55 protein-coding genes (2 of these 55 running past the window's edge) are annotated in these 56385 nt (G+C 63.3%); 30 read left to right on the plus strand and 25 right to left on the minus strand.

Going from position 1 to position 56385, the window contains the following annotated elements; all coding sequences use genetic code 11:
* The 8 genes from P0D70_RS02565 to P0D70_RS02600 form a co-directional block, all read left to right on the plus strand.
* A protein-coding gene (locus P0D70_RS02565; protein ID WP_091802799.1) for a porin crosses the window boundary here: on the plus strand, positions 1-955 show its 3' portion. 209 nt of this gene lie to the left of the window's left edge; 955 of the gene's 1164 nt are visible here — the last part of the coding sequence; its start codon lies beyond the left edge, outside the window; its stop codon occupies positions 953-955.
* 186 nt (positions 956-1141) lie between these two features.
* Entirely contained in the window at positions 1142-1708 is a 567-nt protein-coding gene (locus P0D70_RS02570; protein WP_091802805.1) for a TetR/AcrR family transcriptional regulator, read from the plus strand.
* Between the two features lie 157 nt (positions 1709-1865).
* Positions 1866-2294, plus strand: coding sequence for an organic hydroperoxide resistance protein (locus P0D70_RS02575; protein WP_408182235.1), 429 nt, complete (start codon positions 1866-1868; stop codon positions 2292-2294).
* Positions 2295-2340: 46 nt separating this feature from the next.
* Positions 2341-3360, plus strand: a complete 1020-nt coding sequence (locus P0D70_RS02580) for an alpha/beta hydrolase (protein ID WP_091808809.1) — start codon at positions 2341-2343, stop codon at positions 3358-3360.
* Between the two features lie 153 nt (positions 3361-3513).
* Positions 3514-4194, plus strand: a complete 681-nt coding sequence (locus P0D70_RS02585) for an alpha/beta hydrolase (protein WP_408182237.1) — start codon at positions 3514-3516, stop codon at positions 4192-4194.
* Between the two features lie 159 nt (positions 4195-4353).
* The gene (locus P0D70_RS02590) at positions 4354-4743 is read left to right on the plus strand and encodes a DUF6232 family protein (RefSeq protein ID WP_408182239.1); all 390 of its coding nucleotides are present in this window, start codon (positions 4354-4356) and stop codon (positions 4741-4743) included.
* A gap of 210 nt (positions 4744-4953) precedes the next feature.
* Positions 4954-5295 carry a hypothetical protein gene (locus tag P0D70_RS02595; RefSeq protein WP_091802817.1) on the plus strand — a complete coding sequence of 114 codons (342 nt, stop codon included), beginning with the start codon at positions 4954-4956 and terminating at the stop codon, positions 5293-5295.
* A 251-nt stretch (positions 5296-5546) separates the two neighbouring features.
* Complete coding sequence (locus P0D70_RS02600) at positions 5547-6638, plus strand: hypothetical protein (protein WP_408182242.1); 1092 nt, start codon at positions 5547-5549, stop codon at positions 6636-6638.
* Between the two features lie 110 nt (positions 6639-6748).
* Here P0D70_RS02600 and P0D70_RS02605 read toward each other — a convergent pair whose 3' ends face one another.
* Entirely contained in the window at positions 6749-9202 is a 2454-nt protein-coding gene (locus tag P0D70_RS02605; RefSeq protein ID WP_091802822.1) for a glycogen/starch/alpha-glucan phosphorylase, read from the minus strand.
* A 731-nt stretch (positions 9203-9933) separates the two neighbouring features.
* Here P0D70_RS02605 and P0D70_RS02610 point away from each other — a divergent pair.
* A complete protein-coding gene (locus P0D70_RS02610; RefSeq protein ID WP_408182245.1) occupies positions 9934-11301 on the plus strand; it encodes an MFS transporter in 1368 nt (455 codons plus the stop codon).
* Positions 11302-11400: 99 nt separating this feature from the next.
* Here P0D70_RS02610 and ltaE read toward each other — a convergent pair whose 3' ends face one another.
* The 3 genes from ltaE to P0D70_RS02625 form a co-directional block, all read right to left on the minus strand.
* Positions 11401-12408 carry a low-specificity L-threonine aldolase gene (gene ltaE, locus P0D70_RS02615; RefSeq protein ID WP_408182247.1) on the minus strand — a complete coding sequence of 336 codons (1008 nt, stop codon included), beginning with the start codon at positions 12406-12408 and terminating at the stop codon, positions 11401-11403.
* A gap of 150 nt (positions 12409-12558) precedes the next feature.
* On the minus strand, positions 12559-13329 hold the full coding sequence (locus P0D70_RS02620; protein WP_091802828.1) for a peptidoglycan DD-metalloendopeptidase family protein: 771 nt from the start codon (positions 13327-13329) through the stop codon (positions 12559-12561).
* A 175-nt stretch (positions 13330-13504) separates the two neighbouring features.
* A complete protein-coding gene (locus P0D70_RS02625; RefSeq protein ID WP_408182254.1) occupies positions 13505-13816 on the minus strand; it encodes a cupin domain-containing protein in 312 nt (103 codons plus the stop codon).
* 246 nt (positions 13817-14062) lie between these two features.
* Here P0D70_RS02625 and P0D70_RS02630 point away from each other — a divergent pair, with 246 nt between their 5' ends.
* Positions 14063-14383: a hypothetical protein gene (locus P0D70_RS02630; protein ID WP_011491138.1), complete on the plus strand. Its 321-nt coding sequence runs from the start codon at positions 14063-14065 to the stop codon at positions 14381-14383.
* A 215-nt stretch (positions 14384-14598) separates the two neighbouring features.
* On the opposite strand, the gene P0D70_RS02635 is transcribed toward P0D70_RS02630, so the two are convergent.
* The 7 genes from P0D70_RS02635 to P0D70_RS02665 all read right to left on the minus strand — a co-directional run bounded on the left by P0D70_RS02635 (position 14599) and on the right by P0D70_RS02665 (position 20010).
* Complete coding sequence (locus P0D70_RS02635; protein ID WP_091802832.1) at positions 14599-14916, minus strand: DUF4148 domain-containing protein; 318 nt, start codon at positions 14914-14916, stop codon at positions 14599-14601.
* 265 nt (positions 14917-15181) lie between these two features.
* Positions 15182-16591: an NADP-dependent phosphogluconate dehydrogenase gene (gene gnd, locus P0D70_RS02640; RefSeq protein WP_408182257.1), complete on the minus strand. Its 1410-nt coding sequence runs from the start codon at positions 16589-16591 to the stop codon at positions 15182-15184.
* Between the two features lie 145 nt (positions 16592-16736).
* Positions 16737-17369, minus strand: coding sequence for a DUF938 domain-containing protein (locus P0D70_RS02645; RefSeq protein ID WP_408182259.1), 633 nt, complete (start codon positions 17367-17369; stop codon positions 16737-16739).
* A gap of 14 nt (positions 17370-17383) precedes the next feature.
* Entirely contained in the window at positions 17384-17989 is a 606-nt protein-coding gene (locus P0D70_RS02650) for a pyridoxamine 5'-phosphate oxidase family protein (RefSeq protein ID WP_408182261.1), read from the minus strand.
* A gap of 42 nt (positions 17990-18031) precedes the next feature.
* A complete protein-coding gene (locus tag P0D70_RS02655) occupies positions 18032-18901 on the minus strand; it encodes an NAD-dependent protein deacetylase (RefSeq protein WP_408182264.1) in 870 nt (289 codons plus the stop codon).
* 50 nt (positions 18902-18951) lie between these two features.
* On the minus strand, positions 18952-19167 hold the full coding sequence (locus P0D70_RS02660; RefSeq protein WP_408182266.1) for an oxidoreductase-like domain-containing protein: 216 nt from the start codon (positions 19165-19167) through the stop codon (positions 18952-18954).
* 78 nt (positions 19168-19245) lie between these two features.
* Complete coding sequence (locus P0D70_RS02665) at positions 19246-20010, minus strand: SDR family oxidoreductase (protein WP_408182270.1); 765 nt, start codon at positions 20008-20010, stop codon at positions 19246-19248.
* On the opposite strand from P0D70_RS02665, the gene P0D70_RS02670 reads away from it, so the two are divergent.
* Positions 19991-20380, plus strand: a complete 390-nt coding sequence (locus P0D70_RS02670) for a hypothetical protein (RefSeq protein WP_408182272.1) — start codon at positions 19991-19993, stop codon at positions 20378-20380. The two genes, P0D70_RS02665 and P0D70_RS02670, sit on opposite strands and share 20 nt — an antisense overlap.
* A 42-nt stretch (positions 20381-20422) precedes the next feature.
* On the plus strand, positions 20423-21280 hold the full coding sequence (locus tag P0D70_RS02675) for a polysaccharide deacetylase family protein (protein WP_408182275.1): 858 nt from the start codon (positions 20423-20425) through the stop codon (positions 21278-21280).
* Positions 21281-21365: 85 nt separating this feature from the next.
* Here P0D70_RS02675 and P0D70_RS02680 read toward each other — a convergent pair whose 3' ends face one another.
* Both P0D70_RS02680 and P0D70_RS02685 read right to left on the minus strand, forming a co-directional pair.
* Entirely contained in the window at positions 21366-22778 is a 1413-nt protein-coding gene (locus tag P0D70_RS02680) for a DUF2252 domain-containing protein (RefSeq protein ID WP_408182277.1), read from the minus strand.
* 98 nt (positions 22779-22876) lie between these two features.
* The gene (locus tag P0D70_RS02685) at positions 22877-23890 is read right to left on the minus strand and encodes a hypothetical protein (protein WP_408182279.1); all 1014 of its coding nucleotides are present in this window, start codon (positions 23888-23890) and stop codon (positions 22877-22879) included.
* Positions 23891-24312: 422 nt separating this feature from the next.
* On the opposite strand from P0D70_RS02685, the gene motA reads away from it, so the two are divergent.
* From motA to P0D70_RS02705, 4 genes are all read left to right on the plus strand, one after another.
* Positions 24313-25182, plus strand: coding sequence for a flagellar motor stator protein MotA (gene motA / locus P0D70_RS02690; protein ID WP_408182281.1), 870 nt, complete (start codon positions 24313-24315; stop codon positions 25180-25182).
* 14 nt (positions 25183-25196) lie between these two features.
* Positions 25197-26192: a flagellar motor protein MotB gene (motB, locus tag P0D70_RS02695; protein WP_408182383.1), complete on the plus strand. Its 996-nt coding sequence runs from the start codon at positions 25197-25199 to the stop codon at positions 26190-26192.
* A 90-nt stretch (positions 26193-26282) separates the two neighbouring features.
* Positions 26283-26966 (plus strand): Pr6Pr family membrane protein, encoded by a 684-nt coding sequence (locus tag P0D70_RS02700; RefSeq protein WP_091802869.1) that lies wholly within the window; start codon positions 26283-26285, stop codon positions 26964-26966.
* A 165-nt stretch (positions 26967-27131) separates the two neighbouring features.
* Positions 27132-27419: a CsbD family protein gene (locus tag P0D70_RS02705; protein ID WP_091802872.1), complete on the plus strand. Its 288-nt coding sequence runs from the start codon at positions 27132-27134 to the stop codon at positions 27417-27419.
* A gap of 55 nt (positions 27420-27474) precedes the next feature.
* Here P0D70_RS02705 and P0D70_RS02710 read toward each other — a convergent pair whose 3' ends face one another.
* From P0D70_RS02710 to P0D70_RS02720, 3 genes are all read right to left on the minus strand, one after another.
* Complete coding sequence (locus P0D70_RS02710) at positions 27475-28287, minus strand: exodeoxyribonuclease III (protein ID WP_408182285.1); 813 nt, start codon at positions 28285-28287, stop codon at positions 27475-27477.
* A gap of 24 nt (positions 28288-28311) precedes the next feature.
* Positions 28312-28530, minus strand: coding sequence for a hypothetical protein (locus tag P0D70_RS02715; protein WP_408182288.1), 219 nt, complete (start codon positions 28528-28530; stop codon positions 28312-28314).
* Between the two features lie 142 nt (positions 28531-28672).
* On the minus strand, positions 28673-30730 hold the full coding sequence (locus P0D70_RS02720; RefSeq protein WP_408182385.1) for a D-(-)-3-hydroxybutyrate oligomer hydrolase: 2058 nt from the start codon (positions 30728-30730) through the stop codon (positions 28673-28675).
* 207 nt (positions 30731-30937) lie between these two features.
* Between P0D70_RS02720 and P0D70_RS02725 the strand changes: the two genes are divergently transcribed.
* From P0D70_RS02725 to P0D70_RS02755, 7 genes are all read left to right on the plus strand, one after another.
* On the plus strand, positions 30938-31690 hold the full coding sequence (locus P0D70_RS02725; RefSeq protein WP_408182290.1) for a 2Fe-2S iron-sulfur cluster-binding protein: 753 nt from the start codon (positions 30938-30940) through the stop codon (positions 31688-31690).
* 11 nt (positions 31691-31701) lie between these two features.
* Positions 31702-32703 (plus strand): FAD binding domain-containing protein, encoded by a 1002-nt coding sequence (locus tag P0D70_RS02730; protein WP_408182293.1) that lies wholly within the window; start codon positions 31702-31704, stop codon positions 32701-32703.
* On the plus strand, positions 32700-34922 hold the full coding sequence (locus P0D70_RS02735; protein ID WP_408182295.1) for a xanthine dehydrogenase family protein molybdopterin-binding subunit: 2223 nt from the start codon (positions 32700-32702) through the stop codon (positions 34920-34922). The genes P0D70_RS02730 and P0D70_RS02735 overlap by 4 nt, the downstream gene beginning before the upstream one ends.
* A 262-nt stretch (positions 34923-35184) precedes the next feature.
* The gene (locus P0D70_RS02740; RefSeq protein WP_408182297.1) at positions 35185-35772 is read left to right on the plus strand and encodes a nucleotidyltransferase family protein; all 588 of its coding nucleotides are present in this window, start codon (positions 35185-35187) and stop codon (positions 35770-35772) included.
* A 138-nt stretch (positions 35773-35910) separates the two neighbouring features.
* Positions 35911-37485 carry a UdgX family uracil-DNA binding protein gene (locus P0D70_RS02745; protein WP_408182300.1) on the plus strand — a complete coding sequence of 525 codons (1575 nt, stop codon included), beginning with the start codon at positions 35911-35913 and terminating at the stop codon, positions 37483-37485.
* 256 nt (positions 37486-37741) lie between these two features.
* Positions 37742-38446: a PIG-L deacetylase family protein gene (locus P0D70_RS02750; protein WP_408182302.1), complete on the plus strand. Its 705-nt coding sequence runs from the start codon at positions 37742-37744 to the stop codon at positions 38444-38446.
* A gap of 101 nt (positions 38447-38547) precedes the next feature.
* The gene (locus P0D70_RS02755) at positions 38548-38700 is read left to right on the plus strand and encodes a hypothetical protein (protein ID WP_165614491.1); all 153 of its coding nucleotides are present in this window, start codon (positions 38548-38550) and stop codon (positions 38698-38700) included.
* Positions 38701-38733: 33 nt separating this feature from the next.
* On the opposite strand, the gene P0D70_RS02760 is transcribed toward P0D70_RS02755, so the two are convergent.
* Genes P0D70_RS02760 through aepX form a run of 3 tightly spaced genes read right to left on the minus strand, consistent with a single transcriptional unit; the run spans position 38734 to position 42761 of the window.
* Positions 38734-39801, minus strand: a complete 1068-nt coding sequence (locus P0D70_RS02760) for a 2-aminoethylphosphonate aminotransferase (RefSeq protein ID WP_091802901.1) — start codon at positions 39799-39801, stop codon at positions 38734-38736.
* Positions 39802-39816: 15 nt separating this feature from the next.
* Positions 39817-40980 carry a phosphonopyruvate decarboxylase gene (aepY, locus tag P0D70_RS02765; protein ID WP_408182306.1) on the minus strand — a complete coding sequence of 388 codons (1164 nt, stop codon included), beginning with the start codon at positions 40978-40980 and terminating at the stop codon, positions 39817-39819.
* Positions 40977-42761, minus strand: a complete 1785-nt coding sequence (gene aepX, locus P0D70_RS02770; RefSeq protein ID WP_408182308.1) for a phosphoenolpyruvate mutase — start codon at positions 42759-42761, stop codon at positions 40977-40979. The genes aepY and aepX overlap by 4 nt, the downstream gene beginning before the upstream one ends.
* A 603-nt stretch (positions 42762-43364) precedes the next feature.
* Between aepX and P0D70_RS02775 the strand changes: the two genes are divergently transcribed.
* Positions 43365-44906: a methyl-accepting chemotaxis protein gene (locus P0D70_RS02775; RefSeq protein WP_091802911.1), complete on the plus strand. Its 1542-nt coding sequence runs from the start codon at positions 43365-43367 to the stop codon at positions 44904-44906.
* 387 nt (positions 44907-45293) lie between these two features.
* Positions 45294-47060, plus strand: a complete 1767-nt coding sequence (locus P0D70_RS02780; protein WP_408182311.1) for a peptidoglycan D,D-transpeptidase FtsI family protein — start codon at positions 45294-45296, stop codon at positions 47058-47060.
* 337 nt (positions 47061-47397) lie between these two features.
* Here P0D70_RS02780 and P0D70_RS02785 read toward each other — a convergent pair whose 3' ends face one another.
* Positions 47398-48513: a GGDEF domain-containing protein gene (locus tag P0D70_RS02785; RefSeq protein ID WP_408182314.1), complete on the minus strand. Its 1116-nt coding sequence runs from the start codon at positions 48511-48513 to the stop codon at positions 47398-47400.
* A gap of 256 nt (positions 48514-48769) precedes the next feature.
* On the opposite strand from P0D70_RS02785, the gene P0D70_RS02790 reads away from it, so the two are divergent.
* Positions 48770-49027, plus strand: coding sequence for a DUF2866 domain-containing protein (locus P0D70_RS02790; RefSeq protein ID WP_091802919.1), 258 nt, complete (start codon positions 48770-48772; stop codon positions 49025-49027).
* A gap of 39 nt (positions 49028-49066) precedes the next feature.
* Here P0D70_RS02790 and P0D70_RS02795 read toward each other — a convergent pair whose 3' ends face one another.
* Entirely contained in the window at positions 49067-49705 is a 639-nt protein-coding gene (locus tag P0D70_RS02795; protein ID WP_408182316.1) for a 2-hydroxychromene-2-carboxylate isomerase, read from the minus strand.
* Positions 49706-50030: 325 nt separating this feature from the next.
* Here P0D70_RS02795 and P0D70_RS02800 point away from each other — a divergent pair, with 325 nt between their 5' ends.
* Complete coding sequence (locus tag P0D70_RS02800; protein ID WP_408182318.1) at positions 50031-50399, plus strand: hypothetical protein; 369 nt, start codon at positions 50031-50033, stop codon at positions 50397-50399.
* Positions 50400-50456: 57 nt separating this feature from the next.
* On the opposite strand, the gene P0D70_RS02805 is transcribed toward P0D70_RS02800, so the two are convergent.
* Positions 50457-51083 carry a LysE family translocator gene (locus P0D70_RS02805; protein ID WP_408182320.1) on the minus strand — a complete coding sequence of 209 codons (627 nt, stop codon included), beginning with the start codon at positions 51081-51083 and terminating at the stop codon, positions 50457-50459.
* 186 nt (positions 51084-51269) lie between these two features.
* Between P0D70_RS02805 and P0D70_RS02810 the strand changes: the two genes are divergently transcribed.
* From P0D70_RS02810 to P0D70_RS02820, 3 genes are all read left to right on the plus strand, one after another.
* Positions 51270-51911, plus strand: a complete 642-nt coding sequence (locus P0D70_RS02810) for an IMPACT family protein (RefSeq protein WP_408182387.1) — start codon at positions 51270-51272, stop codon at positions 51909-51911.
* A gap of 663 nt (positions 51912-52574) precedes the next feature.
* The gene (locus P0D70_RS02815) at positions 52575-53114 is read left to right on the plus strand and encodes a hypothetical protein (RefSeq protein ID WP_408182389.1); all 540 of its coding nucleotides are present in this window, start codon (positions 52575-52577) and stop codon (positions 53112-53114) included.
* Between the two features lie 116 nt (positions 53115-53230).
* Positions 53231-53851: a LysE family translocator gene (locus P0D70_RS02820; protein ID WP_408182322.1), complete on the plus strand. Its 621-nt coding sequence runs from the start codon at positions 53231-53233 to the stop codon at positions 53849-53851.
* An 83-nt stretch (positions 53852-53934) separates the two neighbouring features.
* Here P0D70_RS02820 and P0D70_RS02825 read toward each other — a convergent pair whose 3' ends face one another.
* The 3 genes from P0D70_RS02825 to P0D70_RS02835 all read right to left on the minus strand — a co-directional run.
* Positions 53935-54717 carry a heparin lyase I family protein gene (locus P0D70_RS02825; protein WP_408182324.1) on the minus strand — a complete coding sequence of 261 codons (783 nt, stop codon included), beginning with the start codon at positions 54715-54717 and terminating at the stop codon, positions 53935-53937.
* A 62-nt stretch (positions 54718-54779) separates the two neighbouring features.
* Entirely contained in the window at positions 54780-55544 is a 765-nt protein-coding gene (locus tag P0D70_RS02830) for a WecB/TagA/CpsF family glycosyltransferase (protein ID WP_408182326.1), read from the minus strand.
* Between the two features lie 222 nt (positions 55545-55766).
* Positions 55767-56385: the 3' portion of a glycosyltransferase family 4 protein gene (locus tag P0D70_RS02835; RefSeq protein WP_408182328.1), read on the minus strand. The gene runs 485 nt beyond the window's last position; 619 of the gene's 1104 nt are visible here — the last part of the coding sequence; its start codon lies beyond the right edge, outside the window; its stop codon occupies positions 55767-55769.

Here is a 56385-nt window from a genome sequence, read left to right on the forward strand (position 1 = left end):
GGGTGGCGGCCTGAAGGCGCTGTTCGTGTTGGAGAACGGATTTAACAGCGGCAACGGCACGCTCGGCCAGGGCGGCGCGCTGTTCGGCCGTCAGGCGTTTGTCGGTCTGTCGCAGAACGGCGTCGGCTCGCTGACGTTCGGCCGTCAGTACTCGTTTTCGACGGACTATCTGGGCGGCAACTACTCGACCGGCGGCCAGACCGTCGCGGGTAACTACGCTTACCACATCAACGACGTCGACCAGTTGACGTCGAGCCGTATCAACAACGCAGTCAAGTTCAGCAGCGCGAATTTCGCGGGCCTGACCTTCGGCGCGATGTACGGCTTCTCGAACCAGGCTGGCGCATTCGCCGGCGCGCCGGCAACCGGCACGACCGCTGCACCGGTCGCGGGTTCGTCGCGCGCTTACAGCTTCGGCTTGAACTACGCAAACGGCCCGTTCGGCGTTGGCGCGGCATACACGGACATCCGGTATCCGGGTCAGGCAACCCCGACGTTCTCGACGGCCATGGCCAACGTGACGACGGGCACGGTCCGCGATCTGCGCACGTTCGGCGTGGGCGGCCGCTACTCGATCGGCGCGGCGACGCTGTGGGCGTTGTATACGAACACGCGCTTCGAACCGATCTCGGGCAGCTCGACGACGTTCACTGCGTACGAAGCGGGCGCGAAGTACGCGTTCACGCCGGCACTGACGGCAGGCGCGGGCTACACGTACATGCACCTGAGCGACGCGAGCACCGGCCACTGGAACCAGGTGGACCTGAGCGTCGACTACGCGCTGAGCAAGCGTACGGACGTGTATGCACTGGGTATCTATCAGATCGCCGCCGGCCGCAACAAGGGCCAGGATCTGCAGGCGCAGATCGGTTCGAGCACGAGCTACTTCAGCACGTCGGGCACGGGTTCGGACAACCAGCTGGCGTTCCGCGTCGGTATCCGTCATAAGTTCTAAGCGGTTTTCTCTCTGCAGGGAACGCGAATTCCTTGCTGGATTGAGAGTCTGGAAAAACGCCCTGCGGGGCGTTTTTCTTTTGGGACGACACAAGGACGTTCGCCTTACCCCACCCCACACCCCACTTCTTCATTAGATGCAAAAAATCCGCTTGACTATCTATCTAGTAGTAGATAAAGTTCACTCATGGAAACGACCCCGACAGTCCGCGAGCAGATTCTCGATCACGCCATCACGTTGATGATGCAGCGTGGCTACAACGGTTTCAGCTACCGCGATCTGTCCGAACTGGTCGGCGTCAAGACTTCGAGCATCCACTACTATTACCCGTCGAAAGACGATCTGGTGCTGGAGGCGGTCAACGAATACAGCAAGGAAGTGCTAGCTGCGCTGCACGCGATCGACGCCAAACTGCCGGCCAATACGAAGCTCAGCAAGTACACCCGGCTGTTTGGCAAAACGCTCGGCGACGGCGACCAGATTTGTCTGTGCGGCATGCTGGCGTCGGATATCGCGTCGTTGCCGGAGAACATTCGTGAGGCGATTCAGGCGTTTTTCAAAGCCAACGAAAAGTGGCTGGCGCAAGTGCTCGCACAAGGCGCGCAGGAGCGCACGCTGGTAGTGAACGGCAAGCCCGAGGCCGCCGCGCGTGCGCTTTACGCCGCGTATCAAGGCAGTGTGCTAGCAAGCCGGTTGTTCGGAACGAAGGCCCGGTTGGAAGATGTAGAAGCTTCGTGGAAGAAATCGCAGTAGTGCTGTTACAGAGGTGGACATCCGCCTCTTTGTTTTTACCTTGCAGTCTACCTATAGGTAGATAGACTGCAACCATGAGTTACCGGCGCGGATCACGCGTCCTTTTTTAACCTCACTTATCTATCTAGTAGTAGATACCCAACTGAAGGAGTTGACCATGACCAAGATCGACAACGTGCTGTACCGCGCTCACGCCAAGGCAACCGGTGGCCGTGACGGCCGCGCCGTGGTGCCCGAAGGCAACCTCGACCTGAAGCTGACCACGCCGAAGCAACTCGGCGGTGCAGGTGGCGAGGGCACCAACCCTGAGCAACTGTTCGCGGCCGGCTACAGCGCGTGCTTCGTCGGTGCGATGAAGTTCGTCGCCGCGCGCGACCGCATCGCGATTCCCGCTGACGTCTCCGTGGAGGGCAGCGTCGGCATCGGCGCGATCCCGAATGGCTTCGGAATCGAGGTGGAGTTGAAGATCTCGCTGCCCGGCATGGCGCAAGACGCGGCGCAGGCGCTCGTCGACAAGGCGCACATCGTGTGTCCGTATTCGAACGCTACGCGCAACAACATCGCCGTCACGCTCACGCTCGTCTAATCCCAAGCCCTCTTCCTGACTATTGCGCTTACCGGAGTTCCTCATGATCAAGTTCGTCCCAGTGCTGCTGGCCTCTGCTCTCGCATTCGGTTCCGCTTTTGCGGCAAGCCCCGCTGCACAAGCCACCCCTGACCGCGTAACGTCCGGCTTGCTGAGCGCGTTAAACAGCGGCAAGGGTCCCGCGATCAATACCTTGCCGCCTGCCCAGGCTCGGCAAGTTCTGGTCGATGCACAGAACGGCGTGAAAGTCGATCTGTCGGGTATCGACGTCTCCAACCGCACCATCGAGCAGGACGGCATCAGCGTGCCGTTGACGATCGTCCGTCCGCACGGCGCAAGCGGAACGTTGCCCGTCTTCATGTTCTTCCACGGTGGCGGCTGGATACTCGGCGACTTCCAGACTCACGAGCGTCTGGTGCGCGATCTGGTGGTGCAATCGGGCGCCGTCGCGGTCTTCGTGAACTACACGCCTTCGCCGGAGGCTCGCTATCCGGTCGCGATCAACCAGGCCTATGCCGCCACGAAGTGGGTTGCCGCGCACGGCGACGAAATCGGCGTGGACGGCAATCGCCTCGCCGTGGTCGGCAACAGCGTCGGCGGCAACATGGCCGCGGTGGTGAGCCTGATGGCGAAAGACAAGCAAGGCCCGGCAATCCGCTTCCAGGGATTGATGTGGCCCGTCACGGACAACAATTTCAACGACGGTTCGTACAATCAGTTCCAGCAAGGCCACTTTCTGACCCGGCCGATGATGAAGTGGTTCTGGGACGCCTACACGAAAGATCCGAAGCAGCGCAACGAGATCTATGCGTCGCCGCTGCGCGCAACGACGGAGCAGTTGAAAGGCTTGCCGCCGGCGCTGATTCAGGTCGCCGAATCCGACGTGTTGCGTGACGAAGGCGAAGCTTACGGCCGCAAGCTCGACGCAGCCGGTGACGAAGTGGCGACCGTCCGTTACGACGGCACGATTCACGACTTCGGCTTGCTCAACGCGCTGGCTGAAGATGCGCCGACCAAAGCGGCCACGCGGCAACTCGCTAACGAACTGAAGCAACGTCTGCAGTAAGGCCCGCAATAACGCCCGCAGTAAAGCCTTTGGCAAGCGGCTGCGGCGCGGGTATCGTCGATACTCGCGCCGCGGCTGATCCGGCTCGCACGCTATGCGGTATCGTGCTGGTTCCGGTCATCCGACCATGCCGACGCCAGGGAGCAGCACGCCATGACCACCACGCCGCAGACCATTGAAATCGAAACCGCACCGAATCCTGAATTTGCCGTGATCCTGCTGCATGGTCTCGGTGCCGACGCCAACGACTTCGTGCCGCTGGTGCCGGAATTGCGTCTCGCCAATGAACCCGCCGTGCGTTTCGTGTTTCCCAACGCGCCGGAGATGGCGGTGACCGCGAACAACGGCTACGTGATGCGCGCGTGGTACGACATCCGCTCGTTCCAGTCGATCGAGCGCCAGGTCGACGAGGCGGGCATCGAAGCGTCTTGCGCATCCGTGCGGCAACTGATCGCCGGGCAGAACGAGCGCGGCATTCCGACCTCGAAAATATTTCTCGCCGGCTTTTCGCAGGGTGGCGCGATGACATACACAGTGGGGCTCACGCATCCGGCGACGCTTGGCGGGTTGATCGTCATGTCAGGTTACTTGCCCTGCAGAGCCTTTATCCAGCGTCACCTCGCACCCGCGAACCACGCAACGCCGATCTTTGCCGCGCACGGCGAATACGACGAGGTATTGCCGATCCAGCTCGGCGAGGCCGCGCGCGACTTTGCGCTGGCGCAGGGCAACAAGGTCGAATGGCATGCCTATCCGATGGAACATTCCGTGTGCGGTGAAGAAGTCGCCGCACTGCGCGAGTGGCTCGGTGCGCGTATCGCGGCACTGGCGTAGAGCGCCGGGCGCGCCGAACTCTTTCAGAATCTTGCGGCGGCAGCGGCCGGTCGCCCGCACCGCCTCGCGATCCACCTGACGGACGTCAAGAAATCCCGCACCTTTAGGCATTTGAAGTCTGGTACGCTGCGCCCTTTGCTACCGCTTGAATTGGACTCGATGGAAACCCCTTTCAATGATCGTGGCGTGTCGGTCACGCGCAATGCACTCTCGGCCGCCGGTCAGGTCTTTCCGCTGCGCGATATCGTGAGCGTGCAGGTCGTCACCGTGCAGAAGAACAAGGCCTTGCCACTCGCGATTTCGCTCGTCGGCCTCGCCGGCGCTATTGTCGGCGGGATATTGCGCTCGCCAGTCGGCATGGTGTGCGGCACGATGCTGGCCGTGGTCGGCTGGCTCACCTGGGCGACTCAGGACATCACCCATCGCCTGATGGTGCAAACCGCGAATGGCGAGCGCGAAGCGCTGATGAGCACCGATCGTGATTTCGTCGAGCGCGTCGGCGCGGCCGTGAACGAAGCCAAAAGCACAGCCACCACGCCGAAGGTCTGACGGCGCGCTGAGCCACGCGACGCGCCGCACGGGGCAAGCGTGGGGCAGATGGCCCACGTGGGCCACACGCCGCGCAGCGGCAAATTGCCACCCGCCGTGTTAACACAATTTTGATTCGCCGCGCAGCAGCTTTTGCGCGCCGTTGAGGCGCGCGTGGTTAGAGTGAGCTGGTGTCAACAACGCGCCGCCCGCCGGGTCGGCGCAATCACGATGCTCACTTCCGTTGCAACGTCCGATCCCTCCGCCACGCGTAACTCGCGCACGCCGCGCATGGCGCGCCGCACGCATGTGGTCGTGCCGCTCGTCATTATCGAAGTCACCGTGCCCGGCACCTCGTCGGCCAATGGGCGGCGCGCGCTACACGCCGCGCTCGGCGAAGATCTGCGTCTCTATGTCGTCACCGTCGATCAGCAACGCGAGCGCGTGACGTTTCGCGTGGAAGTGACCTCCCGCACTCTCGACGACGTGATTGGCCTGCTGACCGTCGCGCTCGATCGCGCTACGCTTGGCCGCGCGCAGGCAACCGTGATCCGTCGTCCGCGCGAACATTGACGTAGATCGAAACTTGCATGCGCCGCTTTCCCGCCGCATGCAAACCTTCACACTTCTTTGCAATTGCACTCGAGTGGCCATGTAGAGTCGCCGCTCCTGTTATTGCGTGTTCCTTCCCGCAGGCCTGCACGCGTCGCGGTTTCACTGTCCACGCAGGGGCAATCCAGTGAGATTGCTCCCGCGTGTTGTCCGCCTCGCGGCTCGCGATGCCTCGCCTTCGTCAGGGACCGCCTTTTTGCAAAGCGTAATCTATGCTCCTGTCGTCTCCCGGCGCCGCGCGCCGGCATTTGCGCCTCAGCGGGCGCCGTTCTGGCGCGGCCGCGCTCGTCATCACTGCCGCGCTCGTCGCGCTAAGCGGCTGCGCTGTCAACTTCCCCACTCCCACCCCACCTGCGCCCGCTGCCACGCTGCTCAATGGCGGCAACGACGGCCTGCTGATTCCGCTGCAGGTGGATCGCGCCGACAGGGACCAGGCGCGCCTCGGCTTGCCGATCCAACTCGACGGCAAGGCGGTCTACATGGCACTCGACACGGGCACGCAAGGCGTGCGCGTGCTGAAGTCGGTCTTGCCCGCCACCGCCTATCCGAACGCCGGGCCGGTGAGTTCGCTGCCGTTGACGAACGGCGCACAGGTCTCCGGCGCCGCCGTGAAAATACCGATGAGCATTGCGGGGACGAAGCCGGCGCAGATCGACGCGCAAGCCGTGGACGCGGTGAACTGCCAGTCCACCTCACGGCACTGCGTGGGCATGGATGGTTATACCGCTGAATTCGGCTGGGCGTTCTCCGGTCTATTCGGCATCGGCGCGGCGCAACCGGACGACACCTGCTGCACCCAACCGTTGCGCGCGCTGCCCGGCAACATCGGCCAACGCTACCTGGTGCATGCGAACTTCGCGAAGCCTTACCTCGTGCTGAGTCCGTCGAACGCAATCACGAAGGACTACACGATGGTGCCGATGACCGTCTTGCAGGACGGCACGGCGCAATGGCCGAGAGGTTGCGTCAACGTTGGCGACAAGATGACCTTCTGCGCGCCGCTAGTGTTTGCCACGGCCAGCAGCGACATGATCCGCATCGAAATGGACAAGGCGCCGAACTGGACCGGCGACGACGACATCGGCAAGGTGCTCAACCAGGGCAACTACAACGCGGCGGTGGGATCGGGCAAATGGGTGCATCGCTATGAAGGCGCGCAGGTCACGATCGTCAAGGCGAAACCGGGCGCCGACCGTATCGTGATCGGCCTGATGGGCATGCAGAATATCGACGTGCTGTTCGACTTCCCGCACGGCCAGATAGGCCTGCGTGCCGCACGCGAGGTCGAGAAGCTCGCGCAGTAAGCACCGCAGCGGCGAGAGCCACTGCCACAGCCAGCGAATTGAAAAGGCCGCACGACACACACCCTCGCGCGGCCTTTCCGCTTAAGCCCCGCACCGGAGCGCTCAGTCCGCTAATCGATCTCGAGCGGACTCACATGCCAGATGTTGCGCGCATACTCGCCGATCGTGCGATCCGACGAAAACTGCCCCATGCCCGCCACATTCTCGATCGCGCTGTCGGTCCACGCGCGCTTGTCGACGAAGCGCGCGTCCACCTCGTTCTGCGCCTTCGCGAATGCGGCAAAATCGGCCAGCACCATGTAGTGATCGCCCCAGTCGACCAGCGTGTGGAAAATATCCGAGAAGCGCAGCGGATCGTCCGGCGAAAAGAAACCCGTGCGGATCTGGTCGAGCGCCATGCGCAGCTCGGGGTTCTCTTCGTAGATTTGCCGCGGCCGGTAGCCGGTGGCGCGCAGGCTGTCCACTTCGTCGGCGGTATGGCCGAAGATGAAGATGTTCTCGCGCCCCACCGCATCGCAGATCTCGATGTTCGCGCCGTCCATCGTGCCGATCGTCAACGCGCCGTTGAGCGCGAGTTTCATGTTGCCGGTCCCCGATGCTTCCGTGCCCGCCATCGAAATCTGCTCCGACAGATCAGCGGCAGGAATGATCAGTTCTGCCACGCTTACGCCGTAGTTCGGCACGAACACCACTTTCAGGCGGTCGCCGATCAGCGGATCGTGATTGACCTTCTGACTGACATCGCCGATCAGCTTGATGATCGTCTTCGCCATCCGGTATGCGGACGCGGCCTTGCCGGCGAACAGCACCACGCGAGGCACCCAGTCACGCTCGGGATGCGCGCGAATCTGGTTGTAGCGCACGATCACGTGCAGCACGTTGAGCAGTTGCCGCTTGTATTCGTGAATGCGCTTGACCTGCAGATCGAAGAGCGCATCCGGATCGAAACGCAGCTTGGTGTGATGGGCGAGTCGATGCACGAGCCGCAGCTTGTTCTGCCGCTTCGCTTCACGGAAGGCTTCAATAAAGCCGCTGTCGTTGCGCAGGTTACGCAGTTGCTCCAGCTCGAACAGATTGGTGCGCCAGTGCTTGCCGATCTGCTGGTCGATCAGCGACGACAGCGACGGGCTCGCCTGGGCGAGCCAGCGGCGCGGTGTGATGCCGTTCGTGACGTTGGTGAAGCGGTCCGGGTAGATGCGCGCGAAGTCGGCGAAAATATCGCGGGTCATCAGTTGCGAATGCAGCTTCGACACGCCGTTCACCTTCTGACTCGCAACGATCGCCAGATAGGCCATCCGCACGCGCCGCTGCCCGTATTCGTCGACGAGCGAAATGCGGCGGATCATCTCGCCGTCATGCCCCGAATGCTCGCTGACATGCTTGAGAAACTGCGCGTTGATCTCGAAGATGATCTCGAGATGCCGCGGCAACAGGCGCGCGAGCATCTCCACGTCCCACGTTTCGAGCGCTTCGGGCATCAGCGTGTGGTTCGTGTACGAGAAAATCTGCGTGACATGCTTCCACGCCTTATCCCACTGCAGATGATGGACATCCACCAGCAAACGCATCAGCTCGGGAATCGCCAGCACGGGGTGCGTATCGTTCAGATGCACCGCCACCTTTTCGGAGAAGCGGCCGAAGGTGCTGTGCGTGCGCTGATAGCGGCGAATCAGATCCTGCATGGTCGCTGAAACGAAAAAGTATTCCTGACGCAGACGCAGCTCGCGGCCGGCCGGCGTCGAGTCGTCCGGATACAGGAGGCGCGAGACGTTCTCCGACATGTTCTTCGTGTCGACCGCGTTGCGGTAGTCGCCGCGATTGAACGCGCCCAGATCGAGCTCTTCGGTCGCGCGCGCCGACCACAGGCGCAGCGTGTTGGTCGCGTCCGTGTCGTAACCGGGAATGACGGTGTCGTAGGCGGTGGCGTTCACGTGCTCCGTGTCGATCCATTCGACATGCTCGCCACGCTGCACCGTGCGCCCGCCGAAGTGAACCATGTACGTGACTTCAGGCCGCGGAAACTCCCACGGATTGCCCGCGCGCAACCAGTAGTCCGGCGCTTCGACCTGCTCGCCGTTGACAATCTCCTGACGGAACATGCCGTATTCGTAACGGATGCCATATCCGAAACCCGGAATGCCGAGCGTCGCCATCGAATCGAGGAAGCAGGCCGCGAGCCGGCCGAGGCCGCCGTTGCCGAGCGCGGCGTCCGGCTCGATATCGGTCAGCGCCTCCATATCGACGCCCAGACTCGCGAGCGCTTCCTTCATCTGGTCGTGGATGCCGAGCGCCAGCAAGGCGTTCGTAAAGGTCCGGCCGATCAGGAATTCCATCGACAGGTAGTAGACGCGCTTCACGTCCTGTTCGTACTGCAGGCGCGTGGTCTTCATCCAGCGCGCGACCAGCCGGTCGCGCACGGCAAGCGCCGCGGCGTGCAGCCAGTCATGCGGATGCGCGGTGACGGCGTCCTTGCCGACGCCGTACATCATGCGGTTGGAAATTGAGCGCCGTAGCGCGTCGACGGTACTGTTGAGCTGGTCGAATTCCAGATCGACGGCTGTCATCGAAGCCTCCGGGGAAAGAGCGACGCGGCATACGCGAACCGCACAGATGACGGACGGGAGGCGCGTGCCGGTCAGGCGGGTTAAGAATCAGAGTAGGACATTCTACGGCCACCGGGCACCGGCGAGCGCGAGCGCTTGCTCACGCACATGCCATGCCCGCCGACACACGGTAGCACACCGCTTTTTCGCACACGGGCGGTGCAGCGCGCGTGTGGATGGCACTGCGCGCGTGCATCGGCTGCGCAAAACAGGCAAACGATTGCGTATCTCCAGATGCGCGGTGAGTGAAAGCAACGCCATTATTTTTTCGCGGCATGACGCGCGGATGAATGCGGCTATGGACCAGGTGTGTGGTGGAATGAGAGCGCATCGTCTGCCAGGCGGTTGTGCCGGAAGGCGTGTCACAACGTGCGCACCGGCCAGTTCGTGGACGCCGCCTGGGCTTGACCGTTAGTTGCAATATGAACCGTGAGATCGATGCGCTCCGCGCCGTCGTCTTCAGCACGATTTCCGCGCCTCTGTAACAATCGCTACATTCGCCGCGCGCCCTGCCCTGATACGCTTCAAACGCCGGATTCAGGCTACGCGCGCCTATCGCCACGCAACCCCTGCCGCTCGCGCACCACGCTTCTCGACTCGTGCTGCGCGTCGGCATGCCTAACCCGACGAGCCACGCCTTGTCCGACAAACCCAGCGCAACCGCAGCCCAGCCCTTCCCCGCGGACGCCCCGATGTCCGCCGCCAACCGCCGCGCAATGGCCGCGATCATGCTCGCCGTCGCGCTCGCCACGCTCGACACCGCCATCGCCAATACCGCGCTGCCCGCCATTGCCGCCGACCTGCACGCGGCGCCCGCGGCGTCGGTGTGGATCATCAACGCGTATCAACTCGCGATGGTCGCGACACTCCTGCCGCTTGCCGCGCTGGGCGATATCGTCGGGCATCGGCGGATCTATATCAGCGGCATTGCGCTGTTCACGCTGGCATCGCTGGCGTGCTCGCTCGCGTCCACGCTGCCGCTGCTCGCCGCCGCGCGCGTCGTGCAAGGCCTCGGCGCGAGCGCGATCATGAGCGTGAATACCGCGTTGATCCGCTATCTGTATCCGCCCCACCGGCTTGGACGCGGCCTCGGCACCAACGCGCTGATCGTCGGCGTGTCGTTCGCGGTCGGGCCGACGGTGGCTTCGCTGATTCTGTCCGTCGCCGCGTGGCCCTGGCTGTTCGCGGTCAACGTGCCGCTCGGCCTGCTGGCTTTGGGTTTCGCATGGCCGGCCTTGCCGCACACCGAACGCGGCAGGCACAACTTCGATCCGGTTGCCGCGCTCCTGAATGTGGTCACGTTTGCCGCGCTGATCTTCGCGCTCGGCGAGGCGGCCCAGCGAGCCTCGACGCAACTGGTGCTGAGCGCCGCGGCTGTCGCGGTCGTGTTCGGGCTGTTGCTCATTCGCCGCGAAGCCGGCCACCCGGCGCCGATGCTGCCGGTCGATCTGTTCCGGCGGCCGGTATTCGCGTTGTCGGCGGTGACCGCGGTTTGCTCGTTTGCCGCGCAAGGGCTGGCGTTCGTCTCGCTGCCGTTCTACTTCGAGGACGTGCTGCATCGCAGTCAGGTCGAAACCGGCTTTCTGATGACGCCATGGCCGGTGGTGGTCGCGCTCGCCGCGCCGCTGGCGGGCAATCTGTCCGACCGCTATCCGCCGGGGCTGCTCGGCGCGATCGGCCTCGCGGTGATGTCGGCCGGGATGGCTTCGCTCGCGCTGTTGCCGGTTCATCCGCACGTGCTCGACATCGGCATTCGCATGGCAATTTGCGGCGCGGGCTTCGGCTTCTTCCAGTCGCCGAATCTGAAAGCGTTGATGGCGAGCGCGCCGCCCGAGCGCAGCGGCGGCGCCAGCGGGATCGTTGCGACCGCGCGGCTGCTCGGGCAGACCACCGGCGCCGCGCTGGTCGCGTTGAGCTTCGGGATTGCGGGCCGGCATGGCCCGACGCTGGCGCTCAGCACCGGCGCCTTCTTTGCGGGCGCGGCGAGTCTGGCGAGCGGGTTGCGTTTGCTGGCGCCGTCACATCGGTCGGGTGTGCATGCGAAAGCGTCGATGAAATGAACAAAGTGGGCGCCCTGGGGTGACAGTGCGTCCGCTTTGTTTTCGGTGCTTTGTTTTTGGTGCTTTGCCTAACTAACAGCGCGCCACACCGGCAGCCACTCACCGCGCCGCGAAATACGCCTTCACCGCAGCGATGAACGTATCGATATCCCCGCGCGACACGTCCTTATGCGTCACGAATCGCGACGCATACAGCATCTGCGTGAGAATCCCGCGCTCCTTGAGCCACGCTTCGAGCGGCGCGCAATGCTGCTGCGGAAACTGAGCGAACACCATATTGGTCGCGACCGACTGCACCTTGACGTGCTCGATGCCTTCCAGGCCGGCTGCCAGATGCGCGGCGTGCGCGTGGTCGTCGGCGAGACGCTCGACGTTGTGATCGAGCGCGTACAGGCAAGCGGCCGCCAGGATGCCGGCCTGACGCATGCCGCCGCCCAGCACCTTGCGCCAGCGGTGCGCCACGTCGATCAGCGCCTGGCTGCCGACCAGCACTGAGCCGACCGGCGCGCCGAGTCCCTTCGAAAAACAGATCGAGATCGAATCGAACGGTTCACACAATGCCGCGACCGGCTTGCCCGACGCGACTGCCGCGTTGTAGACGCGTGCGCCGTCGAGATGAACGGACAGCCCGCGCTGACGCGCAAGCTGCACGGCCTCCGTGACATAAGCCGCCGGCAGCACCTTGCCGCCGATGGTGTTTTCCAACGCCAGCAGCCGCGTGCGCGCGAAATGGTTGTCGATGGGCTTGATCGCGGCGGCGATCTTCTCCAGCGGGATCGAACCGTCCGCGGCATTCTCGAGCGGCTGCGGCTGGATGCTGCCGAGCACTGCGGCGCCGCCGCCTTCGTACTTGTAGGTGTGAGCCAATTGCCCGACGATGTATTCGTCGCCGCGCGCACAGTGCGCCATCAAGGCAGCGAGGTTGCTTTGCGTGCCGCTCGGGAAGAACAGACCCGCCTCCTTGCCGGCGCGTTCGGCACCCGTGGCCTGCAGACGCAGCACGGTGGGGTCGTCGCCCCAGACGTCGTCGCCCACTTCGGCGGCCGACATGGCCGCGAGCATCGCCGGACTCGGACGGGTTACGGTATCGCTGCGCAAATCGATCATTGTGTGTCCCTGTGCGTCTATGAATGACAGCCTGCGACGGCCGGTCGCCACACCGCTGCGTCGCTGCCGACGGGCGAGCCCGCCGCAGGCAGTTTAGCCACACAGTATATTCAATTAACGCTGCGCTGAAATCGCGCTAAACAGGAAGCTTCATCCGCCCGGCTTCGGCAGCCAGGCAAGCGGATCGACGGGCTGGCCGTTCTGACGGACCTCGAACTGGATCGACGCGACGCCGCGGCTGTCCACCCCGACTTCGCCGATGGTTTGCCCCTGCGCGACCGCGTCGCCTTCCTTGACCAGCAGCGTGCTGTTCTGCCCGTAGGCGGTAATCAACGAATCGTCGTGTTTGATGATGATGAGCGGGCCGTACGCTTCGATACCCGAGCCCGCGTAGACCACGCGGCCGGTGGCGGCCGCCTTGACCGGATCGCCCGGCCGTCCGCCGATCACGATGCCGTTCGACTTGCCCGGCGCGAACGCTCTGAGCACCGGCCCTCGAACCGGCCATTGCAACACGCCTTGCTGTGGCCCGGCGGACGCCGTGGGCGCGCCGGGCGCCGTAGCGGGACCATTCGGCGCGACGGCGACTGGCGGCGTCACCACACTGCCCGAGGCCATTGGCGGAGACACCCGCAGCACTTGCCCCGGATTGACCGCGGCGTTGGCCGCGAGGCCATTCCACGCCGCGATTTCCTGAGGTTTATGGCCGTAAGCCGACGCAATTGCGCCGATCGTGTCACCCGGATTGACCCGGTAAAAACCGGCGGGAACAGGAACCGTGCTGAGCGTGGTCGGCCGGGACGGCGTGCTGCTGTAAAACGGCGTGCTGTCCCACGGCATCGTCGTGCAGCCGCTGAACATCACGCCGAGCGCGGCGGCTGTCAGCCACCGGGTCCCCGTCAATTGCCATGGTCTTGTCATGTGATTTTCCTCGACTCTTTGTTCAATCAATCGGATTCAATCGATGGCCAAGCATTTGCCGTGCCGCGCGTCGCGCGCGCTCTCCCACGCCCTCGCGGGCGCCGCGGCGGCTCTCCATTATGCCGCCGCGCGCGACGATCACCGCGCCGGTATGGCACCGCCCTTGCGCCAACCTTCAGACGCTGCCCTCCGACTCGACTACCAGAATGCGCGCCGCGCCGATCGGATGTGCCACATGTTCGGTACCCACCGCGGCGTAAAACACGTCGCCCGTTTCCAGAACGGCCGACTTTTCGACTCCGCCCTCGCGATAGCGCATCTCGACGCGGCCATCGAGCACGGCGAACACTTCCTCGCCGTCGTTGACATGCCACTTATAGGGTTGATCGGCCCAATGCAGCCGCGTCGTAATGCCGCCCATGTTGGCGATATCGAGCGCGCCCCAGGCGCGCGTCGCGGTGAAATCCTTGCTGCGAATGATCTTCATGGTCACCAGACAGTTGAGAAGAAACAACGCCGCCAGTCGCGGCCCGTCGGGCGCGGCGGCCTGGCCCGACCGGTGCGAGCCCCGTGGCGGCTGGCCTCATTATAGGTGTGGCAGGCGGCCTGCTCGCCACCAACGGGCCGCGCGGCCGATTCGTGTGATCATTGAATCATTGGAGCCCTGGCCTATACTCAGTCTTGCTGTCGGCACGCCATAAGCTAACGTCTGAAATCTGCGAGGGAGTTGAGGATGAACAAAGCCACTTTTCTGGCCGTGCAACTCAACGTCGACGATATTGCGGCGTCGCCGGGTCTGGTCGAGCTTTTGAACACCCACCTGGTTTTCGCCGCCGACGTGGCCGAAGCCGCCGACGCGCTGGTACAACTGGCCAGCGTCGCCGGGTTGTCGAGTGGCGTGGAAGCGAGCGTCGAGATTCCCGCTGTGGCGATCGAGCGCTTGCGCGAGGCGCTCGACAATCTGAGCGGCTACGACGAATCCTGGCTGCTGGCCCTCGAACCCAGCCGCGCCTTATTCGATGAAATAGGCCGCCGGCATCGCTCGCTGCATTAAGACGTACGCCCCCGCCTACACCCGCAATGCCCTGACCCCGGCGCCCATTCCCGGGCGCCGCTGGTCCGCCGCTTATTATTCACCGCCCGGCCTGCCACAGATGCACGCGCCCAAGCCGCGCCGTAAACGACAAACGCCGCCCGGCAATCCGGACGGCATTTCTATTTGCGCGTCGCCTGTCAGTCAGGCGACGTTCCCATCACATTCGGCGCGAATTAGTTGCCGAAGTAGACCGAGTTACGGTCGTTGCTGCTCAGCGGACGGCCGGCTTGCGAACTGCCGGCGATAGGTGCGCCGTAGCCGCTGTTCACGGCTTGGGCAGTACCGTTTTGAGCATCGACGCGAGCCTGAGCGGCCTGCAGGTTAGACGGGTAGTCGGTATGATCGCCCACCGGGTTGTAGCCGGCCTTTTCCAGTTGAACCAGTTCAGCGCGGACTTGAGCGCGCGTCACCGGCTGGTTCGATTGAGCAAACGAAGCAACGGGAGCAACCAGAGCGGCGGCAACGACGACTGCAGAGATAAGGGACTTCATGATGTAAACCTCCAGAACTTGTTTTAATGCGCCTGGGACTTGGTGTCCCGCAGCGGTTAAGTAGAAGTTTAGGAGTGTCGACACCTAGGGGAAACCCCTGAAACGACGAAACTCTATTTCAAAAATAGCAATAGTAGGCGGCGCATCGCCCGTCCAGCCTACCTCTGCGCCGCCCTTCAGCAACAATTTCCTGTCTCGAATTTAAAGCGCCTGCGCAGCCCGGCACGCCTTGATGCAAGGACGCGCCGGGCCGTCATTCAAACGCTCAGCTCCAGTCCGCGTGGAAGCTGCCCGGCTTGTCGGTGCGTTCGAAAGTATGCGCGCCGAAGAAATCGCGCTGTGCCTGCACCAGGTTCGCCGGCAGGCGTTCCGAACGATACGCGTCGAAATACGCGATTGCCGACGCGAAAGCCGGTACCGGCACGCCCGCGTTGATCGCCGCGATCACGACTTCGCGCAAGGCCGACTGGTAGTTCTTTGCAATGTCGCGGAAATACGGATCGAGCAGCAGATTGGCGATCGCTTTGTCCTTCGTATAAGCGTCCGTGATTTTTTGCAGGAAGCGGGCGCGGATGATACAGCCGGCGCGGAAGATCTTCGCGATCGTGCCGAAATCCAGATCCCACTTGTACTCTTCCGAGGCGGCGCGCAGTTGCGCGAAGCCTTGCGCGTACGAGATCACCTTACTGAAGTACAGCGCGCGGCGCACCGACTCGATGAACGCCTGACGCTCGGCGGCGAGCGGCTTGGCCGCCGGGCCCTCCAGCACTTTGCTCGCGGCCACGCGCTGCGTCTTCAGCGACGACAGCACGCGCGCGAACACGGCTTCCGTAATCAGCGGCAGCGGCGCGCCGAGATCGAGCGCGTTCTGGCTGGTCCACTTGCCGGTGCCCTTCTGCGCGGCGCGATCCAGGATCACGTCGACCAGATCCTTGCCGGTTTCTTCGTCTTTCTTGCTGAAAATCTTCGAGGTGATTTCTATCAGATAGCTGTCGAGCTCGCCCTCGTTCCACTCGGTGTAGACCTTGCCCAGCTCTTCGTTCGAGAGTCCGACCACCTGCTTGAGCACCGCGTAGCTTTCCGCGATCAGCTGCATGTCACCGTATTCGATGCCGTTGTGCACCATCTTCACGAAGTGGCCCGCGCCGTCCGGTCCCATGTAGGCGACGCACGGCTCGCCGTCCGGCGCCTTGGCGGCGATTTCGGTGAGGATCGGGGCCACGAGGTCGTAGGCGTCGCGCTGGCCGCCCGGCATGATCGACGGGCCTTTCAATGCGCCTTCCTCACCGCCCGAGACGCCGGTGCCGATGAAATGCAGGCCGGACTTGGCGAGATCCTGATTGCGACGGATCGTGTCGGTGAAATGCGTGTTGCCGCCGTCGATCAGAATGTCGCCCTTGTCGAGGAGCGGTTTCAACTGGTTGATCGTGGCGTCGGTGCCCTCGCCTGCCTTGACCATCAGCAGAATGCGGCGCGGCTTTTCCAGCGACTCCACGAATTCTTCCAACGTGAAGGCCGGCACCAGCTTCCTGTCCGGATATTCGGCGACGAGTTCGTCGGTTTTCTCGCGGCTACGGTTGTACACCGACACCGCGTGGCCGCGGCTCTCGATGTTGAGCGCCAGATTGCGGCCCATGACCGCCAGCCCCACCACGCCGATTGCCTGTTTGCCCATGTGAATTCTCCAGAGTCCAAAAAATGTCGTGACGCCGCGCCGGAAGGAACGTCGGCGGGCGTCGAGGGTGAAAGAATAAAAGAATTGCCGGCTTGCCGCTCGCCGGCAGGCAGCGGGCGGCGCAATTCATTGCGTCGAACGTTAGTCAGACCCGCGCCGCACCCGCGCGTTTCGTCAACACCAGACTGAAATTGTTGGCCGGCATGGCGACCGGCTCGTCGCACACGAATCCGACCGAAGCGCCCAACGCCACCACGGCTTCCATGTCGCGCACGCCCCATGCCGGGTCGCGGCCGCGCAACTGCTGATCGAACGCCTCGTTGCTCGGTGAAGTATGCACGCCGCCGCGTTTGTAAGGACCGTAGAGATACAGCACGCCGCCCTCCACGAGACGGCGGCTCGCGCCCGCGAACAGCGCCTGCGTCGCGCTCCACGGTGAGATGTGAATCATGTTGATGCAAACCACGGCGTCGAGCGTATCCACGCCCCAATCCGGCTGATGCACGTCGAGCGCGAGCGGCGCGCGCACGTTCGCGAGCCCCTCGTGCGCGATCCACGCCGCGATCGACTCGCGCGCTGTGGCATCGGCATCGCTCGGTTGCCAGTCGAGCCCGGGCATGGCGCGCGCAAAGCAGATCGCGTGCTGGCCCGTGCCGCTCGCAATTTCGAGCACGCGGCCGGTGGCCGGCAGCGCTTCGCGCAGCACGGCGAGAATCGGTTCACGGTTGCGTTCGGCGGATGGCGAACGTTGCCGCAACGCCGGATGGGAATCTGTCATGGTCAGCTTCGGTTTCAGTACAAGGCCGTGCGCACGCGCTCGGCGAGTTCGCGATCGTAGGTCACCGCGTCGAACTGCGCACCGTTGATACGCCGATGAATCTCGCCGGCGCTCGGCAGGCGCGAGCGCTCGACGTAATGCGCCGGATCCCATAATTTCGAACGCACCAACGCTTTCGAGCAATGAAAGTAGACGCTGTCCACGTCGATCAGCAGCACGGTGCGCGGCAGTTTACCTTCGACAGCGAAACTGTCCAGCCATTGCGGATCGTCGGTAATGCGGCCGCGCCCGTTCACGCGCAAGCTCTCGCCCACGCCGGGAATGATGAAGAGCAGCGCCAGACGCGGCTCAACGATGATATTGCGCAGACTGTCGAGGCGATTGTTGCCGATGCGATCCGGCAGCGCGAGCGTGCGTTCGTCGACGATACGCACAAAGCCCGGCGCGTCCCCGCGCGGCGAACAGTCGAGGCCTTCAGGGCCGGCGGTGGCGAGCACGGCGAACGGCGCGACTTCGATGAACGCGCGATAGTCTTCGTTGATAAACGAAATCTCTTTACGCACGGCGCGCTCGTGCGGCTGACCGTAGAGGGCTTCCAGCTGTGCGATCGTCGTCAACATGGGTTTTCCTTTCGGGTTGCGTTCTTTTGTCGGGCCGACCGTTCAATCCAGCGCCAGCCGGCCGGCCAGCGCGGTCAGCGTCTCGGCGCACGGCGCCGCGATTTTCAGCGACAGCAAAGGATCCGCGCGCGTGCGGCCCAGGTTGATCGCAACCACCGGCTTGCGCTGCTTTTGCGCCCACACGCAAAAGCGGTAGCCGGAGTAGACCATCAGCGACGAGCCGACCACGAGCACGGCGTCCGCCGCGTCGAGCGCATGCGAGGCCGCCTCCACGCGCTCCTTCGGCACGCTTTCGCCGAAGAACACCACCGCGGGCTTCAGCAGGCCGCCGCAGTTCGGGCAGGCCGGAATGCGAAACCCGCCAAGGTCGTGCCACTCGAGATGCGCGTCGCCATCCGCGGCGGTTTCGGCCGTCACGTTCAGGAGCGCGGGATTGTCCGCTTCGAGGGTCTGCTGGATCGACGCGCGCGAGTGCTGCATGCCGCAGTCCAGACACGTCACACCGTTGATACCGCCATGCAGTTCGATCACCTCGCGACTGCCCGCCCGCTGATGCAGGCCGTCCACGTTCTGCGTGACCAGCGTCGGCACATGGCCGGCCGCTTCGAGCCGCGCGAGCGCGGTATGCGCGGCGTTGGGCTCGGCGTGGGCGACCACCGGCCAGCCGACCATGCTGCGCGCCCAGTAGCGCTGGCGCATGGCCAGCGTGGCGAGAAACTCCTGCAGCGTGATGGGCGGCGAGCGCTTCCATTCGCCGTTGTCGTCGCGGTAGCCGGGAATGCCCGAGTCGGTGCTGATGCCCGCGCCGGTCAGCACGAACAGCCGCGGATAACGCTGCACGAAGCGATGCAGGTCGTCCAGCGTGTGCGATTCATTCAGGGGTTCGAGAGGCGCGGACTGAAGGTCGGTCATGACGGGGCTGGGTGAGAACTGCGGCCTCGAGGCAAAACCTCGAGCGCCGTTCAACGGCGCGTGCGCGGCTTGCTTCGCCGCGCCGCCGTCACGTGCTGCGCTGGCAGCACTTGCTGCCGCGCCTGCCACTCGGCGAGCGCGGCTCGATAACGTTCGAGCGCTTCGTCATAGCGATCGAACACACACGGATTGCAGCCGCTATGACAACAATCGTCGAGATCGGGCGGCACCGGTTGCGGGTCGTCCTCAGGTGTGGCTCGGGGCACGGCGAAGCGGGTTCCATCGAGGCGGAAAGCGCCCAGTATAAGTTGATCCGGCGCGGCTTGCTGCTCGCGCTCCGGCCATCACCCCCGGCCGATGAACGGCATCTTGCTCGCCATGATGGTCATGAACTGCACGTTTGCCGTGAGCGGCAGTTCGGCCATGTGCAGCACGGCGTCGGCCACATGCTGAACGTCCATCAGCGGCTCGACGGCGATTTCGCCGTTGGCCTGCGGCACGCCGCGCGCCATGCGTTCGGCCATCTCGGTCGCCGCATTGCCGATGTCGATCTGCCCGCAGACAATGTCGTATTTCCGGCCGTCGAGCGACACGGCTTTCGTGAGGCCGGTGATCGCGTGCTTGGTCGCGGTATAGGCAATGCTATTGGGCCGCGGCGCATGCGCCGAGATCGAGCCGTTGTTGATGATGCGGCCGCCACGCGGGCTCTGCGTTTTCATCAAACCGAAGGCCGCGCGCGTGCACAGGAACACGCCGGTGAGGTTAGTGTCGACCACCGAGCGCCATTCGTCGATCGAGAGTTCGTCGATATCGACGGGCGAACCATTGCGGCCCGCGTTGTTGAACAGCACGTCGAGCCGGCCGCGCCGTTCGCGGATCGTGTCGAACAAGGCAGCGACGCTGTCCGCATCCGTGACGTCGCACGCCACGGCCAGCGCGTCGCCGCCGAGTTGCTGCGCTTCCTGCACGATTGCGTCGAGCGGCGCCTGCCGGCGGCCGGCCAGCACGACGCTATAGCCGTGCTCCAGCATCTTGAGCGCACACGCGCGGCCGATTCCGCTGCCCGCGCCCGTCACCAGCGCGACCTTCTTGATTCCCGTTCCCGTCACGGCACGTCTCCTCGTTGTGCAGATCATGCAAACTGGCTGCAAGCTTCATGAACCGCGGGTCATCCTTGCGGAACCTGCAACCCTGTACGTCGGACATCGGCGAGGTGCCGACGATCACATCATCGTCGGCCAGTTGATAGGCGCTCGTCAAACCCACCACGCCTCAAGGAAATCGTTCGCCGCGAGCCTGGCGCATCGCAATGCGCGCAGTAAAAGAGCAGATGTGCCGCTACATCACCCAGCGGACCCGATTGTCGCGAAGCACAACGTCTTTCAGCGTGCTTTCACATTTTACCGCTCCTGTCGGCGGGCACGTCGCGGCGCGCATCAATGGTATCGTTTGCTGTTGCGCGTCACGCGCGCGATGTAAGGCCTTCGCAGGACGAAGGAAGGAAGACAGGAAGCACGCTTGATGAAAGAACTCTCCACGCCGCCGCATGGCACCCACCGCACGCCGCCACGCCGCTGGCCGCGCACCGGTTATCCCGCGATGCTCACGGCCACCGCCGCATGGCACGTTTTCGTGCTGGCCGGATGGCTGCTCGCGCCCGCGGCATGGCCCTGGTGGCTCGCCGCGATCTTTGTGAATCACGCCATTTTCACGGTGGCCGGACTGCTGCCGCGCACCTCGCTGCTCGGCCCGAACTGGACGCGCCTGCCCGCTACCCCGCGCAACGCCGACGCGATCGCGCTGACCATCGACGACGGCCCGGACCCGGTCGTCACGCCGCAAGTGCTCGATCTGCTCGACGCCTTCGGCGTGCGCGCCACCTTCTTCTGTATCGGCGCAGAGGCGCAGCGCTACCCGGCGCTCACGCGGGAGATCGTCGCGCGCGGCCATGCGCTCGAAAACCACTCGCAGGTTCACGTACACACGTTTTCCGTGACGTTTCCGGGCGCGCTCACGCGGGAGATCGATGCCGCACAACGCACGCTCGAAACACTGAGCGGCGAGCGGCCGATGTTTTTCCGCGCACCGGCCGGCCTGCGCAACATCTTTCTCGAACCGGTCTTGCGCAAGCTCGACCTGCGCCTCGCGGCGTGGACGCGGCGTGGCTACGACACGCGCGAGCGCGATCCGCACGTGGTCACGCGGCGCCTGCTCGACGGTCTCGCGCCGCGGGACATTCTCTTGCTGCACGATGGCAACGCAGCCCTCACCGCCGACGGCACGCCATTGATCGTCGCGGTGTTGCCGAGTGTGATCGGCGCAGCGCGGCAGCGACAGCTGCGTTTCGTGACATTGCGCGAGGCGCGCGCCGACGGCTGAGTCTGCGTTTCGTGACGTTGCGCGAGGCGTTGCGCGGCCCGCCCGCCACCTAGCCCGGCGAGCCGCGCGATCGCGAATGCATCCGCTATACGCGGAAATCCGCCGCCATATCCTCGTCCGTGCGCGCTTCCAGCTCGCCGCCGCGGCATGCCTTCAGGAACACGTCGTAATCGCGTTCCACCTGGTCCGCGTAGGCCATCGCGTAGCCGGTGAGCGCTTCCGCGAACTGATCGCCGCGGCCGATATACGCGCTCACTTCGATTGCCTGCCCGCTCGCCTTGGCATGCGCCCGCGCCATGATCCAGCCGCATAAGCGCGCATAACCATCCAGCAGGTCGGAGTCGAACAACTCGATGTTTGCCGACAGCTTCATGTCGCGCAACTGACGAAAGTAGAAATGCCGCCCGAGCGGTCCCGTCGCCCAGCCGAGAAAGATATCGCTAGCGGCCTGCAGCATGCGTTGCCCCCGCACGACGCGTTCGCCCTCGTGCTTGATGGCCGGCGACTTGTAGAACTGCGCGATGACCGAGGGTCGCGCCTCCTTGATTTGCAGGAACAGCGGCTTGCCCATGTGATCGACCAGCAGCATCACCATGCAGCGCGTGCCGACGCTGCCGACGCCGACCACTTTGAACACGAGGTCCTGCATGGTGAAATGGCCCAGCAGTTCGCGCCGGTCGTGCGACAGCGTTTTCTCGTATTCGCCCCACATGCGTTCGACCATCTTGCGCCAGTTCCCGCTTCTGAATGCTTCGGTCTCTTCCGGCGTGAACAGGGTGTTGGCGCCGAGCACGTGGAACAGAGCCGGTGGCGCGTCGCGAATGGTCCAGTGATCGCCGTCGTGCTCCGCCATTTTCTCGAGCAGATTTTCGTGCGTCCGGCTCGCGGCCTTTTCCATGCCGCGCCGCACGGTGCGGCGGCGTTCAGGCGTCAAGGCGGTTTCCGCCATCAACTCGAAGCTGATGCGGTCGTACCAGAGTTCGAGCGCGCCGCATTGCGCATAATGTGCCATGCGGTCACGATATTCGGTGACCGCCGTCATCACCAGACTTTCCGCCGTGCCCCGGCTCAGACGCATATGACGCGCGGCGACGACGAGGCTCGCGGTCAGTCGTTTCAGGTCCCACTCGAATGGTCCGACCGACACCTCGTCGAAGTCGTTCAGATCGAAGACGAGTTGCCGCTCGGGCGTGGCGAAACCGCCGAAATTCATCAGATGGCCGTCGCCGCAGATCGGCATGGTCAGGCCCGTGTCGCTCACTTTGCTGAGATCGTGCGCCTGCAGGATCGCGGTGCCGCGAAAAAACGCGAAAGGCGAGGCGGCCATGCGCCCGTAGCGCAGCGGCACGAGGTTGTGCACCCTGCCCTCGCTGCTTTGCTTGAGCAACTCGATCGGATTGCGATGCAGTTCGCCTACCGCTTTATGGCTTGAACGTTTCGAGTGCTCACGGGCGGCGCGGCCCCGGGCCTCCCGCTCGGCGATGGTGCTGGCTTTCATGCTGTTCTCCGTTTTTCCGAGTCTTGACTTGCGGTTCGAGAGACTGCTTCTGCTTGCATGACAACACTTGACGCCTGGCGCGTGGGCCTTCACCCAATTCACCAACGATAGCCCAGCCCGCCGAAAATCACATCCGAATCGCGATCATAGCGGGTCACGACGCGGTTCCATTCGAGCCGCGCGTCCCAATGGTCGCTTAGACGATACGAGCCCGCAATCGTGACGAGACCGGAGAACTTGCCCGCGCCCGGCCCAGGCGACGCGCTGTTTTCGTTCTCGTTGATCGCGTAGTAGGCGCCGAGGCCGAGCGCGAGCGCAACCTTGTCGTTGAGAAACGCGCGGGTGGCCCATAACTGGCTGGTGAAACCGTCGCGGCGCGCCACCTTGCTGCTGCCTTCGTGGAGATAGCCGACCGTGACGTCGAGATACTTCGCGAGGCCGCGCCGGTACTCGATTGCGCCGCCGAACGCGCTCGGCGAACTGGTTGAATTGACGATGGTTTTGCCGAGATACACCGCCACTTCGTTATTGGTGACTTTGTGCGTGCTGCCGCTCGCCCAGTCGCGTGGACCGGGCGAGTCCGGGGCGTCGAGCTGATAGCCGACACCGAACATCACGCTGGTCGCATCCGGCCCACGCTGAACGTGCACGCGATTCAACTGGAGCTGCGTGATCCACCGGCTCGACGCGTAGTATGCGGCGCGCACGCTGTACACCACGCCCCAGCCGTGAGTGTCGGAATAACTGCCGCCTTCCACGGCGGTGGTCGTATCGAAGTAACGGTAAGGGCCGACGCCCGCTTGCAGAACGAATTGCGGGTTGCCCACAGGAATGCGCCCCCACAACTGGATCATCTGACCGTCGCGATGGTGGTTCGGAATATGCCCCTCGTTAAGCCACGTGAAACTGCCGGCGAAGTATTGACCCAGGCCTTCCTGATAGTTGAAGGCCCACGTATAGGTGTTCGTGCTGCCCGCGCGCGAGCCGCCACCGAACAGTGAAAACTCCTGGGCATGACCTAGGGTAGAGATGAATAGCAAACTCACGCCTGTGATACAGGCCGCCGCCTTGGGAATCAGTCGAATTTGAACAGTAGATTCTGGTTTTCGCATGCGGCATTCCCTTCCCGGTTGAGTCATTGGCACTGCCGGTGTCAGTTGCCGACGGGAGCGTGACGCGACAGGGCGCCGCCTTGACGGCCGTCGGGACAAATCGATCGTCATGCTACCAGAGCGATCGGTAAAAAGTTACCTATCAGTGAATAGCAGCGGCATCTTGACTCGGTTTGTGGCTGGACCCGGAAAAACACGAATTGCAATCCGAAAATCGCAAAATGCGGACAGATTTACCGGCCCATATCAAGAACTAACCGATTGGTGAATTTATTTCGCATTTTAAGCAGATCAGCACTTCAGCATCACCGGATTCAGCCGTTTACCGGTACATACGGAAGATTTGTGACGCGCGAGAAAAGCCTTTGAAATAAGGGCTTTTCTAATCGAACGCGGGGCAGCGCAAGATAATCGGAGAAAGTATGTTTGTTGCAATCGGCTGGGTTTTAGTGATCGGTTCGGTGATTGGCAGTTTTATCGGCGTGGGCGGCCATCTGCCGGCGCTGATTCAACCGTTCGAACTACTGTGCATCTTCGGCGCGGCAATCGGCGCGTTTGTCGTGAGCAATCCGACTTCCACACTGAAGAAAACCCTCAAGGCGATTCCGTCATGCTTCAAGGGCGGTGGCTACACCAAGGAGAAATATCTCGAGCTGATCGCGTTGCTTTACGAGTTGCTCCAGAAGGCGCGCAAGGAAGGCATGATGTCGCTCGAAGTCGACGTGGGCGCACCCGAAGAAAGCGTGCTTTTCCAGAAGTATCCGCATGTGCTGGAGGACCATCATCTGCTCGACTTCATCGTCGACTATCTGCGCATGATGTCCGGCGGCAATGTGAACGTGCTCGAAGTGCAGGATCTGATGGACGAGGAACTGGCCACGCATCACGCGGAATCGACCGTCGCGGCCAACGCCATTCAGAAAATGGCGGACGGCCTGCCCGCCTTCGGTATCGTCGCCGCGGTCATGGGCGTGGTTCACACCATGGGTTCGGTTGGCGCGCCGCCCGCCGTGCTCGGCGAAATGATTGCAGGCGCGCTGGTCGGCACGTTCCTCGGCATTCTGCTCGCGTATGGCTTTATCGGCCCGCTGGCCGATCTGCTCAACGCCAAAGGCCGCGCCGAAGCCAAGCCGTATCAGTGCGTGAAAGCCGTGCTGCTCGCATCGCTGTCCGGCTACGCGCCGCCGATCGCCGTCGAATTCGGCCGCAAGGTGCTGTTCACCGCCGACCGCCCGAGCTTCCAGGAACTCGACGACGCCGTGCGCGCCACCAAGATGCCGAAGTCGGCCTGACGCGGAGCGGCATGATGAGCGAAAGAAAATCGCGGGCGTCACGGGAGGAGCAGGCGCCGGCGCCGGTGATCGTGCGCCGTTCGAGAAGGGGCGAGGATCATGGCGGCCATCACGGCGGCGCATGGAAAATCGCGTACGCCGATTTCGTCACTGCAATGATGGCGTTCTTCCTGCTGATGTGGCTGCTCGGCTCCACGTCGAAGTACGACAAGCAGGGTATCGAGGATTATTTCAACACGCCGCTGTCGAGCCTGCTCGGCGGCAACGAAGGCACGGCTGCGGCGCGTCCGAGCGTGGTGCAGGGCGGTGGCCGCGACATCTCCGATACACGGCCCGGCGACGGCAGGAAGAGCCAGACGGAGACCCAACCCGCGCCGTTAGCGACCGTCGCGCCGACCGTGGCGCCATCCGACGCGGCGCGCCTCGAACAACTGAAGGCGAAGCTCACCACGCTGATCGAACAGAGCCCCGCGTTGAAGGCGTTCAAGGATCAGATCCGCATCTCGATCACGAATGAAGGGCTGCGTATCGAGATCGTCGATTCGCAGAACCGGCCCATGTTTCCTTCTGGCAACGCGAAGCTGCAACCGTATGCGGTAACGATCCTCACGCAGATCGGCGCCGCGCTCAACGACGTCGACAACCGCATTTCGATCGCCGGCCATACGGATGCGGTGCCCTACACCGCGGGACCGGAGGGCTACTCGAACTGGGAACTGTCGTCCGAACGCGCCAACGCCGCGCGCCGCTCGCTCGTTGCCGGTGGCATGCATGGCGAAAAGCTGCTGCAGGTGCGCGGACTGGCGGACGTATTGCCGCTGAACAGCAATGTCGCCGATGAGCCGACTAACCGGCGCATCAGCATCCTGGTCCTGAACAAGGCCGCCGAGCTGGCATTTTTCCACGATGGCGGGCGCACCGCGATCGACGAAGCCGTTCCGGCGAGTTCAGCCATTCCCGCAGTAGTGGAACGCTTGAAGCCTGTGACCGGTTCGCATAGCACGCCATAGTATTTCTTCTGCCTCGCGCTTGATCGATCCAGCGCGTGCGCTCGGTCACGCACACTGCAAAGCCCATGCAGTGTGTATAAAATCGAACGCATGCGCCCTGCCCCTTCCGAGCACCGGGAGCCCGAGCTTCCGCTGCATACGCCAAGTGTTTCGTCGGTGACGCTGGCGGCGATCATCGCCGTCATTGCGTGGATCTCGATCGTCGCGCAAGCTGACGTCACGATCGACCGCACGCTCGCGCGCGGGTTGACCGTGCTCGACGGCATCTCCCGCATGAGCAGTTATCTCACCAATCTGACGGCGCTCGCCTGCGCGATCTGTTTTACCTGCGTGGCGTTACGCGGGCACAGATCGGCGCCCGCGCGGTTTTTCCGGCAACCTACCGTCGTCACCGCGGTGGTGGTGTACATGGTGTTTGTCGGCATTGCGTACAACCTGCTGCTGCGAGGTTACTGGACGCCCACGGCATTCCGGCTGCTGCTTAACGAATCGCTTCACAGCGTCTTGCCCATGCTGGCCGCGCTTTACTGGGTGCTGTTCGTACCGCGCTTTCATTTGAGGCTGCGGCATTGTCTATTGTGGCTGGTGTATCCGCTGGCCTATCTCGGCGTCACCTTCTGGCGTGGGAGCCTGTCGGATTTCTATCCCTATCCGTTCATCAACGTCGAGCGGCTCGGAATCCGGCACGTCGTGGTGAATTCGGCGCTGCTGTTCGGCGGCTTTCTGATGCTGATGGCCGTCTTCGTGGGCATCAATTCCAGACGGCGGCGCTGATACGTTCCCGCTTCGTCAATTCTGCTCTTTCCCGGGCGCGCTTCTTGCGCCCTGTCTGGTGGACGTAAGCCGCGCCTTTCAGGGCGGCGTGCGCGGATCCTTGGTGTGCGGGTGTTGCGATTCGCAATGGCTCGCACGTAAATATGACAATGGGAGCAAAAACGTATGGACACCAATTCGGCAGCGAACAAAGTGGAAGGCGCAGTCAAGGAAGTCGCGGGAAAGGTTCAGGGCGCGGCCGGCGATGTACTGGGCGATACCGGCACCCAACTGGCCGGCAAGGCCAAAGAACTGAGCGGCAAGGCCCAGCAACTGTGCGCGAGCACCACGAGCCTCGTGCGTGAAACGACGGCGGAAAGTCCGTTCACGGCGATCGCGGTGGTGGCTCTCGCCGGTTTTGTGGCGGGCGCGCTGTGGGCGCACGGCGCCGCTGAGCGCGACTATCGCCGTTGATTGTCGAAGCGTTTGATCACCGGGCGATCGGCTTCTGGCGATCGCCCGTTTCGCTTCATACGCCGCTTTTCTTGCGGCGTCCCGCACCCATATCAAGTTCGACCCACGCGGGCGCGTGATCGCTCGCGTGCGGCTCGCCACGCACCCACCGATCGACACCCGCATCGCGCAAGCGCGGCGCGAGGTCGGCGCTCAGCAGCAGATGGTCGATACGCAATCCGGAGTTCGTGTCCCAGTGGCGGCGAAAATAGTCCCAGAAGGTATAGACCCGTTCTTCGCCGAAATGCGTTCGCAATGCGTCGGTCCAGCCTTGCGCGAGCAATCGCTGATAACGCTCGCGGCTCTCGGGTTGCAGCAGCGCGTCTTTCAGCCAGGAGCGCGGGTTGTAGATGTCTTCGTCGGTCGGCACCACGTTGAAGTCGCCTGCCAGCACCACTGGATGACCGCTCTTGTAGAGGTTCGCCGCGTGCTTGATCAGATGATCGAACCACGCCAGCTTGTAGTCGAATTTGGGGCCGGGCTGGGGATTGCCGTTGGGCAAATAGAGGCACGCCACCAGCACGCCGCCAACCGCGGCTTCGAGATACCGGCTATGCGTGTCCGCCTCGAAACCCGGCAGGCCGCGGCGGCTCTCCAGCGGCGCCGCGCCTTTCGACAGGATCGCCACGCCGTTCCATGCGCTCTGCCCTTGCCAGATCGCCCCATAGCCCGCGTCGCGCAGCTGCTCGACGGGAAACGCGCTGTCCACCGCCTTGAGTTCCTGCAGGCAGACAATGTCGGGCGTCTCGCGTTCGAGCCATTGCAACAGCGTCGGCAGGCGCGAGCGAATTCCGTTGATGTTGAAGGTCGCGATTCGAAGCCTGGGCACGACGAGTCCTCCCTGCAATGCGCGTTATTGCGCCGCCGCGTCGCACCATTCCATTGCGTAGGACTTCGCGCATGAAATGGCGTCGGCTTCACTGGAAAAGGCGTCGATGTCGCCGGAATCGTACGACCGGACGTGTTCGTTTTTCTGCGGCACGTGAGTGATCTTCGCTCTCGCGTGGTAAAGGCCGTCTTCCGCGTGGCGGGCGCGGCAATCGATATGGAAATGCCTGTAGTCGAACTGCATTCGCTCTCCTTTGAACACGCTTCACTTCACCTGCCATAGCATCGCTTATACCCGGGCGGGCTTGCTCGCGAGCAGCGATTCGCGCAGGCCGGCTCGCGCGCATGATGGCCGCCGCGAGCCGGTGCATTCAGCTATGCGCGATTCAATTCGGCACGTTCACCGCGCCATTGCTCACCGTAATCGCGTTGACGCCGGGGCTCGCCGCGATCGCCGGCAGATTGGCCGTGGTCAGTTGCGGCGCGGCGCCCGGCGAGCCGCCACGCGGTATGGTGTGAATCACCTGGGACGGCGGCAATGGCGTGCCGTTTTTCAGATGGCTCCACATCAGATTGAGCGCCTGAATGTTGTAGTAATGCAGCGGCACGAAGCGTGAATCGAAACCCGCCACGCCGAGGAACGCATCGAAATGCTGGGCGTTCGTCACTTCATAGAACGACAGCTTGCTCGCGCCGCCTTCGCTCAGCTGGTTCAAGCCGAGATACGGCCGCGACGCGTGGTTGATCGGCACCAGCGCATCCGCGCGCCCCTGCACGATGATGGCGGGCTTGCCATGCAGGTTCGCATTCACACGAATGGCTTCGACGCTGCCGGTGAGCGTGCCGTTGGTCCACAGCGTGCGCAGACAGGAGGCCCCCGCAAAGCTGCCGTCGGCGCTCGCCAGCCGATGGTCCGCCGCGCCTGCGCCCGGGTTGAAGACGAGGTTGATGCCGTTGGTCGGAGGCACGCCGTTGCCATTGCCGAACACCGTGAGCATCGGCGACACCGCAGGCGTCACGCCGGCCGCTCCCGCCGCGCTCGTCGTGCCGAAGCTGAACGCGCAGAGGTTGGCGGTCACGCTCGCTTTCGCGTACGCATCCGCATAGGTCACGGCAACGGCCGGCACCGCCTGCGAATCCCACATGGGCGCTTGCAGCACGTCGGAGTCGGTCTGATAGCCGTTTTGATGCAGGAGCGCGAGCGCGTTGATCGCCTGGGTCGTCGTATTCGTGCCCGTGATCACACCCGCGCTCGCCAGCGACGTGCATCGCGCGGTGCGAATCGACGTGGTGGTGGCGAGCGGCAACGCCGTCAGATATGGCGCGCCGGCCGCGGCGGGCGCGAGTGCCGCGCACGGTTGCAGCATATTGGCGAGCGTCATGTAGTCGGCGAGCGGCTTGCCGAATGCGCCGACCGGCACGCCGCCCTGGGCCACCGAGACCTGCGCGGGCAGCCGCAAATTGATCTGCGGCTCGCCCACGACCACCGCGGTGATCCAGCCGGACGTGTCCTGCTCCGCCGCCGCGAGCGACGCGCCGCCGCCGTTGCTCACCGAAGCCGCGATGGTCGTGATGCTGCCGTTCTCGTAGCGCACGTTGCGGGTCGCTCCGTTGAGCGTGCCATACGAGTCGTTGAGCGCCCAATACGCGAACTGGATCGCCTGCAAGGTATTCTTGCCCCAGTCCTTCTCCGGATTCTGCTGCGAGTGCGCGTGCTTGAATGCGTAGCGATTCGGGAACTGGCTGTTGTAAGTCGCGAGATCGGTATTGCCGAGGTTGGCCGTGAAGAAACTGTTCTTGCCCGCCGCAGTGGCATCCTGCAACGTGCCGTCGATCAGCGTAACCCGATTGGAAGACAGCTCATGCGCGCCGTTGCCGCTGCCTTTATCGTTGTAGGCCACCGCGCAACCGCGCTTGAGGCCCCACTCGCCGGCCGCCGAAATCGCGCCGTACACGCCGCGCGAACCGGATGACGTAGCCGTGACAATGCACGGCTGATCCGGATTGAAGCTCGCCGGAATCTGCACCAGCATGGTGACGTTCTGCGTGCCGCTGCCGTCGTCGGCGAAGGCGAGATATTCCTTGCCGGCGATCTTGCCCTCGCCGAGCGTGTCGTTGCCGTTCAGGTCGACATTGGGTCCCCAGAAACGTCCATAGCCCCCGTTCGCGGTCATGTCCACGAGCGCGCGATAGTTCGCCCAGATAGCGAGGCGCCGCAGTTCGGCGGCAGTCGGTTGCGCAGCGTTGGCAATGGCTGGCGCCGTGGCCGAAGCGAGGCCGGTCTTGCCGAGACCCGCGGTGAGCAGGTCGTCGGTATTGCCGTCGTAGGACTGGGTTCTTACCGAGGCACTGGCGATAAAGCTCGGCAGCGTGTTCGTTGGCGGCGGCGAATTGACTTCATCGCTGCCGTGGCATGCGCTCAACACGACCGTCACGGCCACCATGGCGGCCAGGGTTCGTACCAGCGGCACGGGTCTCGACGCGGGCTTGAATCGGGGCATTACTGTCATTGGCTGTCTCCGATATTTGCTAATACCGTTGTGTATGCAACGGCACCGAAATTGCTGCGTGATGTCCAATGGATCGCGACGCTTCGGATACCGACGCATCGCTAGCCTGCATCGACCTTTCAACGGAGTCAACAGAACGTCATGTCCACGCATAACGAATGTCCGGATCCGAGTGACGAGTCAGCCGCCACCCCACCCCAACCTTCACGCCGCCGCTTCCTTCAATCGGCTGCCGCTGCCGCCACGATCGGCGCGGCGCCGCATCTGCGCGCACAAACCCAAACCCCTGCCGCACCGCCGGTCCAAGCTCGTCAAGCCATACCGCCGCGCCCGGTCACGTTGACCGTGAACGGCCGCCCGTACACGCTGCAACTCGAGCCGCGCGTGACCCTGCTCGATGCACTGCGCGAATACGCAGGCCTGATGGGCACGAAGAAAGGCTGCGATCGAGGACAATGCGGCGCCTGCACGGTGCTTGCCGATGGCCGCCGCATCAACGCCTGTTTGACGCTTGCCGTGATGCACGAGGGCGAGACCATCACCACGGTCGAAGGGCTGGCCAGCAATGGCGCATTGAGTCCGATGCAGCGCGCGTTCATCGAACACGACGCCTTTCAGTGCGGTTACTGTACGCCCGGGCAGTTGTGCTCCGCGACTGCTCTTCTCAATGAATTTCGTGCCGGCACGGCGAGCACCGTCACGGCCGATGTCCGCAGCCGCCCCGCACAACTCTCCGATGATGAAATCCGCGAACGCATGAGCGGCAATATTTGCCGCTGCGGCGCGTACGCGAACATCGTGGCCGCCGTGCGCGCGGTGCACGAAGGCGGCGGCCAGAACAGCAATGCCGCCGGCACCGACACGATGGGCAGCGGCACGAACCGCAACGCCTGAGGAGCGACAGCATGGATGCGATCTCATACGAACGCGCCGGCGATGTCGCCGGTGCAGTGCGGGCGGCTCAGCAACCGGGCGCGGTGTTCATCGGCGGCGGCACCAACCTGCTCGATCTGATGAAGGGCGGCGTAGCGCGGCCGGTGCGGCTGATCGATATCACGCATATCAGCGGCCTCGATACGGTCACGACACTGCCCGATGGCGGCGTCCGGATCGGCGCGCTGGTACGCAATAGCGATGCCGCCAACCACGCGCTGGTGCGCGAACAATACCCGTTGCTCACGCAAGCATTTTTGTCGGGCGCGTCGTCGCAGTTGCGCAATATGGCGACCGTAGGCGGCAATCTGCTGCAACGCACCCGTTGCGGCTACTTCTACGACACGGCCTTCACGCAGTGCAACAAGCGCATGCCGGGCAGCGGCTGCGCGGCGCTCGACGGCCACAATCGCACGCATGCGATTCTCGGCGCGAGTCCCCAATGCATTGCGGTGAATCCGTCGGATATGAGCGTGGCGCTGGCCGCGCTCGACGCCGTGGTACGCGTGAGCGGTCCCGCGGGCGAGCGGATCATTGCGTTCGCCGATTTCCACCGGCTGCCTGGCGAGCGGCCCGATGTCGATACGACCTTGCAGCCTGGCGAACTGATTACCGCCGTCGATCTGCCGCCGCCGCTCTTCAGCGCGAACTCCCATTACCTCAAAGTGCGTGACCGGGCCAGTTACGCATTCGCGCTGGTCTCCGTTGCCGCCGCGTTGCAGATGGACGGCGACCGCGTGAGGACCGCGCGTATCGCGTTAGGCGGCGTGGCACACAAGCCGTGGCGCGCGAGCGCGGCGGAGCAGATGCTCAATGGCCAGCCGCTCACGCAAGCCACGCTGAAGAACGCCGCCGCGGCCGCGTTACGCGAGGCCCGGCCGCAACACGACAATCGCTTCAAGGTGCAGCTCGCGCAGCGCGCGATCGTGCGCGCCGTGAATCAGGCCGCCGGCCGCGCGGGAGGTGTCGCATGAATCTGATCGGTCAACCGTTCGACCGCACCGACGGTCTGCTCAAAGTCACCGGCGAAGCGCGCTATGCCGCCGAATTTCCCGAGGCGCGTCTTGCGCATGCGGTGCTCGTCACGAGCACGATCGCACGCGGCACCATTGCCTCGATCGACGCGAGCCGCGCACAGGCGCTGCCCGGCGTGCTGCTCGTCATGACGTATCAGAACGCGCCGCGCTTGCCCAATGGCGGCAAGCCCGCATTGGCGCCTCCCGCCGGACGCCGCCTGTCGCTGCTTCAGGACAACGAGGTTCATTACAGCAACGAGCCGGTTGCCGTGGTGGTGGCCGACACGCTCGAACATGCCACCGACGCCGCGCGCCAGTTGCGCATCACCTATCAGAGCGGCGCCGCGGTCACGGACTTCGCGCAAGCCAAACCGAACGCGCACGCACCCGACAGGCCGCAAGGCCGGCAAACCGACACGCAACGCGGCAGCTTCGACGACGGCATGCAAAGCGGCACGGTGCACGTCAACGCGACCTACACCACGCCGATCGAACATCACAACCCGATGGAGCCGCACGCCACGATGGCGCGCTGGGACGGTCCGCAGCTCACGCTCTACGATTCGACCCAAGGCGTCAGCAGCGCGGCGCAGGCGGTCGCGAAGACGCTCGGCATGTCACCCGCCGACGTGCGCGTGATTTCGCCGTTCGTCGGCGGCGGTTTCGGTTGCAAGGGCTCGTCGTGGTCGCATGTGACGTTGTGCGCGATGGCGGCGAAACAGACCGGGCGCCCCGTGCGGCTCGTGCTCGAACGGCCGCAGATGTTCGGCCCGGTCGGCGCGCGTCCGCACACCGAACAGCACTTCGTGCTCGCGGCGCGACGCGACGGCACGCTGACCGCGATGCGTCACGACAGCCTCTCGAACACCTCCGTGATCGAAGACTGGACCGAGACCTGCTGCATGGTCACGCGCATGCTGTACGCGGTACCCAATCAGGTGACCACGCACCGCATCGTGCCGCTCAATCTCGGCACGCCGACCTTCATGCGTGCGCCGGGCGAAACGACCGGGTCGTTCGCGCTCGAGTCCGCGATGGACGAACTCGCCGTAGCCTTGCACATGGACCCGCTCGCGCTGCGCCTGAAGAATTACGCCGAGGCCGATCCGCAGGAAAACAAGCCGTGGTCGGGCAAGTCCTTGCGCGAGTGTTATCAGATCGGCGCCGAGAAATTCGGCTGGTCGCGGCGCACGAGGGAGCCTCGCTCGATGCGCAACGGCGGCACGCTGATCGGCATGGGCATGGCCACCGCGACCTATCCGGCCAATCGCAGCGAAGCCAGCGCCATTGCGCGGATCTTGCCCGACGGCACTGCGATGGTCGCATCCGGCACGCAGGATATCGGCACCGGCACCTACACCGTGATGACCCAGGTGGCCGCCGACGCGCTTGGCTTCGCACCGGAAAACATCCACTTCGCGCTCGGCGATTCGTCCTTGCCGCGAGCGCCGGTGTCTGGCGGATCGCAATCGGCGGCGAGCGTTTCACCTGCCGTGCGCGACGCGGCGAGCCAGGCGCGCAGCCAGTTGATCGCGCTGGCGCTCGCCGATCAGGCTTCGCCCGTACACGGCATCGCGCTCGACGACGTCACCGTGGAAAACGGCTGGGTGACGAGCCGCTCGCAACCGGGCAAGCGCGATCCGGCGGCGGCGATCATCGCGCGCTCGGGCGGCAAGCCGATCGAGGCGATCGCGACCGTCAAGCCCGGCGACGAAAAGCAGAGGTACTCGTTTCACTCGTTCGGTGCGGTATTCGTGGAGGTGCATGTGGATGCCGACCTCGGCACGATCCGGGTGCCGCGCGTGGTGGCCGTGTACGACGTGGGGCGCGTGCTCAACCAGAAGACGGCGCGCAGCCAGTTGATGGGCGGCATCGTGTGGGGTGTCGGGGCGGCGCTGCAGGAAGAGACTTCGGTCGACACGCGCTATGGCCGCTTCACCAATGCGAATCTCGCGGAATATCACGTGCCGGTGAATGCCGATATCGGTTCGCTCGACATTAGCTTTATCGACCGGCCGGATCCGTATATCAACTCGCTCGGGGTACGCGGCATCGGCGAGATCGGCATTACGGGTGTGCCGGCGGCGATTGCGAACGCGGTGTATCACGCCACCGGCGTGCGCGTGCGCGATCTGCCCATTACGCTGGACAAGGTGATGGGCACGATGCAGGTGTGATGCGTGGGCGTGGGCGTGGGCGTTTGCGTTTGCGTTCGCGTGGGCGTTTCCGTTCACGTTGGCCGGTAGGTTCGCGTCCGCCGTTACGTTCGCATACGCCGATGCGTTTCATGGTGACGCCGATTCGTTTCGATCGACGTCGCTAAGTTATGCAAACGCATCGCGATATCGAACAGCAAGCGCCATGCATACGCATTGGCGCTTGCCTACGGCTGCGTTGCATCGCACAATCGACTTCATCTTTTGCTCCCGGTGTCCGTCCATGGCCTACGCCTCGCTCGCCACTGGCGTGTTGCTCGCCGCCGGCTTCGGTTCGCGCTTCGACCCGGACGGCCTGCACAATAAACTGCTTGCACGTATGCCCGACGGCACACCGGTCGCGCATGAATCCGCGCATCGGCTGCTACGGGTCGTGACGCGGGTGCTGGCCGTGGTGCGGCCAGGTTCGGACGCGCTCGCGCGGCTGCTCAACGACGCCGGTTGCGACGTGGTGTTCGCGCGCGATGCCGAACGCGGCATGGGCGCGAGCCTCGCGGCCGGCATCGAGGCAAGCGAAGGCGCCGAGGGCTGGATCGTCGCGCTCGCCGACATGCCGCGCATCGCCACTTCAACGATCGAAGAGGTGGCGCGCGCGCTCGACGGCGGCGCTTCGCTGGTCGCGCCGTTTTATCAGGGGCAGCGGGGGCATCCGGTCGGCTTCGGCATCGAGCATCGCGACGCACTGCTAGCGCTCGATGGCGATACCGGCGCAAAGTCGTTGTTCATGTCGCAACGGGTGACGCGATTGGATGTCGACGATGCGGGCATTTTGCGCGATGTCGATACGCCCGAGGATTTACGCGACGTCTAGGCGTGACGCCCCGGCCGGGGTCGTTGTGACGCGGCAGGCTTGATCCGGGCGGGCGTTCAGGCGCATACTGTACATTCATACAGTATTTTGTCCGCGAGGGTTGGCGCTTTACGTTGCGCATGGCCGCGGCGCGCCCGCATGAAACGCATTTCTATCGAACCGACTTTCTCCGCGTGGCGCCGCGCGGCGCGGGAGTTACTGCTGCAAGAGGTCGAGCCGGCGCGGATCGAATGGGTCGAGTGTGATTTGGACGCTTCGAGCCATTCGGGCCCTTCGAGCCATTCGAACCATTCGAACCATTCGAACCATTCGAACCATTCGAACCATTCGGGCAATTCGGGCAATTCGAGCCTTTCGACCAATGCCGGCACTCACACCCCCAATGTTCCGGATAGCCCCGCCACCACTCCGGCGGTCGCCGCTCCCGCCATTCCTCGTGAACTGCTCGCCCGGCTGAAAACCGCGGCCTGCTTCCGCGCCCCGGACCGCTGGTCCCTGCTCTACCGCATTCTGTGGCGTTGGACGCGCGGCGAGCGCCACGTCCTCGATCTGCTGGACCACGACGGCGCGCTGCTCGATCAGCGTATCCGCTCCGTGGAGCACGAAACCGACGATCTACTACTGCTCACCCTGTTCAGGCGGCGCGATCCGTCCATGGGGCTGCCGGAATTCGTCGGCTGGTACGAGCCGCATCATGATCTGCTGGAGCGCGCCGCCGCACGCTTCGCCGAGCGGATGGGCGATTCCACGTGGATGCTGGCGACGCCACACGGCGCGGCGTTCTGGAACGGCATGCTGCTGCGAATCGACCGGCCGTCGGCGGATAACGGCGAGCACCCTCTCTCCGCGAGCCGGCAGCACTCGCCAGCCATGCAGATGTTGCCACCGGGCGCCATGGCCGGCGAAGCCACGACCAGCGAACCCACCGAGGCGCTCTGGCTCGCGTATTACACCAACGTCTTCAACGGCGCGCCGACGCCCGTGCCACTGCGCTACTGGAGAACGCCGCCCGCAGGCCCGCCGCTGCCCGCGCACCTCGCACGCGAGCGCAGCCGTGCCGGCGCGCGGAGCGGCACCGTCACCGTCCCGGACATGCCGCCCATTGAATATTCGGCGATCACGCCACCGTTGCGCGAGCCGACCGGTCCGCTCACCACCTGCCGGCGCTGCGCGTTGTGGCGCAACGCGAAGCAGGCCGTCGCGGGCACCGGTCCCGCTCAGGCGGCGATCATGGTGGTCGGCGAACAACCCGGTGAGCATGAGAACCAGACCGGCGAGCCCTTCACCGGCCCCGCCGGTCAGTTGCTGGACACCGTGCTCGCGCGCGCCGGACTCGCACGCGCGGCGCTGTATCTGACCTATGCCGTCAAACACTACAAGTGGGAAACGCTCGATCAGCAGCGCGTGCACCGCACACCCGCGCTGCGCGAGGTCGAGGCTTGCCAGTATTGGCTGGAGCAAGAGCTTGCGCAGGTCGCGCCGCGAGTGGTCGTTACGCTCGGCGCGACCGCGCTGAAGGCGCTGACCGGTGCGCACGTCAATCTATCGGAATATCTGGGGCAGACCATAGATCACGGCGGGCGGCTGATCGTGCCGACGTGGCACCCGTCGTATGCGTTGAAGACGGTTGACGCCCGGTTGCGCGAGGATATCGTCGCGGGGATGGTGGCGGCGTTCAGTCGCGCGGCGGCGCTGGTGGCCGAAGGGGCATAGCGTTCGCGCCTGGCCAGACGATTTTCCAATACAGAAAATCAGCTTAAGCGCTCACTTGTGACTTCTTAAGGCGTCTTATCAATCACATGTGCGTGGTCAGGCACGCCACTTGCGGCCCACAAAAGCGCCGCGCAAGCCCCGCCGATTCCGCCTAAGCTGATGTGACGCCGCGTTTTCCCGCGCACCAGCGGGACGCTCGGGGCACAGTCGGCCAACCTCATCACAGCCCGCGCGTCGCGAACCCATCACACGTCCCATGAGCGAAACCAGCCCGCGCCTTTTCATCGTCTCGCCCCATTTCGACGACGCCGTTTTCAGCTGCGGCGCGTTGCTCGCCGCGCATCCCGACGCCGCCGTCTGCACGGTGTTCGCCGCGCCGCCCGAGCAACCGATGCATACCGAATGGGACGCCCGGTCGGGCTTCAACGACGCCCATCAGGCCATTCACGAGCGCACGCTGGAAGACAACCGCGCACTCGAAGTGCTCGACGCGATTCCGCTGCGCATGCCGTTTCGCGACAGCCAGTATTTGGATTCGCCATCGATCGGCAAACTGGCGGCGGCGCTCGAAGAAACCATCTACCGCACGACCGCGAATACGCTGCTCATGCCGCTCGGCCTGTATCACGACGACCACGTGCGGGTGTTCGAGGCCTGCTGCGAAATCCTGCCGCGCCTGTCGCATCTGACCTGGTTCGGCTACGAGGAAGCGATTCACCGCCGCACGCCCGGCGTGGTGCAGGCGCGGCTCGCCGATCTCGCGCAGCGCGGCATCGTCGCGACACCGGCCCAGCCGAGCGCCAGCTATACGATCGATCCACAACGCCGCGCGCAACTCAAACGCGAAGCCGTCAACGCTTACGAAAGCCAGTTGCGCGCATTCGGCGCGGGCAATTACGACGACATTTTCGCCACCGAGCGTTACTGGCAGCTCAGCGTGGGCCGTCGTGCGAAAAAGTAAGAGACGCGGCGCGCCGGAAACGTCTACGCTTGAAAAGAGCGGCCGGCGTGGGTTCGACCTCGCCGCCCGTACCGTCCTCTTCTCCAGCCAAAGGTGCCGTCATGAGCTACGACATGCATACCAGCCCGATTCCCGATCCCAATGCCGATCCGAACCGCGACCCGGAAGCCGATCCGCTGGTGCCGCCGTCACCCGGCCACCATACCGAAGAACCGCAGCGGCCCGATGGGCCGCCGGACAAAGATCCGGTGTGACCGCGTTGCGCGGCCAGCCACCGGAAGCGCGAATCAACGCGTCAGTTCGCTAAAGCCTTGCAACAGACGGTCGATGTCGGCGGCGTGAATGTTGCCCATCGTCGAGATGCGGAACAGCTCCGCCGACAAACCGCCCTGCCCCGCGTAGATGACGAAGCCGCGCGCCTTGAGCGCGTCGTGCAGTTGCGGATAAGCGACGCCGGCCGGCAGACGGTACGCGCGCAGCACCACCGACGATTGCTCCGGCGGCAACACGCTGCCGATGCCGCGCTCGGCAAGCCCCGCGCGCGCCTGTTCGGCGAGCGCCGCGTAGCGCGCATGACGTGCGCGCCAGCCGCCTTCGTCGGCGAGTTCGCGCAGCGCTTCGACAAGCGCGTAGTACGCATGCACGGAAGGCGTGAACGGCGTGTTGCGCTGATCCTGCAAACGCGCAAGACGTCCGAGATCGAGGTAGTACGTGCGGCTCGCCGCCTCTCCGAGCGCCGCGCGGCGCACCAGCACGAACGACGCGCCCGGCACGCCATGCAGGCACTTGTTCGCCGTGGCCGCCACCGCGTCGAGACTCGTGTCGGTGAAATCGATCGATTCCGCGCCGAAGCTGCTGACGCCGTCCACCAGTAAACGCAGCCCCCGTTCGCGGCACAACGCGCCGAGCGCGGCCAGATCGTTCAGGCGGCCCGTCGTGGTTTCGTGATGGATCACGGCGACGTGCGTGAACGCCTTGTCCGCGTCGAGGCGTTCGGCGATCTTCGCGAGGTCGGGCGCCTGCATCCAGTCGTGCTTCAGCGATTCATGCGCGATCCCGTACTGCGTGGCGATCTGCGAAATACGCTCGCCGTACACGCCGTTTTCCACCACGAGCAGCTTGCCGTTCTGCGGCACCAGCGCCGCGGTCATGCTTTCGACCGCCGCCGTGCCTGAGCCAGTCATCAGGACCGCTTGCCATTCGCCGGCATCGAGGCCGTACAGATCGACCAGACGCGTGCGGGCCTCTTCCTGCAAATCGAAAAACTCGCTTTCGCGATGGCACAGATCCGTCTGCAACAGGCTGTTGCGAACGCGTTCGGTGAGCGTCACCGGACCGGGATTGAGTAGCAGCATGGGCGCTCCTTGACTTCAAGCGGCGCCGATGTGGCGCATGAGACGCGTCTTCACATCCGGCGGAGTAATGGTGGGACGCGGCAGCCCGTCGGGCGTGCCGCGGCGAATGGCCAGACGCACGAAACGCGGACCGTCGAGCGGCGCCGCTTCGAACAGGTCGTCGATCACGGCCGCGTCGTCGCTTTCGAGCGCCGATGCGTAACCGCACGCCGCGGCGACGCCCGCAAACGAAACCTGCGACGATACCGTCGCCTGACCGCCCGTGGAGTCATGCGCGCCGTTATCGAGCAGCACGTGCGTGAGATTCGACGGCCCGTATGCGCCGAGGGTCGCGAACGCGCCCATGCGCATGAGCGCGGCGCCGTCGCCGTCGAGCGCGACCACATGCAGATCGGGACGCGCGAGCGCGAGACCCAGCGCGAACGGCGTCACGCAACCCATCGAGCCGACCATGTACAACTGGTTCGGACGGTCGTCGATCGCGTACAGTTCGCGCCCGCAAAATCCGGTCGAGGCGAGCACCACCGTCGATTCGAGCGGCGTGTGCGCGATCACCTTTTTCAAAGCATCGTGACGCGAAGCGAGGTCACTCGCCGCGAGATTCGCGAACCGCGACTGCGGCGCAACGGGCACGCGGCGCTCGCTCGCGCCGCTGTCCTTCAACTCGTACGGCGCCACGCTGCCTTTTTGCATCACCAACGCATACGGCCGGCCGGTTTCATCCATATGCGCGATGGCGCGATCGAGAGCCGGGCCGATTGCGTCGGCTTCGGTCGGGAATGTTTCCCAGGGAATCTCCATCGTGTCGAGCATGGCCGGTGTGATCGGACCCATCAAGGCGTGCTGCGGTTCGTCGGCGACACCGGGCTGGCCGCGCCACGTGACGATCAGCAATTGCGGCAGACGGAAGGTCCACGTGAGCGACGTCAACGGGCTCACGGCGTTGCCGAGTCCGGAGTTTTGCATCATGGTGATGCCGCGCCGGCCGTTGCGCGCGCCGAGCGTGACACCCGCAATCAGGGCGACGGCGTCGCCCTCGTTGGCCGCCGATACGTAATGCAGCGACTCGTCCTGCAACACGTAGTTGATGAACGGCGTCAGATACGAACACGGTACGCCCGCATACCAGTCGAAGCCGCGCTCGCGCGCCGCCTCGACGAACTGTGCCGCCTCGATCATTGCGCCGCTCCCCTCGCTGCGCCCGTTGCTGCGCTGCTTGCCGCATGATTTTCCGCACTATGCGCCGCGCTGTTCGCCGCGCTGTTCGCCGAGCCACCGACCGCGGCCGCGAACGGCGCTTGTGCATGCGCGAAGTCGCCCGCACGACGGAAGTCCTCGAGATCGTTCACGCCGCGCCAGTGGCCGTGCACGTATTGCACTTCGATCGATTCGCCCGCTTCGATCAGCGCGTTCAGCAACGCGGGCATATCGAGCGACGCGAAATCCGGCCGCGCCTGCAACTGGCGCATGACCGCCTGCAAACGCTCACGGCCTTCGCCGCGCACGTTCAGCAGTCCGACCCAGCGGCCATGCGGCGTTTGCGACGCGATCGACGAAGCAGCGTCCTGCCCGCTCGACACGTGACGCAGCACGACCTTGTTGCCGAACAGGCCGCGATCGTCTGCCGCCGAGCACCATGCGAAATCCCGCACGCTGGCGTTTTCCGCGTCGGTCAGCGACGAATCGACCACCACGCTGAAGGCCGCGTCGCTCTCCACCAGATCGCGCAGGATATAGCTGCGGAACAGCAGATCGCCATACGAGACGACCGTGTCGCCGGCCAGTTTGTCGACCGCGCAGGCGAGCGACGCGAGCTCGCCGGATTGCGCGTGCTGTTCATTCACGACGAGCTTGATACCGGCCGTGTCGATCGCGTCGGCGCGATAACCGCCGACCACGGTGATGTCGTTCACACCCTGCTTCTTGAAGGCATCGACGAGCCAGCGCAGCAGCGGCTTGCCGGCGATCGGCAGCATGACTTTCGGACGGTCTTCGGTAACGGCTTCGAGACCCTTGCCGCGGCTTGCCGCGAGCACGACCGCGGAGCCGGCCGCGCGGCCGCTCGACAGGTAGCGGTCTTCGGCTTCCGAGTATTCGTCGGCATCTTGCAGACGGAAGATTTCGTTGACGGCGGCGATGCTGTCTTCGACGTTGACGAGCGTTTCGTTCGCGTGAATTTCCTTGGCGACCGCCTGCATGGCCGAGGTCGCCGCGCGAATCAGATGGTTCGCCCAGATCACCGTGCTGATGCCGGCTTCGCGGAACACTTCGGTCGGCGTGCTGTAGTACTTGGTCGGCACGATCACGAGCGGACCACGGCCCGCCCACTCGCGCGCGAATTCGAGAATTTCGTCGGGACGCGAGAGCTTGCTGTGAATCAGGATCGCATCCGCGCCGGCCTGCCGGTAGGCTTCCGCGCGACGCAGCGCCTCGTCCATGCCCCAGCCGGCGATCAACGCTTCCACGCGCGCAACGATCGAAAAGTTTTCATCGGACTGCGAGTCCTTACCGGCTTTGATCTTGCCGCAGAATTCGTCCATATCGGCGAGCGGCTGCGCTTCGCCGTTAATGAAGCTGTTGGTCTTGGGGAATTGCTTGTCTTCGATACACACGCCGGCAATGCCGCGCTGTTCGAGCTTGCGCACGAGTCGGCGCACGTTGTTGAAGTTGCCGTAGCCGGTGTCGCCGTCGAGCAGGATCGGCAGGTCGCTCGCGTCGGCCATGAATTCGAGGGTGTCGACGACTTGCGTCCAGCTTGCTTCGTTGTTGTCGCGCACGCCGTATTGCGCGGAGATCGCGAGGCCCGAGCCCCAGATCGCCTTGAAACCGGCTTCGCGGACGATCCGCGCGGACAGGCCGTTATGGGCCTCCATCATGAATTCGAGTTCGTTGCTGACGAGCATCTGGCGCAGGCGCGCACTACGGGAAGCGGAGACGAAAGCAGGTTCGCGGGCATTCATTTTTTTGTACTCCTGGTGGCGGGCTTATTGGTGCTCTTCTTTTGCCCGACTGGCGACTGGAAAATGGCGACTATAGCGGAATTTTTATTTATTCGTCTTTTCCACGACTGCGGTTTTCTCCATTTGCGGATAAGTGGAAAAATGTGTCGTTTTTTGCAACCGAGGTAATGCACCGTTTGCTTGTATTTTATTGGCGTTTTGTGGAATCATGACGCAACCGCTTGCCAGGATGCAGACAGGCAATGCGCCGGGTCGTTTTTGTCGATAACCCATTGTGGCGATCTTGAGACTTCCGATATTCCGCTTTTATTTACCGAACGCCTTAACTATTAATATCGACTCAATAAATCCGCATTTTTATTTGGCAATACAGGGAAAGCCCGATTGAATCAGTAAAATAAACGGACCACTGCGAATCGCTGCATAAAAATGCCATCCAGCCTGTAAAGACTCTTTTTAGTCAGACAAATAAGGATGCCTGACAGCGGGTTTCCCCTGCCCTGCGCAGTCGCTGCCGCCGCGCCGTAAACACAGTCAGCGACAAGCCACTCGCCGCTAGCGAACCCCAACCTGACCGACCACTGTGCGAAAGCAAAAACCGCTATGACTTTGAACAAGAAACTGGCGTCGATGATCGCCGTCCTCTGGATCGGCCTGATCCTGATCGGCGGCTTCGGCGCATGGCAAAACCGCGCCTCGATGATTTCGGACCGTCGCGATCAGTTGCAAGCGCTGATCGACCAGGCCAACCATATCGTCGGCCGCTACTACACACTCGCACAACAGCACACCCTCAGCGAAGACGAAGCCAGAAAGCAGGCGCTCGCCACACTGGCGGCCATGCGCTACGGCAAGGACGGCTACATCTCCGTCAACGATTCGCAGCCGGTCATGCTGATGCATCCGTTCAAGCCGGAAATGGTCGGCAAGAACCTCGGGCAGTTCGTCGATCCGGCGGGCAACCATCTGTTTACCGATATCGTCACCGCGGGCAATCGCGAGGGCGGCGGCTTCGTCGACTATCTGTGGGCCAAGCCCGGCAACGATAAGCCGGTGGCCAAAACCAGCTACTCGCTGCACTTCGTCCCGTGGGACTGGTATATCGTCACCGGCATGTATATGGACGACGTACAGAGCGCGTTCTATGCCAATCTGCTGCGCTGGCTCGTGATCACCGTCACGCTCGGCGCGATCGCCACCGCTGTCATGCTGCTGGTGCTGCGCAGCATTCGCCGCTCGCTCGGCGGCGATCTCGAAGCCGCCGTGGAGCACGCGCAGCTGATGGCGCGCGGCAACCTCGCCACGCGCGTGCCGGTCCAGCCGGACAGCGCCGGCAGCCTGCTGCACGCGCTCCAGACGATGCAGGCCGGTCTCGTCGAGACCGTGTCGCGCGTGCGCCTCGGCACGGAAAACATCAATATCGGCGCGACCGAAATTGCCGCCGGCAACACGGATCTCTCGCAGCGCACCGAAGAACAGGCCGCCGCGCTCGTCGAAACCGCGTCGAGCATGGACCAGATGACGGTCAACGTGAAGCAGAACGCGGACAGCGCGCAGCAGGCCGCGCACCTCGCCGGCCAGGCCGCGGACGTCGCCACGCGCGGCAGCCGCGTGGTCGACGACGTGGTGCGCACAATGGGCGAAATCACCACCAGCTCGCGGCAGATCGGCGACATTATCGGCGTGATCGACGGCATCGCTTTCCAGACCAACATTCTTGCGCTCAACGCGGCCGTGGAAGCGGCTCGTGCGGGCGAACAGGGACGCGGCTTCGCGGTGGTCGCAGCCGAAGTGCGCAGCCTCGCGCAACGTTCGGCCACGGCGGCAAAGGAAATCAAGGCCTTGATCGAGACCTCGACCGATACGGTCGAAGCCGGCGCATCACTGGTCGCCAACGCCGGTTCGACGATGGGCGAGATCGTGCAGTCGGTGCGTCGCGTGAACGAGATTCTCGAAGAGATCAGCAACGCCTCGCGCGAACAGAGCGCGGGCATCGAGCAGGTCAATCGTGCAGTGGGCGAAATGGACCAGGTCACGCAACAGAATGCGGCGCTGGTCGAACAGGCCGCGGCTGCCGCGCATTCGCTGAAGGATCAGGTGGGGGTGCTGCGCGAAGCGATTTCGAGCTTCTCGCTGCCGGCCTGAGCATTGTCGGACCACCCGGGAACGACAAAAGCAGGCACATAAAAAAGAAGGCGCTCAACAGGCAGGGAGCGCCTCTTTAACACGCCGCGTCGGAGTCGACGCATTAATCGAACGAAACAGCCGCGCGGATTTTCAAGTCCGCGCGGCTTTTTTTATGCCCCTGCCCCTGCCCGTTTGCGGCACTCCGCACGCGGCCCTCGGCGGCGGCGCCCTCCGCGACATCGTACCCAACGAATATCAGCTTGCATGAACCTCGCATACAGATTACGTTCTTATTACAATTGGAGCGACATCGGTTGCCGGGGCGATTGCGCCAGCCACCCAAAGTATTCATTGCCGCCGATCCACGCGGCACAAGTTAATCGAGCTGTTCGATATCCGCACCCAATGATCCACAAGAAGAAATCCCAGTCTCACGATCCCTACGCGCCCGTCGCGAAGAACCAGTTGCTGGCCGCGCGCCTGCCCATGTGGCGTTCGAAATTCATCGTCCTGCTGGTGTTCGGCGCGTTTGCCTCGCTGGCGGGGCGCGCGTTCTGGGTGCAGGTGGTGAACCAGGACTTCTACGTCGATCAGGGCCAGAAACGCTACCAGCGTACCCTCGAACTCGACGCGACACGCGGGCGGATCGTCGATCGCAACGGCTCGATGCTCGCCGTCAGCCTCGCGACCTATGAAATCTGGGCCTCGCCCAAACTGATCGACGAAGCAGCGGTCGCGCCGCTCTCCAGGTTGCTCGATCTGCCACTCGCGGAGCTGCGCAGGCGTCTGAACGGCGACAAGACCTTCGTTCTGCTCAAGCGGCAGGTGGATGCCGAGACCGCCGGGCATCTGTCCAAACTGGGCCTCGCCGGCATCACGCAGATCGCGGATTCGAAGCGGTTTTACCCCGAAGGCGAATCGGCGGCGCACGTAGTCGGTTTCACGGATGTCGAGGACAACGGCCAGGAAGGCGTCGAGCTCGCCGCCAACGAGCAACTGCTCGGCGTGCCCGGCCAGCGTGAAGTGATCCGCGACCGTCTGGGCCGCGTGGTGTCCGAGACCCGGCCGCTCGTGCCCGCGCAGAACGGCGACACCATCCACCTCACGATCGACCGGCGGATTCAGCAGCTCGCTTACGCGCAGTTGAAGGAAGCGATTGCCAAACATCACGCCGAGGCGGGCAGCGTGGTGGTGCTCGATGCGCGCAATGGCGAAATTCTGGCGCTCGCCAATTATCCGAGCTTCGATCCGAACGACCGCGCCCGCCTGACTGGCCGTCAATTGCGCAATCGCGCGGTGGTCGACACCTTCGAGCCCGGCTCGACGATCAAGCCGGTGGTCGTCGCGCTGTCGATCGACGCGGGCAAGGTGCGGCCGCAGAGCATCATCGATACCGCGCCGGGCTGGTACAAGATCGGGCCGGCCGTGATCCACGACACCTCGAATCACGGCGCGATGACGGTCGCCGAAGCGGTGCAGAAGTCGAGCAACATCGCGCTCGCCAAGCTCGCGCTCAATCTGCCGGCCGAGACGATCTGGACCAAGTATCAGGAATACGGGCTCGGCCTGCGCCCCGAGCTGACCTTTCCGGGCGTGGCGTCGGGCAAGGTGCGTCCGTATAAACGCTGGCGTCCGATCGAACAGGCGACCATGGCGTATGGCTATGGGCTCTCCACCTCGCTGCTGCAGATCGCGCAGGTCTACACGGCCTATGCGGGCGACGGCACGATGCATCACGTGAGTCTGTTGCGTAATGGACCGGGGGCGGGAGCGGAAGCCGGCGCCGCGCAGTCCACGGACAAAAAAGGTCACACGGTCACGACGCCGGCGACCGCGCGCGCCATCCGCTCGATGCTGGAAATGGCGACCGGCGTGGGGGGCACAGGCCGCGCGGCGACGGTGGAAGGCTACCGGGTCGGCGGCAAGACCGGCACGGCGCGCAAACAGGTCGGCGCGAGCTACGCGAAAAACCGCTACCGCGCGCTGTTCGTCGGCATGGCGCCGATGAGCGATCCACGGCTGATCGTCGCGGTCATGATCGACGACCCGGCGGGCAAGGCGTTCTATGGCGGCACGGTGGCCGGTCCGGTATTCAGCGGCGTGACGGGCGGAGCGTTGCAATTGCTCGGCGTGCCGCCGGATGCGCCGGTGGGTGTGAACGGCGTTAGCTGAATGGCCTGAGGTAGACCGTATGAATTGAGTGGCGTTAGCTGAATGGCGTGAGGTAGACGGGGTGAATTGGGCGGTATTAGCTGAATGGCCTGAGGTAGACCGTATGAATTGAGCGGCGTGAGTTGAGCGGTGAGGTCAACGGCGTGATCCGCTCGTAGCGCGGCAGGGGCCCAGGAAACGCAGTCCTCGCGCGAAGCTCGCATCGCGCCCCATCCCTTCGCACGGACGGCAAGCCCTGCGGCGCGATCAGGCATAAGCAATGATGGGCCGAAGCGGCGCGCAATCTCTGCAGAATGCGCCGGCGAATCAGCCGCACAATCGCCGCCGGATGCGCCAACTAATCAGCCGCGCAATCTCCATCCGCATTCACCAGCGCTTCGATGCGATTACGGCCGTTGCGCTTGGCCTGGTACATCGCGCGATCCGCTTCCTCAATGATCACGCTGCCCAACGTGGCCGCCTCGGCCTGCGTACCGCTGACCATCCGCGCCGCCACGCCGATCGACACCGTCAAGGCAATGCGTTCACCGTGATCGTCCTGCAAAGCCAGCCTCTCGACCGCCAGCCGTACACGCTCGGCAACGGTGAGCGCATCGGCCCGGTCACCTTGCAGCAGGGCGGCAAATTCTTCACCGCCATATCGTGCCACGGTATCGCCGAGGCGCACCTGCTGCCGCACACAAGCCGCCACCGCTGCCAGCGCGCGGTCGCCGGCCTGATGACCGTAGGTATCGTTGATCCGCTTGAAGCTGTCGATATCGATGAACAGGCACGCCACCGGCATGCGATAGCGAACGGCGCGCATGACTTCCTCACGCAGCCGCTCGTCGAAGTAGCGGCGATTGGCGAGGCCCGTCAACGAATCGGTCATGCCCAGTTGCTTGAGCCGCTCGCGATGCGCGACATTGTCGAGGCTCGCCGTCACGATGCTCGCGAAGCGCTCAAGAATGTCGGTGGCCATGCCTTGACCGAAACGCGCAGGATCGTCGCTGCCGAGCCAGAGATAGCCGCTGACGGTGTCGCCCGCGGCAAGCGGCAGCAGGATCGCACTGGCCGGCGCTTCGGCGTCGCCGAAGAAAGCGCGCCGCACCGTGTCGTCCAGTTCGCGCAACGTGCCGAGCCACGGCCGGCCATCGTCGCATAGACCTCGAGCGGCAAAACCGCCCTCGCGCGACGTTCGCAGGTTGGGCCGGTCGAGCGCCTGCAAGGCGGCCGGTTCGAGCAGTTCGCGCAGCATCGGCGCGCGGTCGTCGAGCCAGAGCGTCACGCCCGTCAGCGAGAACTCCCGCGGCAAAAGACTGATTAGCGTATCGACAAAGGACGGGAAGTCTTGCGCCCCGATCAAACGCAACTCCACGGTCTGGAAGCGGCGCAGCGTGCGCTCATTGTGCTGCACGGTATCGACGAGCGAGCGAAGGCGCTCGGAAAGCGGCGTTTGGGCGAGATTCGTCACGTTATGAGGTGCGAGCCCGAAGGCGAAGCGGGGTCGGCAGCCCCAACCGCTCTAATAACGGCCGATTTCACGAGGTCTTGAGGGTACGCGCCGACTACGCTTTTTCGCGATCTTAAGTCTCGCTTAATTCTTTGCTGTAACCATGAGGCACAACATCCCCTGTTGAAGCCGCCAGAACATCGGCGGCGCTTTTTCTCAAGGGTGTCGACGACGCGCGATAAGACGGGCTGCAGGCCCGCGAAGAAGGAGTCAAACCATGGATGAAAACACGGTATTCGAGCATCTGCGCGCCATGCCCGGCAACGAATGGGTCCACCAGATTCATTCGTGCAAGGTCTCGGACCCGCTGCAGCATCCTTGGGGACGTTCTTACCGGCTCGTCGAATGGACCATGAAGCACACGCCCGAATCATGTCGCCGGGTGGTGCCCGCCGAGAGCACTCCGCTTGAAATTGCTCAAGCTGTCGTCTCGCACGTTCCGGGCCGGCGCTTCTGCCAGCACGGTGACGAATAGCACGCGTCAGCGTCGCTCACACGTCGCGCATGCATTGCGCTAGCCACGCGCGGCAATCGACTCGCAGTACTCCAATGCATCATCCAGCCGGTCGTTGCCCCAGAACATTTCATCGCCGATAAAAAACGTCGGGGCGCCGAAAATGCCGCGTGCCGCGGCCGCCGAGGTCTGCTCACGCAGGCGCAGTTTGTTCGCGTCGCTTTGCGCTTCGGTGATGATCTGCCGGGCCGGCAATCCCAGTTCCTCGAGCGCCTCGCTCACCACCTCCAACGAGCCGATATCGCGGTCATGCGCGAAGTTCAGTTGCATGATCTGGCGACAGTACGCCGCGATCCATTCGCGCTCCGCGCCGAGCAGCGCCACGCGCATGGCGAGGAGCGCCGCACGTGGAAACGTGCTGGGGCGCTTCAGCGGGATGCCATATTTGCGGCATTGCCGTTCCATGTCCTTCCATACGTACGCGCCCTTCTCCTTCTGCAGCACGAACGGTGAATTGTCGAAACCGAGGTCGCGGAAAACAGGCCCCAGCAAGAATGGGCGCCAGCCGATTCGCAAGCCCCTTGCCGCGGCCAGAGCCTCGATGCGCATCACGCTGAGGTAGCTGTAGTTACTGCCGAAGTCGAACCAGAACTCGATTTCCGGTGCGCGCGTGATCGCGCGAGATGCGACATCGCTCATGTTTACCTCTCCGATCGTATGCAGACGCATGGCGCCCACCCGCGCCCCACGTCTTGCAAAGCTTAACAGTCGCCCGGCGCGCTTATCCCTATGATGGCCCTACAACCCGCCACGTCAGATGGTCATACACCATGCGCTATCCCTACGACATTCTTACTGCCACGTGTCTTTTCATCATCGTGGTCTCCACGTCCATCATGCTCGCGCTGTGTTGAACACTTGAGCCGCCTCGCGCGAAGGAAGTGAACCTGCGAACGCGCTCCACGTGCGTTCGTAAAAAGACGGGATATACTGTACATATATACAGTACTTTTTCGTCTGAGCAATGCGTCTTCCACCCTTCGATCCGCCCACGCTCGCCGAACTGCGCGCCTGGTGGCGCACGCGCGACGAAGAGGCCGTTCAGCGGCTCATCCTCGAAATCCAGCGGCAGCGGCTTACGCTGCTGGAGCTGCGCAACCTGATCGACTGCGGCGTCCAGCAAGCCCGCGCAGCGGACCGCGCGCTGGTAGAACGCGGCGAACCGTTGATGACACTGCGCATCAGGATCGCTCAGGAAGTGCTGCGTGTCGGCGATATCGACGACACGCGGCAGATGAGCCGCGCCGCACAGGAAAGACTTGCGGTTCGTACCGAAGGTCAGATGGAATACGCGCGCGAAGGCCGTCTCAGGCGACAGCGCCGCAATATCTAGTCAGCGCGCGGTGCCCACTCTCCTGTCGTGACGGCGCGAAACAAGCGCGCGGATCGTTCAACGCGTTTGTGTCGCCACGCGCAGGCCAAGCGAAATGAACAGCACGCCGATGATCTTGTTCTGCCAGCGCGTCAACCAGGTCAGGCGCCTGACGAGTTTGCCCAGCGGACGAATGGTCAATACGATCAGCGTCGTATAAAGCGCACTCATGCCGACAAAGATTAGCCCGAGCGTGGTGAATTGCAGAAACGTGGAGCCGTGTTCGGGATGAACGAACTGCGGCAGGAACGCGAGAAAAAACAGCGCCGTCTTGGGATTCAGCACTTCGGCGGGAATGGCCTGAAAGAACGCTTTCGAGGCCGACACCGGCGCCACCGCCGGCATATGCGCACTCGCCTGCTTCTCGCGCAATGCACGAATGCCCAGATAGACGAGGTAGGCCGCGCCGACGAACTTCACCGCGTTGAACGCGAGCGCGGAGGTCATCAGCAGCGCCGAGAGGCCGACCGATGCACCCAGCGCATGAATGAAATCACCCACCGCGATACCGAGGCCGGTGAGAATGCCGGCCTTGCGACCGCCATGCACGGTGCGCGTCAAAACCAGCAGCACGGCAGGACCCGGAATCAGAAAGAGCCCGAGTACGACGGCAACGAAAGTCCCCAACGTGGATAGGTCAAGCATGCTGTCTCCTTGATGACGCGCTGATTGTCGCGGACGACCGCGTGGCGTTCAGCGAAAGATTGTAGACGAATGCGTGCAATTCGATTGATGCGCGGCGCGGAGGCGGCAGACCACGGCGACAATGACCGTGCTCTACGCGCGAATGCATGGCAGGCCGAATCCGTCCGCAGCCGCCGATCCGTTACCATGGCGGGCACGGCGCCGCGTGCGGCCCGCATTTTTTCATCCACCGAAGTCTTTGCCTTGCCCACTTATACCTTGCCCGCGGCGCTGAGCGCGGAACTCGAGATTCGCAAGAGTCGATTTATTGCGTATGCGATACCGGTCGCCGACCGCGACGCCGCGATGGCCGAGTTGCGGCGTCTGCGCGACGAGCATCCCGCCGCGACGCACGTCTGCTGGGCGTTGCTGGCAGGCGGCCAGTCCGGCATGTCCGACGACGGCGAGCCCTCCGGCACCGCCGGCCGGCCGATTCTGGAAGTCTTGCGGCATCACGATCTCGACGGCGTGCTGGCCGCCGTCGTGCGCTACTACGGCGGCGTGAAGCTCGGGGCCGGCGGGCTCGTGCGCGCGTACACCGATGCGATTGCTTCGGCTTTACTGGATGCGCCGCGCGTCGAGCGGATCGCGCAGGTTTCGCTGACCGTCGAAGTCAGCTACGCCGACGAGGCGAAAGTGCGCCGATGGATCGACGCCGAAGGCTATACGCTTGCGGACAGCGCTTACGCGATGCTCGTGAAGATGACAATCCGTCTGCCCATCACCGCGGTGGATGACGCTCAGCGAGCGTTGGTGGATATGACGCAGGGGAAAGCCGGGTTCTTCTGACGGCTCGGCGTGACACGCCCTCTGTTGCGTGCGTGTTCGCCAGCAGTCGGTATAGAAGATCGCGTCGTCAAGGCTCAAGACTTCGCCCGGCTGAAATGCGAACGGGTTGATCTGATAGTAGTCGACGCGTTCACCCATTTGTTTTGTAATACTTAGCAATATTGAACCCACGCGTTAAGTACGGGTACGCATCAACCGAACCGCGAATCGACAATGGGCGTGCGCGCCGCAATCTCTGCACTATCGCAAGCTCAAGCGTCGCCATCAGCGATTACGAGCATGCCATGTGCGGGACTGACGCGAAGGGTTGTCACACGCGACTGTTATTGTCGTGAGATAACGATTACCGCATCGATCTGACCGGACCCAGGACGCGCGCGTAACAGTTATCCTCTATTGACACGGTGTTTATCACAGCGCCTGCTGGTTATGATGAGCACGCCCGCTTGAAACCAGCGTGAATCCGGGTCACGATGTCATTAAGAGATGTACGGGGCCGGGCCGCTGTTACCATGTCGTTTATTCCCCGGAATGACTCAATTTAAAAGGGTAACTCCTCTGACTTCGACCGCCGCTTTTTCCAGCACAGCGCCTGAGTCGCCGCGCCGGAGCGCGTCTGCGCCGCCATCGCTCAGTCACACGCACTCCCCCTTGACGACGACCGTGCTCAAAGGTTGCGGCACGATCGCGCTGCCGTTGATGCTGTCCGCCTGCTCCTGGTCGTGGTTTGGCCTGAATAGCACGCCGCGCGCGGCGGCGCATCCAACCGGCTGGCTCAGCGTCGCCCCTGCCCGTGACTTCCCCTACATGCCAGCCCGCAATGGAGAGGTCTCGCCGAACCGAATCGAAAACACGGCAATGACGGGCGTCGTGCTCAAAGACGATATCAATGAAACCGTGCGCGACGGCATTGTGAACCGCCTGAAAATCGCCGGTTTTCATCTCGACGCAGGCAAACGGGTTCTCAGCGGCAGCATCGAGAAATTCTCAGTGGACGACACGCGGTCGCCGGCGTTCTGGACGCTCAAGATGCGCTATGTGGTGACCGATGCCACGACCCAGAAGGTGGTGTTTTCCACCACCAAGACGGTCAAGCAAAAATCGCCCAAGTTCACCAGCAACACCATCGCAATCGAAGACACGGTCAGGCTGAACGTCGACGCGTTGATTGGCGATCCGGGGTTTGTCAAAGCGGTGAATTGAGGGCGCCGGCAGCGTGAGCTGGAACGGGTTTCGCTACAATAGGCCAGAGGGTATCGCGCGGGCTGCCGTTGCGCCGTGCGATGGATCTCCAACGTCCGTTCACCGTGCGAGCCGTCATGTCCATTACCGCCTGGCTGTTTTTTCTACCCGCCTGTTTCGCGATCAATCTGGCGCCCGGCCCCAATAATCTGCTGTCGATCAATGTGGCGGCGCGTCATGGCTTCATGACCGCGTTCGTCGGCGGCACGGGCCGCCTCGTCGCTTTCGCCTTGATGCTCGTGCTTGCCGCAACGGGGCTTGCGGTTGTGTTACACGCTTCGGAGTGGTTCTTTCTGGCCATCAAACTGGCCGGCGCTGCTTATCTGATCTGGCTCGCCATCCAGCTGTGGCGCAGCGACGCGCCAACCATCGACACGACGCAACAGGACGATGCATCCCTTGCACGGGTCGCGCGGCGGGAGTTCCTCGTGGCCGCCGGGAACCCGAAAGCCATTCTGGTGTTCACCGCGTTTTTGCCGCAGTTCGTCGATATCGCCAAGCCCATGCTGCCGCAGTTCGCGGTGCTGGGCATCAGTTTTCTGGTGCTGGAATGGTTTGCTATCGCGTTGTATTCGTGGGCGGGGATGTATCTCGGGAAATGGTTGGTCCGTGCGACGGTGCGGCGATGGTTCAATCGGTGTTGTGGGGGTTTTCTGGCGGCGATTGGGGTGGGGTTTTTGATGGTGAGGAGGGGGTGAGGGTATTCCAGGCGCGGTGCCAGGCTTTCGCATCCCTCGCTCCTTCACTTCACACGAACACGCGAACGTCGATTGTCACGACATCACTGCTGACCAATTGTCACCGGCCCGAATAGCAAAGTGAGTTCATCGAGGCTCTGGAACGGTGACAGCAAATAAATTCCCATCTTCAGATAGGCGTCGTTATCGCCCGTATATGCGTTCGGTACGCCTTGGGTCGCAAAGACAGCAACGCCGTCCTTCCACAACTGCGTTGACGCATGGGCGCCGTTTGAATCGGGAACATAACGCAGAGCCCAGTTGACCCATTTCCCACGATCCTGCGTTGCACAGCAGATTTGCTTACTATAAGCCCCGTGACTCCCACCGCGAACTGAAACAACATACGTGCTGCCATTCAGGTCCAATTCCATTGCTGGAGACCCGGCCGAAGGCCCCTGGTGAATCTGTGTGATCACCATTAGAAGGTTAGGATCGAACAAATAGCTCGGCGGTATATAGGTACTCCACTGCACCAGATAGTCCTTTCCTTGGACAAACTTCAAGTCGCCCTTGAATACCATTTCAGCTCGGGGCGAACCATTTGCCACTTGCGAGTAATTCTGGTCACTGCGGATGTACACCTTAACGGCCTTCCGTCCTTGCACGACAGGATCGTCAACGATCGTCACGTTATCCGCGGATGGGCTTTGAATGCCGTATAACAAATCGAGCCCGTTTTGCCAGTTCCAACGATTGACCGTCGTAAACGTGCTGGCTAATGCTGAAGTCGACGGGTCCGTCCATCGCATCGAGAATTCCTGAGCATGCGTCGGTCCGCTACAAGCAAAGACAGAGGCCCACAGAAATGGCTTCAGACGTTTCATTAGACTCCTTGGTACGTGAAAAGCTTCGTCGAGGGGCGAGCCTCGCGTTGGGCTATGCAATGCTATTTAACGTGTCCTCCGGCCGTGCGATTGAGAACCAAAGCCAGCCTCGTCTTTAGCAACATCAACGTGAAGAGCGCGTTCGTTACAAAGTAGCGCTTCCACATCCGTCGCGGTTCCTGCGCAACGCGAAAGGCCCATTCGAGCCCGCTGCATTGCATCCAGCGTGGCGCACGGCGCACCCTTCCAGCCACGACGTCGAACGTTCCACCCACGCCCATGACGAAATCGACACCCAGATAGCCCTTCCATCGATCTATAAAATTCTCCTTCTTCGGCGATGTGATTGCGACGAAGAGCAACCTTGCCCCTGATTGACGGATCATCTCAACTACACGTTTTTCATCGTCCCAGAAATAGCCGTGGTGATAACCGGCGATCCGCAGCCCAGGATACCGCTCCGACACGACAACCGCAGTCCGTGCCACCACCGCTTCGGTCGCGCCGAGCAGAAACACCGATAGATCCTTTCGTGCCGCCATTTCCAGCAACCGTTCGAATAGATCGACTCCCGCTACACGTTCCGGTACAGGAACTCCTAACAATCGTGCCCCCCAAACGACGCCCATTCCATCAATATTAATGAGGTCGCATGCGCGAACAGAGGCGGCCAGTTCAGCATCCCTCTGCATGTGGACAAGTTTTGCCACATTGACGACGACATGTTGAGTGAACTGTCCTCGCTCGAGCCGGGAGCAGATCAATTCGACCGCCTCATCCATCGTGCCCACATCCATCGGGCAAGAAAATAGCTCAATACGTTTCATAACGAGTTCCCGATCCTTTTCGTCCGTGCGACTCAGTTGGGCGCATGCATGGAACAGCGCCGCTTAGGCTCGTTGTAGACGCCCCTGTCGGCTCGGGATTCAATACCTTTCTAATGAAATCAGAAGTCATTCATTTAATCGCCACAGAACGTAAAGACGATCGACAGACAAACGCTTTTATCGCACAACAATTCTTCGCACGGGTGGTGCTGGCCCGCATGGTCATTGCATCGCTTTCTCGTAGACCGAATCCAGACGGCTTGCCATACGTTGAATTGTGAATTGGCCAAGAAAACGCCGTCTTGCCGATGCACCAAGGCGCTGACGCATGGCGCCATCGCTCAGAAGATACGAAATAGCGTCGCGCAAACATTCGACTTCACCTGGCTCGACAAGCAACCCTTCTTGTCCTTGTCTAACCGCATCGATCACACCTGGAATCCGGCAGGACACCACAGCGATACCGAACGCCATGGCTTCGAGAATCGCAACGGAGAATCCCTCGCTCCTTGAGGGAAGCACAAATATGTCTGTATTTCTCAACAAACGACTCTTCTCGTCGCCGTCAACCCATCCTAGATAAGTTACACGTTCGTTGAGCCCAGATCGACCCACCCAATCGCGGAAGACTCCCTCATCTCCGGAACCGCCCACGACCAGCTTATATGCCGGAGTGGTCGGTGGCAGCAACGCTAGTGCCTCCAGCAGCGTGAAAATCCCTTTAGCCTCGCACAGTTTTCCGAGGAAAGTTATCGTGATTGCGGGCGACGATGCTGGGAGATTCGAGCTTTCGACCAGTGGATCATCGATGCCGTTGTAGACAAGTTGGCATTTGTCTGCC

Source organism: Paraburkholderia sp. RL17-381-BIF-C, from assembly GCF_046026435.1.
In the GTDB taxonomy this organism is placed as follows: domain Bacteria; phylum Pseudomonadota; class Gammaproteobacteria; order Burkholderiales; family Burkholderiaceae; genus Paraburkholderia.

Coding starts and splice junctions, on each gene's coding strand:
- P0D70_RS02570 (WP_091802805.1), top strand. CDS start 1,142: ATGGAAACGACCCCGACAGTCCGCGAGCAGATTCTCGATCACGCCATC.
- P0D70_RS02575 (WP_408182235.1), top strand. CDS start 1,866: ATGACCAAGATCGACAACGTGCTGTACCGCGCTCACGCCAAGGCAACC.
- P0D70_RS02585 (WP_408182237.1), top strand. CDS start 3,514: ATGACCACCACGCCGCAGACCATTGAAATCGAAACCGCACCGAATCCT.
- P0D70_RS02590 (WP_408182239.1), top strand. CDS start 4,354: ATGGAAACCCCTTTCAATGATCGTGGCGTGTCGGTCACGCGCAATGCA.
- P0D70_RS02595 (WP_091802817.1), top strand. CDS start 4,954: ATGCTCACTTCCGTTGCAACGTCCGATCCCTCCGCCACGCGTAACTCG.
- P0D70_RS02600 (WP_408182242.1), top strand. CDS start 5,547: ATGCTCCTGTCGTCTCCCGGCGCCGCGCGCCGGCATTTGCGCCTCAGC.
- P0D70_RS02605 (WP_091802822.1), bottom strand. CDS start 9,202: ATGACAGCCGTCGATCTGGAATTCGACCAGCTCAACAGTACCGTCGAC.
- P0D70_RS02610 (WP_408182245.1), top strand. CDS start 9,934: ATGTCCGCCGCCAACCGCCGCGCAATGGCCGCGATCATGCTCGCCGTC.
- ltaE (WP_408182247.1), bottom strand. CDS start 12,408: ATGATCGATTTGCGCAGCGATACCGTAACCCGTCCGAGTCCGGCGATG.
- P0D70_RS02620 (WP_091802828.1), bottom strand. CDS start 13,329: ATGACAAGACCATGGCAATTGACGGGGACCCGGTGGCTGACAGCCGCC.
- P0D70_RS02625 (WP_408182254.1), bottom strand. CDS start 13,816: ATGAAGATCATTCGCAGCAAGGATTTCACCGCGACGCGCGCCTGGGGC.
- P0D70_RS02630 (WP_011491138.1), top strand. CDS start 14,063: ATGAACAAAGCCACTTTTCTGGCCGTGCAACTCAACGTCGACGATATT.
- P0D70_RS02635 (WP_091802832.1), bottom strand. CDS start 14,916: ATGAAGTCCCTTATCTCTGCAGTCGTCGTTGCCGCCGCTCTGGTTGCT.
- gnd (WP_408182257.1), bottom strand. CDS start 16,591: ATGGGCAAACAGGCAATCGGCGTGGTGGGGCTGGCGGTCATGGGCCGC.
- P0D70_RS02645 (WP_408182259.1), bottom strand. CDS start 17,369: ATGACAGATTCCCATCCGGCGTTGCGGCAACGTTCGCCATCCGCCGAA.
- P0D70_RS02650 (WP_408182261.1), bottom strand. CDS start 17,989: ATGTTGACGACGATCGCACAGCTGGAAGCCCTCTACGGTCAGCCGCAC.
- P0D70_RS02655 (WP_408182264.1), bottom strand. CDS start 18,901: ATGACCGACCTTCAGTCCGCGCCTCTCGAACCCCTGAATGAATCGCAC.
- P0D70_RS02675 (WP_408182275.1), top strand. CDS start 20,423: ATGAAAGAACTCTCCACGCCGCCGCATGGCACCCACCGCACGCCGCCA.
- P0D70_RS02680 (WP_408182277.1), bottom strand. CDS start 22,778: ATGAAAGCCAGCACCATCGCCGAGCGGGAGGCCCGGGGCCGCGCCGCC.
- P0D70_RS02685 (WP_408182279.1), bottom strand. CDS start 23,890: ATGCGAAAACCAGAATCTACTGTTCAAATTCGACTGATTCCCAAGGCG.
- motA (WP_408182281.1), top strand. CDS start 24,313: ATGTTTGTTGCAATCGGCTGGGTTTTAGTGATCGGTTCGGTGATTGGC.
- motB (WP_408182383.1), top strand. CDS start 25,197: ATGAGCGAAAGAAAATCGCGGGCGTCACGGGAGGAGCAGGCGCCGGCG.
- P0D70_RS02700 (WP_091802869.1), top strand. CDS start 26,283: ATGCGCCCTGCCCCTTCCGAGCACCGGGAGCCCGAGCTTCCGCTGCAT.
- P0D70_RS02705 (WP_091802872.1), top strand. CDS start 27,132: ATGGACACCAATTCGGCAGCGAACAAAGTGGAAGGCGCAGTCAAGGAA.
- P0D70_RS02715 (WP_408182288.1), bottom strand. CDS start 28,530: ATGCAGTTCGACTACAGGCATTTCCATATCGATTGCCGCGCCCGCCAC.
- P0D70_RS02720 (WP_408182385.1), bottom strand. CDS start 30,730: ATGGTGGCCGTGACGGTCGTGTTGAGCGCATGCCACGGCAGCGATGAA.
- P0D70_RS02725 (WP_408182290.1), top strand. CDS start 30,938: ATGTCCACGCATAACGAATGTCCGGATCCGAGTGACGAGTCAGCCGCC.
- P0D70_RS02730 (WP_408182293.1), top strand. CDS start 31,702: ATGGATGCGATCTCATACGAACGCGCCGGCGATGTCGCCGGTGCAGTG.
- P0D70_RS02735 (WP_408182295.1), top strand. CDS start 32,700: ATGAATCTGATCGGTCAACCGTTCGACCGCACCGACGGTCTGCTCAAA.
- P0D70_RS02740 (WP_408182297.1), top strand. CDS start 35,185: ATGGCCTACGCCTCGCTCGCCACTGGCGTGTTGCTCGCCGCCGGCTTC.
- P0D70_RS02745 (WP_408182300.1), top strand. CDS start 35,911: ATGAAACGCATTTCTATCGAACCGACTTTCTCCGCGTGGCGCCGCGCG.
- P0D70_RS02750 (WP_408182302.1), top strand. CDS start 37,742: ATGAGCGAAACCAGCCCGCGCCTTTTCATCGTCTCGCCCCATTTCGAC.
- P0D70_RS02755 (WP_165614491.1), top strand. CDS start 38,548: ATGAGCTACGACATGCATACCAGCCCGATTCCCGATCCCAATGCCGAT.
- P0D70_RS02760 (WP_091802901.1), bottom strand. CDS start 39,801: ATGCTGCTACTCAATCCCGGTCCGGTGACGCTCACCGAACGCGTTCGC.
- aepY (WP_408182306.1), bottom strand. CDS start 40,980: ATGATCGAGGCGGCACAGTTCGTCGAGGCGGCGCGCGAGCGCGGCTTC.
- aepX (WP_408182308.1), bottom strand. CDS start 42,761: ATGAATGCCCGCGAACCTGCTTTCGTCTCCGCTTCCCGTAGTGCGCGC.
- P0D70_RS02775 (WP_091802911.1), top strand. CDS start 43,365: ATGACTTTGAACAAGAAACTGGCGTCGATGATCGCCGTCCTCTGGATC.
- P0D70_RS02780 (WP_408182311.1), top strand. CDS start 45,294: ATGATCCACAAGAAGAAATCCCAGTCTCACGATCCCTACGCGCCCGTC.
- P0D70_RS02790 (WP_091802919.1), top strand. CDS start 48,770: ATGGATGAAAACACGGTATTCGAGCATCTGCGCGCCATGCCCGGCAAC.
- P0D70_RS02795 (WP_408182316.1), bottom strand. CDS start 49,705: ATGAGCGATGTCGCATCTCGCGCGATCACGCGCGCACCGGAAATCGAG.
- P0D70_RS02800 (WP_408182318.1), top strand. CDS start 50,031: ATGCGTCTTCCACCCTTCGATCCGCCCACGCTCGCCGAACTGCGCGCC.
- P0D70_RS02805 (WP_408182320.1), bottom strand. CDS start 51,083: ATGCTTGACCTATCCACGTTGGGGACTTTCGTTGCCGTCGTACTCGGG.
- P0D70_RS02810 (WP_408182387.1), top strand. CDS start 51,270: ATGGCGGGCACGGCGCCGCGTGCGGCCCGCATTTTTTCATCCACCGAA.
- P0D70_RS02820 (WP_408182322.1), top strand. CDS start 53,231: ATGTCCATTACCGCCTGGCTGTTTTTTCTACCCGCCTGTTTCGCGATC.
- P0D70_RS02825 (WP_408182324.1), bottom strand. CDS start 54,717: ATGAAACGTCTGAAGCCATTTCTGTGGGCCTCTGTCTTTGCTTGTAGC.
- P0D70_RS02830 (WP_408182326.1), bottom strand. CDS start 55,544: ATGAAACGTATTGAGCTATTTTCTTGCCCGATGGATGTGGGCACGATG.